Annotated in this window: 52 protein-coding genes (1 of these 52 running past the window's edge); 20 read left to right on the top strand and 32 right to left on the bottom strand. The window is 54.7% G+C overall.

Annotation, left to right across the window (positions count from 1 at the left end; genetic code table 11):
* Positions 1 to 316 carry the 5' portion of a hypothetical protein gene (locus KJ970_03885; GenBank protein ID MBU2690043.1) on the bottom strand. Its footprint begins 782 nt before the window's first position, so 316 of the gene's 1,098 nt are visible here — the first part of the coding sequence; the start codon lies at positions 314 to 316; its stop codon lies beyond the left edge, outside the window.
* Between the two features lie 269 nt (positions 317 to 585).
* On the opposite strand from KJ970_03885, the gene moaC reads away from it, so the two are divergent.
* Genes moaC through KJ970_03870 form a run of 3 tightly spaced genes read left to right on the top strand, consistent with a single transcriptional unit; the run spans position 586 to position 2,771 of the window.
* Complete coding sequence (moaC, locus tag KJ970_03880) at positions 586 to 1,023, top strand: cyclic pyranopterin monophosphate synthase MoaC (GenBank protein MBU2690042.1); 438 nt, start codon at positions 586 to 588, stop codon at positions 1,021 to 1,023.
* A 42-nt stretch (positions 1,024 to 1,065) separates the two neighbouring features.
* On the top strand, positions 1,066 to 1,545 hold the full coding sequence (locus KJ970_03875; GenBank protein MBU2690041.1) for a MogA/MoaB family molybdenum cofactor biosynthesis protein: 480 nt from the start codon (positions 1,066 to 1,068) through the stop codon (positions 1,543 to 1,545).
* Entirely contained in the window at positions 1,542 to 2,771 is a 1,230-nt protein-coding gene (locus KJ970_03870; protein ID MBU2690040.1) for a molybdopterin molybdotransferase MoeA, read from the top strand. The genes KJ970_03875 and KJ970_03870 overlap by 4 nt, the downstream gene beginning before the upstream one ends.
* A gap of 3 nt (positions 2,772 to 2,774) precedes the next feature.
* On the opposite strand, the gene corA is transcribed toward KJ970_03870, so the two are convergent.
* From corA to KJ970_03855, 3 genes are all read right to left on the bottom strand, one after another.
* Positions 2,775 to 3,896: a magnesium/cobalt transporter CorA gene (gene corA / locus KJ970_03865; protein ID MBU2690039.1), complete on the bottom strand. Its 1,122-nt coding sequence runs from the start codon at positions 3,894 to 3,896 to the stop codon at positions 2,775 to 2,777.
* A 116-nt stretch (positions 3,897 to 4,012) separates the two neighbouring features.
* Positions 4,013 to 5,182 (bottom strand): T9SS type A sorting domain-containing protein, encoded by a 1,170-nt coding sequence (locus tag KJ970_03860; protein MBU2690038.1) that lies wholly within the window; start codon positions 5,180 to 5,182, stop codon positions 4,013 to 4,015.
* Between the two features lie 246 nt (positions 5,183 to 5,428).
* Positions 5,429 to 7,150 carry a carbon starvation protein A gene (locus KJ970_03855; protein ID MBU2690037.1) on the bottom strand — a complete coding sequence of 574 codons (1,722 nt, stop codon included), beginning with the start codon at positions 7,148 to 7,150 and terminating at the stop codon, positions 5,429 to 5,431.
* Between the two features lie 385 nt (positions 7,151 to 7,535).
* Here KJ970_03855 and KJ970_03850 point away from each other — a divergent pair, with 385 nt between their 5' ends.
* Entirely contained in the window at positions 7,536 to 9,608 is a 2,073-nt protein-coding gene (locus KJ970_03850; protein ID MBU2690036.1) for a thioredoxin domain-containing protein, read from the top strand.
* 72 nt (positions 9,609 to 9,680) lie between these two features.
* Here the strand turns inward: KJ970_03850 and KJ970_03845 are convergent, their stop codons facing one another.
* From KJ970_03845 to KJ970_03835, 3 genes are all read right to left on the bottom strand, one after another.
* Positions 9,681 to 10,601, bottom strand: a complete 921-nt coding sequence (locus tag KJ970_03845) for an esterase (GenBank protein MBU2690035.1) — start codon at positions 10,599 to 10,601, stop codon at positions 9,681 to 9,683.
* A 124-nt stretch (positions 10,602 to 10,725) separates the two neighbouring features.
* Positions 10,726 to 12,249 carry a PEGA domain-containing protein gene (locus KJ970_03840; protein ID MBU2690034.1) on the bottom strand — a complete coding sequence of 508 codons (1,524 nt, stop codon included), beginning with the start codon at positions 12,247 to 12,249 and terminating at the stop codon, positions 10,726 to 10,728.
* A gap of 135 nt (positions 12,250 to 12,384) precedes the next feature.
* A complete protein-coding gene (locus KJ970_03835; protein MBU2690033.1) occupies positions 12,385 to 13,107 on the bottom strand; it encodes a uracil-DNA glycosylase in 723 nt (240 codons plus the stop codon).
* 91 nt (positions 13,108 to 13,198) lie between these two features.
* Between KJ970_03835 and KJ970_03830 the strand changes: the two genes are divergently transcribed.
* The 5 genes from KJ970_03830 to KJ970_03810 all read left to right on the top strand — a co-directional run bounded on the left by KJ970_03830 (position 13,199) and on the right by KJ970_03810 (position 16,822).
* The gene (locus KJ970_03830) at positions 13,199 to 14,146 is read left to right on the top strand and encodes a right-handed parallel beta-helix repeat-containing protein (GenBank protein MBU2690032.1); all 948 of its coding nucleotides are present in this window, start codon (positions 13,199 to 13,201) and stop codon (positions 14,144 to 14,146) included.
* A 39-nt stretch (positions 14,147 to 14,185) separates the two neighbouring features.
* On the top strand, positions 14,186 to 14,494 hold the full coding sequence (locus KJ970_03825) for a hypothetical protein (protein MBU2690031.1): 309 nt from the start codon (positions 14,186 to 14,188) through the stop codon (positions 14,492 to 14,494).
* Positions 14,495 to 14,537: 43 nt separating this feature from the next.
* The gene (locus KJ970_03820) at positions 14,538 to 15,134 is read left to right on the top strand and encodes a hypothetical protein (protein ID MBU2690030.1); all 597 of its coding nucleotides are present in this window, start codon (positions 14,538 to 14,540) and stop codon (positions 15,132 to 15,134) included.
* A gap of 227 nt (positions 15,135 to 15,361) precedes the next feature.
* Positions 15,362 to 15,811 carry an NfeD family protein gene (locus KJ970_03815; GenBank protein MBU2690029.1) on the top strand — a complete coding sequence of 150 codons (450 nt, stop codon included), beginning with the start codon at positions 15,362 to 15,364 and terminating at the stop codon, positions 15,809 to 15,811.
* 72 nt (positions 15,812 to 15,883) lie between these two features.
* Positions 15,884 to 16,822, top strand: a complete 939-nt coding sequence (locus tag KJ970_03810) for an SPFH/Band 7/PHB domain protein (GenBank protein ID MBU2690028.1) — start codon at positions 15,884 to 15,886, stop codon at positions 16,820 to 16,822.
* Between the two features lie 24 nt (positions 16,823 to 16,846).
* Here the strand turns inward: KJ970_03810 and KJ970_03805 are convergent, their stop codons facing one another.
* Complete coding sequence (locus tag KJ970_03805; GenBank protein ID MBU2690027.1) at positions 16,847 to 18,487, bottom strand: SpoIIE family protein phosphatase; 1,641 nt, start codon at positions 18,485 to 18,487, stop codon at positions 16,847 to 16,849.
* Positions 18,488 to 18,714: 227 nt separating this feature from the next.
* Between KJ970_03805 and KJ970_03800 the strand changes: the two genes are divergently transcribed.
* From KJ970_03800 to KJ970_03785, 4 genes are all read left to right on the top strand, one after another.
* Positions 18,715 to 19,497: a GNAT family N-acetyltransferase gene (locus KJ970_03800; GenBank protein MBU2690026.1), complete on the top strand. Its 783-nt coding sequence runs from the start codon at positions 18,715 to 18,717 to the stop codon at positions 19,495 to 19,497.
* Positions 19,498 to 19,510: 13 nt separating this feature from the next.
* A complete protein-coding gene (locus KJ970_03795) occupies positions 19,511 to 20,305 on the top strand; it encodes a class I SAM-dependent methyltransferase (protein ID MBU2690025.1) in 795 nt (264 codons plus the stop codon).
* 63 nt (positions 20,306 to 20,368) lie between these two features.
* On the top strand, positions 20,369 to 21,091 hold the full coding sequence (locus tag KJ970_03790; GenBank protein MBU2690024.1) for a DUF2461 domain-containing protein: 723 nt from the start codon (positions 20,369 to 20,371) through the stop codon (positions 21,089 to 21,091).
* 131 nt (positions 21,092 to 21,222) lie between these two features.
* On the top strand, positions 21,223 to 22,329 hold the full coding sequence (locus KJ970_03785) for an aminopeptidase (GenBank protein ID MBU2690023.1): 1,107 nt from the start codon (positions 21,223 to 21,225) through the stop codon (positions 22,327 to 22,329).
* Positions 22,330 to 22,337: 8 nt separating this feature from the next.
* Here KJ970_03785 and KJ970_03780 read toward each other — a convergent pair whose 3' ends face one another.
* Positions 22,338 to 24,590: a patatin-like phospholipase family protein gene (locus KJ970_03780; protein MBU2690022.1), complete on the bottom strand. Its 2,253-nt coding sequence runs from the start codon at positions 24,588 to 24,590 to the stop codon at positions 22,338 to 22,340.
* Between the two features lie 182 nt (positions 24,591 to 24,772).
* Here KJ970_03780 and KJ970_03775 point away from each other — a divergent pair, with 182 nt between their 5' ends.
* Positions 24,773 to 25,126: a hypothetical protein gene (locus KJ970_03775; GenBank protein MBU2690021.1), complete on the top strand. Its 354-nt coding sequence runs from the start codon at positions 24,773 to 24,775 to the stop codon at positions 25,124 to 25,126.
* A gap of 11 nt (positions 25,127 to 25,137) precedes the next feature.
* On the opposite strand, the gene KJ970_03770 is transcribed toward KJ970_03775, so the two are convergent.
* Both KJ970_03770 and KJ970_03765 read right to left on the bottom strand, forming a co-directional pair.
* The gene (locus KJ970_03770) at positions 25,138 to 26,436 is read right to left on the bottom strand and encodes an MATE family efflux transporter (protein ID MBU2690020.1); all 1,299 of its coding nucleotides are present in this window, start codon (positions 26,434 to 26,436) and stop codon (positions 25,138 to 25,140) included.
* Positions 26,437 to 26,498: 62 nt separating this feature from the next.
* The gene (locus tag KJ970_03765; protein ID MBU2690019.1) at positions 26,499 to 28,949 is read right to left on the bottom strand and encodes a tetratricopeptide repeat protein; all 2,451 of its coding nucleotides are present in this window, start codon (positions 28,947 to 28,949) and stop codon (positions 26,499 to 26,501) included.
* Positions 28,950 to 29,289: 340 nt separating this feature from the next.
* Here KJ970_03765 and KJ970_03760 point away from each other — a divergent pair, with 340 nt between their 5' ends.
* Positions 29,290 to 29,844 (top strand): type II secretion system protein GspG, encoded by a 555-nt coding sequence (locus KJ970_03760; protein MBU2690018.1) that lies wholly within the window; start codon positions 29,290 to 29,292, stop codon positions 29,842 to 29,844.
* 107 nt (positions 29,845 to 29,951) lie between these two features.
* Here the strand turns inward: KJ970_03760 and KJ970_03755 are convergent, their stop codons facing one another.
* Genes KJ970_03755 through KJ970_03710 form a run of 10 tightly spaced genes read right to left on the bottom strand, consistent with a single transcriptional unit; the run spans position 29,952 to position 40,419 of the window.
* Entirely contained in the window at positions 29,952 to 31,283 is a 1,332-nt protein-coding gene (locus KJ970_03755; protein MBU2690017.1) for a hypothetical protein, read from the bottom strand.
* Positions 31,267 to 32,319, bottom strand: a complete 1,053-nt coding sequence (locus KJ970_03750) for a hypothetical protein (GenBank protein MBU2690016.1) — start codon at positions 32,317 to 32,319, stop codon at positions 31,267 to 31,269. The genes KJ970_03755 and KJ970_03750 overlap by 17 nt, the downstream gene beginning before the upstream one ends.
* Positions 32,316 to 33,821: a pilus assembly protein PilM gene (locus KJ970_03745; GenBank protein MBU2690015.1), complete on the bottom strand. Its 1,506-nt coding sequence runs from the start codon at positions 33,819 to 33,821 to the stop codon at positions 32,316 to 32,318. The genes KJ970_03750 and KJ970_03745 overlap by 4 nt, the downstream gene beginning before the upstream one ends.
* 53 nt (positions 33,822 to 33,874) lie before the next feature.
* Positions 33,875 to 34,648 (bottom strand): prepilin-type N-terminal cleavage/methylation domain-containing protein, encoded by a 774-nt coding sequence (locus KJ970_03740; GenBank protein ID MBU2690014.1) that lies wholly within the window; start codon positions 34,646 to 34,648, stop codon positions 33,875 to 33,877.
* A 14-nt stretch (positions 34,649 to 34,662) separates the two neighbouring features.
* Positions 34,663 to 35,253 (bottom strand): prepilin-type N-terminal cleavage/methylation domain-containing protein, encoded by a 591-nt coding sequence (locus KJ970_03735; GenBank protein ID MBU2690013.1) that lies wholly within the window; start codon positions 35,251 to 35,253, stop codon positions 34,663 to 34,665.
* A 37-nt stretch (positions 35,254 to 35,290) separates the two neighbouring features.
* The gene (locus tag KJ970_03730; protein ID MBU2690012.1) at positions 35,291 to 36,493 is read right to left on the bottom strand and encodes a type II secretion system F family protein; all 1,203 of its coding nucleotides are present in this window, start codon (positions 36,491 to 36,493) and stop codon (positions 35,291 to 35,293) included.
* 17 nt (positions 36,494 to 36,510) lie between these two features.
* The gene (locus tag KJ970_03725; protein ID MBU2690011.1) at positions 36,511 to 38,058 is read right to left on the bottom strand and encodes a GspE/PulE family protein; all 1,548 of its coding nucleotides are present in this window, start codon (positions 38,056 to 38,058) and stop codon (positions 36,511 to 36,513) included.
* Positions 38,055 to 38,450: a response regulator gene (locus KJ970_03720; protein MBU2690010.1), complete on the bottom strand. Its 396-nt coding sequence runs from the start codon at positions 38,448 to 38,450 to the stop codon at positions 38,055 to 38,057. The genes KJ970_03725 and KJ970_03720 overlap by 4 nt, the downstream gene beginning before the upstream one ends.
* Positions 38,450 to 38,962, bottom strand: coding sequence for an ATP-binding protein (locus KJ970_03715; GenBank protein ID MBU2690009.1), 513 nt, complete (start codon positions 38,960 to 38,962; stop codon positions 38,450 to 38,452). Before KJ970_03715 ends, KJ970_03720 begins: the two co-directional genes overlap by 1 nt.
* Complete coding sequence (locus KJ970_03710) at positions 38,914 to 40,419, bottom strand: PP2C family protein-serine/threonine phosphatase (GenBank protein MBU2690008.1); 1,506 nt, start codon at positions 40,417 to 40,419, stop codon at positions 38,914 to 38,916. Before KJ970_03710 ends, KJ970_03715 begins: the two co-directional genes overlap by 49 nt.
* Before the next feature lie 184 nt (positions 40,420 to 40,603).
* On the opposite strand from KJ970_03710, the gene KJ970_03705 reads away from it, so the two are divergent.
* Positions 40,604 to 40,963 (top strand): STAS domain-containing protein, encoded by a 360-nt coding sequence (locus KJ970_03705; GenBank protein MBU2690007.1) that lies wholly within the window; start codon positions 40,604 to 40,606, stop codon positions 40,961 to 40,963.
* 179 nt (positions 40,964 to 41,142) lie between these two features.
* Positions 41,143 to 42,207: a YifB family Mg chelatase-like AAA ATPase gene (locus tag KJ970_03700; GenBank protein MBU2690006.1), complete on the top strand. Its 1,065-nt coding sequence runs from the start codon at positions 41,143 to 41,145 to the stop codon at positions 42,205 to 42,207.
* On the opposite strand, the gene KJ970_03695 is transcribed toward KJ970_03700, so the two are convergent.
* The 10 genes from KJ970_03695 to KJ970_03650 all read right to left on the bottom strand — a co-directional run bounded on the left by KJ970_03695 (position 42,113) and on the right by KJ970_03650 (position 55,552).
* Positions 42,113 to 43,711, bottom strand: coding sequence for a recombinase family protein (locus KJ970_03695; protein ID MBU2690005.1), 1,599 nt, complete (start codon positions 43,709 to 43,711; stop codon positions 42,113 to 42,115). The two genes, KJ970_03700 and KJ970_03695, sit on opposite strands and share 95 nt — an antisense overlap.
* A gap of 150 nt (positions 43,712 to 43,861) precedes the next feature.
* Positions 43,862 to 44,641: a hypothetical protein gene (locus tag KJ970_03690; GenBank protein MBU2690004.1), complete on the bottom strand. Its 780-nt coding sequence runs from the start codon at positions 44,639 to 44,641 to the stop codon at positions 43,862 to 43,864.
* Between the two features lie 256 nt (positions 44,642 to 44,897).
* Positions 44,898 to 46,103 carry a 2'-deoxycytidine 5'-triphosphate deaminase gene (locus KJ970_03685; protein ID MBU2690003.1) on the bottom strand — a complete coding sequence of 402 codons (1,206 nt, stop codon included), beginning with the start codon at positions 46,101 to 46,103 and terminating at the stop codon, positions 44,898 to 44,900.
* 1,188 nt (positions 46,104 to 47,291) lie between these two features.
* Complete coding sequence (locus tag KJ970_03680) at positions 47,292 to 48,005, bottom strand: hypothetical protein (GenBank protein ID MBU2690002.1); 714 nt, start codon at positions 48,003 to 48,005, stop codon at positions 47,292 to 47,294.
* Positions 48,006 to 48,021: 16 nt separating this feature from the next.
* Entirely contained in the window at positions 48,022 to 51,156 is a 3,135-nt protein-coding gene (locus tag KJ970_03675; GenBank protein MBU2690001.1) for a type IV secretion system DNA-binding domain-containing protein, read from the bottom strand.
* A gap of 15 nt (positions 51,157 to 51,171) precedes the next feature.
* Complete coding sequence (locus KJ970_03670) at positions 51,172 to 51,837, bottom strand: hypothetical protein (protein ID MBU2690000.1); 666 nt, start codon at positions 51,835 to 51,837, stop codon at positions 51,172 to 51,174.
* A gap of 401 nt (positions 51,838 to 52,238) precedes the next feature.
* The gene (locus tag KJ970_03665; GenBank protein ID MBU2689999.1) at positions 52,239 to 52,868 is read right to left on the bottom strand and encodes a hypothetical protein; all 630 of its coding nucleotides are present in this window, start codon (positions 52,866 to 52,868) and stop codon (positions 52,239 to 52,241) included.
* Between the two features lie 165 nt (positions 52,869 to 53,033).
* Complete coding sequence (locus KJ970_03660; GenBank protein MBU2689998.1) at positions 53,034 to 54,089, bottom strand: DPP IV N-terminal domain-containing protein; 1,056 nt, start codon at positions 54,087 to 54,089, stop codon at positions 53,034 to 53,036.
* Positions 54,090 to 54,321: 232 nt separating this feature from the next.
* A complete protein-coding gene (locus tag KJ970_03655) occupies positions 54,322 to 54,924 on the bottom strand; it encodes a tyrosine-type recombinase/integrase (GenBank protein MBU2689997.1) in 603 nt (200 codons plus the stop codon).
* A 337-nt stretch (positions 54,925 to 55,261) separates the two neighbouring features.
* Positions 55,262 to 55,552, bottom strand: coding sequence for a toll/interleukin-1 receptor domain-containing protein (locus KJ970_03650; GenBank protein ID MBU2689996.1), 291 nt, complete (start codon positions 55,550 to 55,552; stop codon positions 55,262 to 55,264).
* 215 nt (positions 55,553 to 55,767) lie between these two features.
* Between KJ970_03650 and KJ970_03645 the strand changes: the two genes are divergently transcribed.
* Genes KJ970_03645 through KJ970_03635 form a run of 3 tightly spaced genes read left to right on the top strand, consistent with a single transcriptional unit; the run spans position 55,768 to position 57,091 of the window.
* Positions 55,768 to 55,965 carry a helix-turn-helix domain-containing protein gene (locus KJ970_03645; GenBank protein MBU2689995.1) on the top strand — a complete coding sequence of 66 codons (198 nt, stop codon included), beginning with the start codon at positions 55,768 to 55,770 and terminating at the stop codon, positions 55,963 to 55,965.
* 37 nt (positions 55,966 to 56,002) lie between these two features.
* The gene (locus KJ970_03640) at positions 56,003 to 56,461 is read left to right on the top strand and encodes a hypothetical protein (GenBank protein ID MBU2689994.1); all 459 of its coding nucleotides are present in this window, start codon (positions 56,003 to 56,005) and stop codon (positions 56,459 to 56,461) included.
* Between the two features lie 3 nt (positions 56,462 to 56,464).
* Positions 56,465 to 57,091 carry a hypothetical protein gene (locus KJ970_03635; GenBank protein ID MBU2689993.1) on the top strand — a complete coding sequence of 209 codons (627 nt, stop codon included), beginning with the start codon at positions 56,465 to 56,467 and terminating at the stop codon, positions 57,089 to 57,091.
* A gap of 309 nt (positions 57,092 to 57,400) precedes the next feature.
* Here KJ970_03635 and KJ970_03630 read toward each other — a convergent pair.
* Positions 57,401 to 57,671 (bottom strand): hypothetical protein (locus KJ970_03630; GenBank protein ID MBU2689992.1); only part of this gene is annotated, 271 nt, incomplete at its 5' end.

Here is a 57,671-nt window from a genome sequence, read left to right as displayed (position 1 = left end):
CGTCGAGCGTCTTGGCTTCCGCCAGCGGATTGCGTTGCGCCACATCCTCGGGGTAGTAGTTCCACTGTGTATAAGTCGAAATCTGTGACGGTGTGCCCAGCCGGGTGTCGGGGGAAACGGGGACCGCCCGGCGGAAGAGTTGCTCCTCTTCTTTCGAGGCGGGGAAATAAATGGTGCGGCAATCGACAAGGTCATCGCGCCGCCGGTTTGCGGGGACGAGATCCTCGAAATCGACGGTGAAGCAGGAGAGGGCCCGCGGCACCCGGTCCGGCTCCCCGCCGTCCAGCGCTGTCAGTATCCGTTCGCGTGAATTCACCGGTTCACCCTTCGATCCGGAAGCGATCCCATCGGCGCGAGGCGCTTTCCATCCCTCCTATATTTTCAAAAGAGGCCATGGGCAGCCCTTCGGAACAATAATCTCACAATTACTAGGGTGAATAACCTGAAATCCTCCTGTTGTAGGAAGCCGGCGGCGGTGGGTATTCTACCGGAGGGAACTCAACCCGATGGAGAAGGAGGCGCGTCTTGGATACTGGAACAGGAGAAGGGGCCTGGACCCATATCGATCAAGAGGGACGGGCCAGTATGGTTGATGTCGGGGACAAGGCGGTCACTCAGCGCCGGGCGCTGGCGGAGGGGTTTGTGACCTTTTCCCCGAAGACATTTGAAGAGGTGCGGGAACATGGCGTCGCCAAGGGGGATGTCTTCGCCACGGCGCGGATCGCGGGGATACAAGGCGCAAAGAAATGTTCCGAGCTGATACCGCTTTGCCATCCCATCGCGATGGATCATGTCGAGCTGCGTTTTGAAGAGGATCCAAGTTCGCACCGGATCCGGATTCTGGCGGAGACACGATCGACGTCGCGCACCGGAATCGAGATGGAGGCGATGGCGGCGGTCTCAATAGCGGCTTTAACAATCTACGATATGGTCAAGGGCTTGGAGCGGGGGATAAAACTCGGGCCGTTCCGCCTGCTCGAAAAGGTGGGTGGTCGATCAGGGGATTGGCGCGCCGATCGCTGAAATTGTGCAAGGGATGAGGTGGAGGTGGCGATGTCGAAGGATCTGATGCGGGTCGCCGTGCTGACTGTCAGCGACCGGTCGGCGCGCGGTGAACGCAAGGACCGGAGCGGGCCGCATATCCAGGAAATTGTTAAAGAGATGGGATGGGATGTCATCCTCACCAGCATTGTGCCGGATGAGCGGGAGATGATCAAAGATACACTGAGGCAATGGTGCGACCGCGGCCAGGTCGATCTGATCCTTACAACCGGCGGCACCGGGTTTCATCCCAGGGATGTGACCCCGGAGGCGACACGGGAGGTTTTGGAACGCCCCTCACCCGGGATCGATGAACTGATGCGCCGCGCCGGCCTGGAAGCGACGCCCAAAGCGGCGCTCTCGCGCGGGATCTCCGGAATCCGCGGTAAAACTCTGATTATAAATTTGCCCGGCCGGCCCCGCGCCATTCGCGAAAATCTCGATCCGGTTCTCGGGATTCTGATGCATGCCGTGCAGGTCTGCCGTGGGGATATCTCCGCATGATTCCTGTCGACGAAGCCATTCAGATGTGGCTCTCAGTTTTGTCTGTTTTGGACACGGAGGATGTTCCCCTGCGGGAATCATACGGCCGTGTCGCCGCCGCGCCGGTTGTTTTTCCTCAAGATACTCCCGCTTTCTCAAATTCCTCGATGGATGGGTTTGCCATCCGTCATGAAGATCTTTCGTTGGGATCGTTAAAGGTCGCCGGAGAGGTCGCTGCGGGCCAAGTCTGCAATGTTGAGCTGCAGCCGGGTGAGGCGATCCGTATTATGACCGGCGCCCCGATCCCGTCCGGCGCCGACACGGTGGTTCGTGTCGAGGATGTGAACGAGACCCGTGATCAGATCATAATTGTTAAACCACCCAAGCCAGGGGAATCGATCCGTCCCGCCGGGGATGACGCCAAGCAGGGCGCCATTATTGTTAAAGAGGGTTCCGTCATCGGCGCCGGCGAGCTGGCTTCCCTCGCATCCGCCGGTATTTTGAGGTTGAGGGCCTACCGCCGGCCGCGGGTCGCTCTCTTAACGACGGGTGATGAAGTGGTTCCTCCGGAGGAGACGCCGGCGCCCGGACAGATTCGCGACAGCAGTCTTATTCTGCTGAGCCGTTTGTATCAGCGCCGGGGCGCCGTGCTGAGTCATGCGTCGCATGTCGGTGACGGTCTGAATCAAACAAGGAGCTGGTTGGAATCGGTCTTTAATCCATCGCAGGCTCAGCCGGCCGATCTGGCCGTGACGACCGGCGGTGTCTCGATGGGACGGTATGATCTGGTGCGCGCGGCGCTGCAAGAAGCGGGGTTTAGCGAGATCTTTTGGCGTGTGCGGCAGAAACCCGGCAAACCGATCCTTACCGCCTATCGGGAAGGCCGGCAGAACGCCTACGCCTGCGGACTTCCCGGCAATCCGATCTCGGCCCTGGTCGGCAGTCTTCTTTATGTGATACCCGCGCTGGATCGCCTGGAAGGCCGCAAGACGCCCAGCCTGCCATGGTTGCGGGCGAAGTTGATGGAGTCGCCCGTGGAGGCCGGAACACGGACCGCCTATATCACGGCGCGCCTCACTTCCTCCCGCGGGGGTGTGGAGGTTTGTCCGATTCCGCGGCAGGGATCGCATCGCCTGAGCACCTTGATCGGCGTCAATGCCCTCATTCGTGTCGAATCGCAGACGCGGATCGAGGTGGGTGAAGAGGTGCCCGTGCTGCTATGGGGTGATTTGCAGGCGGGCGGGTAATTCCTATTCTTCTTTATCAGCGTCATCGTCATCTGGGCCGACGGATCCGCCAAGCCACCCCCTGCTGCGGAAGAAAAAGATCATCACCAAAGCCACGATCACCATCAATGTCAGGGCGAAGGGGTATCCCCAATACCACCCCAGTTCAGGCATATTGAACCGTGACGCACCGGGGTCGAAGTTCATTCCGTAGATGCCGGCGATGAAGGTAAGCGGGATAAAGATTGTCGCGGTGATGGTGAGAACCTTCATCACCTCATTCATTTTATTGCTGACACTGGAAAGATATAGGTCCATGAGGCTGGAGCAGGTTTCGCGGTAATTGGCCAACAAATCGATCAATTGCAGCGTGTGGTCATAGCAATCCCTCAAATAGAAATGAATCGTCTCGGTGACAAAGGGGGTTTCATCCCGGGAGAGTGAAATGAAAACATCACGGTACGAGAGAAGGATATATCGCAACGGCTCCAGGCTTCGTTTCAGCTGATGGAGCCGGTGCAAATCAGCCTTGGTCGGATTCCTGAATAATCTCTCCTCAAGGGCCGATAGTTGTTCTCCATATTCATCAAGGTAGGGGAAATAGGTATCCAGAATTCTGTCGAGAATGGCGTGGGTCAGATAATCGGGTCCGGCATTCCTCAATCTTGGTCCGCCCTTCCGGACGCGCGCCCGGATCGGATCAAGGCAATCACCCGGCCGTTCCTGAAAAGTGAGAACATAGTTCTTGCCGAGAAACAGGCTTAGTTGCTCTTTCAGATGCTCATGGCCCAATGTCGGCATCTGGCTGACGATGAAGAGCTGGACCTGAAACTCCTCAACCTTGGGGCGTTGGGGAACATTAACAACATCCTCCATCGCCAGAGGATGAAGGTTGAACATATTCCCGAAGGTCGTGAAAGATTCAGAATCGCTGAGACCATTGACATTGACCCAGGTGACGGGAAAACGTCCGAGGTAGTCCTGTATCTGGTCAAGCGATTCGATCTCAAGCTCCTCGTATGTGTCCGGGTTGTAGGCCATGAGCTGTATGGTCGGCTTGGGGGTTTCCGGATCGATGACGAACGTTCCGGCCGCTGTTCCTGGAACCACTTTGCGGTGCGAGTGTCCCAAATGCGGTAAGTGCATGATCCCTCCCTGAATCGGCGCAATGAAGCAAAGAGACGATCTGATTCTGTTCTTTCAATAATGATGATTCTATTGAACAAGAGTAAAGGATCGGGCGGAGAAAGCAAATGATGGATCTATCGCAGCAGAATAATCCTTTTCGTCCAAATGCGCCCGCCGGCCTCGAGCCTGACGAAGTAAACCCCTCCGGTCACCGGTTCGTTATTCATGTCATTACCGACCCAGATGGTGGAGTGCACTCCGGCCATCACATCTTGAGGTGTTAGAAGGGTGCGGATGCGCCGGCCGGCGACATCATGAATCGAAAGAGCGATCTTCATGGGTTCTTGAACCCGGAATGTGATATTGGCGCCGGCTGGTTTTGTAAAAGGATTCGGAGCCGTGGTGATGACGACTGGCGGCGACAGGATGGTTTGATCCACCGAGGATGATCCTTCCGTGATCTGGATATCCCCCGAGCAGATCAAAACCCAGCCCTTATCCCATAGGACATGATAGATCCCCAAGGGAACCGGCAGTCCGACACCGTCGAGAAGATCCCAATGAACGGAATAATGGCCGGCGTCGAAATTGCCGTCGACGAGCGTCCGAACAACATTGCCTTCAATATCGATAACCAGGATCCAGACCTCGGAAGATTCGGGCACATCGAAGCGGATCTGCACAACCCCGTCCGATTCAACCGGATTCGGACATGCGGGAAGAAGCTCGTAGGACGTCGGCGGGTCGGAGGTGTCTTTCCCGGTCAATCCCTGTCCATAACAGATCCAATCCGTCGGATCGTTGATGCCCAGCGGTTCGCAGGCCGATCCCATCCAGGTAATCCCGGTGAAGGTGTGCTTAAAGTGAAAGAAGGCTTCATGAGGTTCAAACCAGGAAGGATCGACGGAAAGATCTCCCGGGCCGAAGATGTCATCCCAGGGGCGGAGGTTTTCGAACTCGAGAATCTGAACCCAGGATCGGTCGGGCGCCACATTAATATCAAAGGGATTGATATATTGAAAAGCGCCGCCCGGTGTCAACAGGGTCCACCAGACATATTCAAACTCTTCCAATGTTAAGGCCCGGCCGAAATGAACGATGCCCTCTCCCAGGGGTGTTTCGACAACCATCGGGTTCGCAGAATCGGTGCTGCCGGTATGCAAGACGCCGTGAACATCTTCGAGGACGACGGTCAAAGCGCCGAGATCGGCCGGGGCCGGCGGTTCTTGAGCCGGAACCGGCGGTGAGGCGAACCACATTGCGGCAAGGACAGCTCCCGCGATGACCTTCATTCGGCTAAGCATGCTGCATTCCTTTAATTTGTCTTCCCATGTGCCTTTATCTTACAAGCATTGTAACATTTCTGGAGGTGGAATTACAAGAAGGACAGAGATTTACGGTGAATCGTCTGGGTGAGATGACCCAATCGCAACCTGAAAACCGGCAAGTCCTACGGATAGCGATGATTGTCTCAGAGCCCGTGTCAGCGCCGGTTTCTCAAGAATCACCTCCCGGCACGGGTTTTTAAATAGGGTTCTCAGGTGGATTCCTCAGAATGAGAGGGGTGGCACCTTCCCCCGGGAGTATTGGACCAGCCGGATGACCGCCTCGACGGCCAGCCAGACGGCGAAGAAAAATATCAATCCGCCGATGATCACCAGAGTTGTTTTGCCGTCGCGGATGTAGCCGCCCAAGTTTTGCACCATGGCGATCAATGTCGTAATCAGCATGAAGATCATAGGAATTAATGTATAAACGATCGGTTTGCGTTTCTGCCAGAGATAAAGGGTCACGGCTAACAATGACAATCCGCCGAGGATTTGATTGGTTGTGCCGAAGAGCGCCCACAACGCCAATCCGGCGGGATGGTATTGCATAACGCCCCCAACCTCCATGGGAACCTTCAGCAGGGCGAAGAATCCAATGGCGCCGGCGGCAAGCGCTGAGGAGATGTATCTGTTCTTTAGGAAAGAGATCCCCAGGGTGTCGCCGACCTCATTAAGGTTGAATCGCAGCAACCGCGTGCCGGAATCCATACTGGTCAGGGCGAAGGAGATGGCGATGAGTGAAATGAAGGCCTCGCCCCAATGGCGGGGGATGCCGACAGATCCCAGAAAGGTGCCGGCGCCGGAAATGAAAGCGGCCATCTTCGGACCCAACCCCTCGGCGGCATTCCACGAGGCATAATGTGTCGACCATTCCGTCATGGAGGCAAATCCGCAGGTGCAGGCCAGGACGGCGATGAGGCCCAACAGCGATTCGCCGATCATCGCCCCGTAGCCGATAAATTGCGCGTCGGTTTCCCGATTGAGCTGCTTTGCCGTCGTTCCAGAACTGACCAGGCCGTGAAATCCCGAGACCGCGCCGCAGGCGATCGTTATAAAAACAAAGGGGAAGAGCGGGGGGGCGCCCTCCGGGTGCAGCTGCAATGCCGGTGCGGCAAAGCTTGGGCGTGTGGCAAAGAAACCCAAGTACATGAGGCCGAGTCCCAGGAAAAGGAGGAGCGAGTTAAGATAATCGCGGGGTTGCAGGAGAAGCCAGACCGGCAGGACGGATGCGAGGAAGCAATAGACCAGCAGAACAGTGGTCCAGCGTATCCTTGAAACACCGAGGATCGGCATTCCCAAGCCGAGCACAACCACGATCAACATGATGATAAATGCGATGATTGTCAGCGGAGTGATCCGAGCCTGCTTCTTATAAACCAGGAATCCCACGATCACGGCAAGAATCATGAGACTTGCCGTCGGAACGACCGCCTCGGGATGCTGTACATTCGAAGGCGCGGCCGGCGGCATGGGTGAGGAAAAGAGGGTGGCGACGATATAGGCGAAGACACCCATCGCCAGAGAAATGAGAAAGAAGATAATAATGTGAAAGAGGCTTTTCGCCCGCGGTCCCATGATATCTTCGGCGACCTTGCCGATGCTTGTCCCCCGGCGGCGGATGGAAACGACGAGGGTTGAAAAGTCGTGAACGGCGCCGATAAACACGGTCCCAAAGACAATCCAGATGAGGGCGGGAACCCATCCCCAAATAACAGCGATCGCCGGGCCCAACATGGGGGAAAGGCCCGCGATGGAGGCAAAATGATGACCGAAAAGAACGCCCTTGCGAGTGGGAACATAATCGATCCCATCCGTCATGGTGTGGGCGGGAGTTTTGGCGGTGGCATCAAGCTCGAAGAGATGGCGGGCAAGATACCGAGCATAGAGATGGTAGCCGGCCAGATAGATAACGAAGCAGATCAATGTAATGAGGACAGGAGCCATCTTTCTCTCCAGAATAGAGACTTCAGGTTCAAGGTGAACCTCCGGGGCGATGACGCCGGATAAAAGGCGTAGGTCGCACCCCCCCGCGCGGTTACGCCACTCCACCCTAACCTTCGCCGGGGCATCTTTCAAGAAATTTGGCTCGCTTTTCCCGCCTTGCGGAACCGGCACGGGTCGAGTAGGGTTTTGAGATCGAATCTCATTAATTGAAAGGGGTCGGATGAAGACGCTCCGCTGGATGATGCCGCTTTTGCTCCTTGTCGTTGCCGCGGCCATGATGGCGCGGAACAGTACCCGGGACGCCCCCTCGTCAGAAGAAGGAAGGCCGCTGAAAATCGCCGCATCCTCCTATAAGGTGAGCGCGGGAGAAAAGGAGAGTCACCGAATGAGTGGGAAGAACCATCTGGCCGAGGCGACAAGCCCCTATCTCTTGCAGCACGCCGGCAATCCCGTCGACTGGTGGCCCTGGGGTGAGGAAGCCTTGGCGAAAGCCCGCCGAGAGGACAAACCGATTCTTGTCTCGATCGGATACTCCGCCTGCCATTGGTGCCATGTGATGGCGCATGAGTCTTTTGAAAATCCCGCAATCGCCCAGATGATGAATGATTGGTTCGTTTGTATAAAGATCGACCGCGAGGAACGACCCGATCTCGATCAAATTTATATGAGCGCCCTGCAAATGATGACGGGCAGCGGCGGGTGGCCTTTGAATGTCTTTCTGACCCCGGATCTCAAACCCTTTTATGGCGGGACCTATTTCCCGCCCGACGCCCGTTATGGACGGCCTGGTTGGCCGGATGTTTTAAAGGCGGTGACCGAGACGTATCACCTGAAGCGCGACCAGGTGGAGAACCTCGCCGCCCAGATCACGACACAACTCACACTCGCCGGCGGCAGGGGGGGAGAGGGTGATCCGTTGCTCAGCCCCAACCTCGTCGAACGCGCCGTCTCCTCGTTGAAGAAATCTTTCGACGAGATCCACGGCGGATTCGACAATGCTCCGAAGTTTCCTCATGCGACCGACCAGAGATTTCTGCTCGGTCGTTTTGTTAAAGGCAAGGATGTCGAATTGATGCGCATCCTCACAACGACGTTGGATCATATGGCGGCCGGCGGGATCTATGACCAGATCGGCGGCGGCTTTCATCGGTATTCGACCGATGAACAGTGGCTCATCCCGCATTTCGAGAAGATGCTCTATGACAATGCCCTGCTGGCGAGGATGTATGCCGAGTATTACCAATTCACCCGTAATGAAGACTATAGAAGAATTGCAGCCGAGATTTTCACATTTATAAGGCGCGAGATGACCTCCCCTGAGGGCGGATTCTACTCGACACTGGATGCCGATAGCGAAGGGGAAGAGGGCAAGTTCTATCTTTGGACGCCGGATGAGATCATCAATACCCTGGGCTGGGAAGACGGCCATCACTTCTGCGACATGTTTGACATTACACGCGAGGGGCATCTGGAGGGGAAGGCGATACCCCATCCGGTGAAACCGGTTAAAGAGATGGCGAAAGCGCTTGCGATTTCACAACAAGAGTTTACGGAGAAACTGGAGGGGTGGAAGCAGAAACTTCTCAAAGCGAGAAGCCGGCGGGCCCGCCCGGGGCTCGACGACAAGATCCTGACCGATTGGAACGGCCTGATGATTTCGGCCTTCGCCCGGGCCGGCCGGATCATGGATGATGAATCGTATCTTGAAACAGCGGCTCATGCCGCCAACTTTGTCCTGACAAAAATGTCCGGGAGCGGTGACCTGTTTCATACCTATCGCGCGGGCCGGGCCGGGGGGGGCGCGCTGCTGGATGATTTCGCGATGTTTATCGCCGGGCTTTTGGATCTTTGGGAAACGACCTTTGATCCGTTCTGGTTGAATGCGGCGATCCGCCTTCAGGCTGTTCAGGATCGAATCCTTTGGGATGAGGAAACGGCCGGATATTATCAAGCCCGCCCGGCCGAGGACCTCTTGGTCCGGATGAAATCGATGCAGGACAGTTCCACCCCCTCCGGCAACGGCGTCGCGGCGGGGAATCTATTGCGACTGGCGCGGCTGACAGGCGATGAGCGATACCAGGACAGGGCGATAAAATTGTTAAAGTATTCCGTCGCCGGTCTCAAGGCGTCACCAAGGTCAAGCACCCAAATGCTCATCGCCCTTGACATGGCCCTGTCGCCACCGCAGGAGATTGTCATTACAGGCTGGCCCGATGCTGATGGAACGAAAGCGCTTCTCAATGTTCTCTGGGAAAAGTATATGCCGGATGCCGTTCTCGCGGGTGTGCCGGTCGATGCGCGCGGCGCCTCGGATGGAATGTTCAAGAGATTGCCCCTCGGAGAGGGGCGGTCGCTGATCGACGGCAAATCAGCGGTCTATGTCTGTGAAAATTATGCCTGCCGGGCTCCGGTGACGACCGAAAACGAATTGCGCCTGGTGTTAAAAATCATTCGCTAGGCTTGGTGCGATTCATTTGCAGGGCAATGGTTATCTATTGTGCGATGGATGACCGACCTTGAGCACAGCCGCTCAATCCCCCTTCAATGCATTCCATAACATCGGCAGGCTGCAATTGGGGCGGTAGGACATTCCAGAATGAGTGTCGTTGAACTCTTCGTGATAATGCTCAATACCCAACGCCTTCAACCGTTCAGAGAGCATCCGGGCCCCATAATGAAGGAAGTATTCATCTTTTGCGCCGCAATCGAAGTAGACGAGCCGCATTCCGCGCAGCGCGTCTTGATAGGCCTTTTCTTCAATCATATTGATCGGATCTTCCACCAGCCAGCGCTGCCAAACCTCAGGGCGGATTCGGCCGGTCTCCAAGTCAAAGGGAAGATCGAAGGCGCCGTTCTCACGCGGCGAGTAACAGGCCGACATGGCGATCATATCGATCCCGGCGATATACTCACCGGTCTTGCGGGGCAGATCATCGAAGGCTTTCAAGAATCCCAAAACGCCGCCATGGCGTTGAATCACCGAGATTGATTTGGGGAAGTTGGGGATATAGCAGTAGGGAAAGTATAAATCGCCGCTGTGGCTGGCGAGAGCCCCAAAACAGCCGGGGTGGCGCATGGCCAGGCAGAGCGAGCCGTATCCGCCACTTGACATACCCATGATGCCGCAATGGCCGGATCCGTTGAGAACGCGGTATTGTGAAAGAACGGCGGGAAGGAATTCTCCAATGATATGATCTTCATAGCGGCCGACCGCGGCGGAATTTTTGTACTGGCTCCCGCCGAGACGGGTGAATCCATCAGGAAAAGCGAGAATCATCGGCCCCGCGATCCCCTGGTCACATAGCTTTTCCAGCATCCGCGCCAGCGACGGACGCCAGGGCCGGTCGTGAAGCAGTTGTCTTCCCGTTCCTGTAAAACCGGCGAGACAGGTGATCAGCGGATATGAAAGCTCCGGCGAGTCGTCATAACCCGCTGGAAGATAGATAAGCATCTCGCGTGTGGTGGGATCGTTTAAGGGGTTGCCCTGCAAGACCTCGCTGTCTATGACGAGTGATTCAATCCGCCCTTTCAGGCCGGGTATCCATCCTTCTGCAGCCACCGGAATCCTCTCTGCTCTATTCCTTATCCCATGTGATACGGGCGGCCTGGTGGATCTTGCCGTCAGGGAAGTCCTCGGCGGTTTGGATAAAGACTACGATGCCGTATCCGCCGAAAGGCCAGGGCGCCTGGAGGTGATCGATCTCGTTGGACGGGAATTCAAACTCCAATTCAATTTGCGCGGCATCCCCGACATTCGTCATGTTATAGGGAGCGTCCTTTAGCGGAAGGGGCCCGCGGATCGTTCTCACGACATCGTGAAACAAATTCTGATCGGGGTCGTGAACATTGGTGTACTCGATGTCGGTCTTATAGGCAAAGGCGTAGAGAACAGGAATACTCTCATCCAGCGGTGAAACAACCGAGATGCAGGCGGTCAAACGGTAGACCTCGCCGCCGTTCAGCTCGGAGCTCCAAGGCTGAACCTCTTCAAGATCCTTGAGAATGATCAACCAGGAAGTCTCCTGATTTGCGATCTCAACTCGGGCTTTTTCCGCGAGGGCCTCGAACAACGCCTCGGCGCCGCCGGCGGGAGCGCCGCGGATGTAATCGCCTCCGTTGAAGACCATCAGCGGCGCGCCGGCGCTCATCGGATACTGGTCATAGCGGAACTGCGTATCATCGTTACCGAAAACGTCCTGAACCAGGTTGTCCAGATCCTGATGAACTTCCACCCGGAGGATGTGCTCTGAAAATTCCGGATCGTGGACGAGTCGGCAGGTGACCTCATCGGCGATGGGACAAAATGTACAGGTGACCCACCCCAGAACTTCGAGAATGGTCCGGCGAACGACGGGAATGTCGACGACGACCTGCTTCGGCGCTGTGCCCATCTCCACTTCGGCCTCCACGAGAATGGAATCCTCCACCCCGAGCCCGATGGTATGGGCGCCGGGTCCGACACAGGGAAGGAAGGCGCCGACCTGGTATCCGGTCGATTCACCGTTAAAATAGATATCTACGCAAGGGGCGTTGCTTGTAATCGTGAGCGAGGGAGAAATGATATCTACGGTGACGGCGGAATCGGGCAGGGCTTCGATATCCATTCCGGGTCTTGACTCGGTTCCAAAACAGGGAACATCCAATTCGACACGGTGAGGACCCGCGCTGACGCAATTGATGGTCGCCGGCGTATATTTCCCGGTTGGAGCATCATCGATGAGGATCGCGGCGCCTTCAATATTGCTCGTGACGGTCAATCCGAAGGCGACGATTACTTCCATCCCGTACTTGCAGACATGGCCCACTTCTACATTACAGGTCAGTTCGCTGGGATTCATCGTGAGACAGGAGTCAGCGGGGACAGCTGTTATAGTATACTCGCCCGGCTCCAATCGCAGTTCCAACAGGTCGTCTGATATCGAAGCGGTGACGTCGTTTCCATTGAGATAGAGCGTGACATCATCGGTTCCCCCGATACAGCTCGAGGTCAGTTGCACCTGAAGTGTTCCCATCGTCGGCGCCAGATCATCTTTGCAACCGGCGATGATCAGGATTAGGGATAGCGCCCCTAGAACAATCACGGCAAAATTCCGCATCATTTTGGATGAAATCCTCATCGTGAGTCGGCTCCTTGAAACGCTTCCGGCCATCCGCGGCCGCCGGAAGGTTGAAAAATGGAATGATGGTGCGGCTCCACGCTCATTCTAATGCAAGCCGGCCGGGAGGTCATCCCGTCAATCCAACTCACGCCGGCAGGCGGTGAAAATCCCATCCCACATCGTGGAGGTCAGGCGCCCGGTCTGAGTATTCTGCCGGCTGGGATGATACGAGGCCATTAGCAGCGGAACGTCTTTCGATTCAACCTGATAGACGGCCGCGTGTTTGAAGATCGGTTTGGCCCCCGGCCATGGTGTTCCGCGATCGGCGAGCGCCTTGAGGGTGGCATCGAAGGCGATTTTTCCCAAGCAGAGGATCATGCGGAGCCTGTTCAGGATATCGAGTTCCTCAAGGAGGTAGGGGCGGCAGGCCGCCAGCTCTTCTGATGTCGGCTTGTTCCTGGGTGGTGCGCACCGGCCGGCGGCGGTGATGAAGGCATCCTTGAGTTGAAGACCATCCTGCCGGTTCAGCGCGAGGGCCCGGTTGGCGAAGCCGTGTCGATGGAGAGCGCCGAAAAGCCAGTCGCCGGAGGCGTCGCCGGTGAACATCCGGCCGGTGCGGTTGGAACCGTGCGCGCCCGGCGCCAATCCGACAATGAGAAGGCACGCCCTCGGGTCACCGAACCCTGGAACGGGGCGGCCCCAGTAGTCCTGGTCGATATAGGCCCTGCGCTTTTCTTGCGCCACGGCGCGGATATATTCGGAGAGGCGCGGGCATTTGCGGCAATTTATAATCCGCTGGGCCAGTTTATTGAGCGCTTGAGCGGCCGGTGGGGGGTCTGCTTTGCTTTGATGGTTCATTGCTTTCCTTCGGATGACATGATTCGGGGCTGACATGCTAGGCTAGCAGACGGTTCCGGTCTCTGTGAAGTGAAAGGTGGGGGGGAGATTCATGCGGCGTCTTTATCGGGTATCGTTTCTGTCCATTATAGTGGGCCTGCTGTGCCATCTCCCGGCGCAGGCGGCGATTCTTCAGGTTCATCCCACCGGCGCAGGTCAGGGCAACCGGCCGCCGCAGGAGGGGGTGATCAGTTTCACAATTGGGGATAACCGCAGCGGCGACCGGCCGGATGATCTGCAGGCGGCGATCGACCGGGCCGGCGACGGTGATACATTGCGGATCTGGCCTGGGAGATATCTCACGCGGGTGACCAAGTTCACCGAAGCTTTGTGCGGGAATTGCCAGGAGCACCGAACGCCGGTGGAGACAAGCCGGGGTTTCACCATCCGCGGAAAGAGTCTTGTTCTCCAGGGGATGGATCGGGACAGTACGATTCTTGTGACGCGCGCCGGTTACGGAGTGCTGATCATCGATTCCCCATCCTGCCGCATCGAGTCGATGACGATTACCGGAGGGAAACGGAACCCCGATGGAAAGGCGACCGATGCGGGCATCGTGGTCCGGCGAAGCCATGTGGCCATTATAGATGTAGCGATTCGGGATAATACGAGCCGCATCGATTCTGTGGTGGTGGGCATCGGCGGGATCATGGGGCGCGAGGGTGCGGAAATCCTAGTTGAACATTGTTTGATCGAAAACAACGGCTGGGATGGAATCGCTCTTTACAGGGGCGCCACAGCGCTGATTCGCGACAATATCATCCATGCCGGGCGCGGGGCCGGGATAGGGATTACCTGGGATTCCGCGGCGTTGATTCTCCGTAATGATATCTCGGGGTTCTGGAAGGGAATCGGCTCTTTTGGTGACTCCCGCGTCGTCGTGCGGAACAATGCAGTTCATGACAATCTAGGATGGGGATTGGTGGCCACGGGCGGTTCATGGATGGACGCCTCGCACAATGTCATCATCCGCAACGGCAATTGTGGTTTTGCCCTTTAGAGCGAAACGGCCCGCGCCAGACTCCTGCACAATATCATTGTGGAGAACGGCTGGCGGGACGAATGGGTTTGCCCTTGTGTCGGTGTTTGGTTAAACGGCCGGCGGGAGAAGCTCGAGTTTGGTTTTAACAATGTTTGGGGAAATGTTGAAGGGGAATACCGGGATCTCGATGATTTGACCGGCATTGATGGGAATCTCTCAGTAAACCCGGTCTTGCGCGACTCGCTCGATTTCCGCCTGATGGATGACTCCGATTTGAGGGACAAGGGAAATCCCCAGTTCACGGATGTGGATGGCTCACCCCCCGATCTTGGGATAGAGGGCGGACCATCGGCGGCGGGTCGGTGATTTGCAGATTTTCACTTCGCTTGTCTATCGGGAGAACAAGCCGGTGTTGCGTCCTCCGGGGAAAGACTGTAAAAATAACTCCGTGAGCCGAATTGTGCTACAGAGTGAACAAAACCAACTCCCGCTCTGGGACGGGCCGGAGGAGAATCAGTATTTTCCGCTCCCATACCGGCCGAGCCGGGCCTTGGCGGCTCACCCATCTCGGCTTCGTATCCTCCGCATGGTTTCCTATGTTCTTCGCTATTTCCCGGAGCTGCATGAGAGTGTTGTACGGGTCGGCGTGACACGCGGCGCCGCGGGACGTGCGGTGGTCGGCGAACCTCAGATTTGGCTTAATCCGAGAAATCTCTCTTATCAAACAATCGCTCATGAATTGATCCATGTTCTCCAGGGACGGGAGGGTGTACCCAACGGGGAGCGAAGCTGCGATCTCTTCTCGCTCGCCCGGCATCATACCCTGATTGACGCCCGGCCCGCCTATCTCAAATTGCCCAGCCGGGCTTTCGACCTCCGGCATCGGCCGTTGCCCAGCGTGGCGCCCCTCATGTACGCAACCGCCTGCGAGGCGGTTGAAAAGCGCTGCGCCGGATACAGGCGGTATATCACTTGGTTTGAGAATGAGATTGCGAAGAGGGTATAGGTTCCCGCCCTGCCGCGTCTGCTGAAAAATAATTCATCATGACGACAAAGAATCGATTCTTCGGATGAATACAAACGCCTTTTCACCGTATCTTGGATGAGGCAACCGGGGGCGACTCACAACATAGCGCTTGACCCGGAAAAATCCGTCCACCACGATACTTCTGTCATGTTTTGTCGGCCGATGCGCCGGTCGAGGGTGGAGGGAATGAGGAGGCTTTTACAATTATGAACTGGATATCATGGGCTTGGTTGATTCTGGCCGCGATCCTCATTATCGGCGAGATATTCACCGCGGGATTTTTCCTCCTGTGGTTCGGAATCGCGGCGGCCGCGGCCGCCGTTACGGCCTTTCTGGGCGGGGGCTTGGTTTTCCAATGGATTGTCTTTATCCTATTTTCGGGAGTCCTTTGGGCCGGTTCCAAGCGATTCGCGAAGCGGATATTAAAGAATATCGAGAATGATTCCGTAGGAGCCAATCGATTTAAGGGCTTAAAGGGAATGGTCATTGAAGATATCGATAATAAGCGCGCCACGGGCATGGTTCGCATAGAGCGGGAGGAGTGGCGGGCCGAAGGGGTCGATGAAGATTCTATCCCCAAGGGGACGCGTGTGGAAGTTGTTGATGTCTCCGGAACGCATCTTCTCGTTAAAGTTTTGGTGGAACAGGCCGTCTAGGGTTGTGATGGTTTCAGAAACAAGAGTACCGGTCATAGGCAACAAACCCGGATATTTCTCAGGAGGATCGTCATGGAAATTATCCCCATTGTTATAGTCGCCATTGTTCTCTTCATTGTCGTGGGTCAGAGTCTAAAAATCATCAAACCCTATCAAAGGGGTGTTGTCGAGCGACTGGGAAAGTATCAGCGAACCGTCGGCAGCGGCTTGACCATGATCATGCCTTTTGTTGAACGAATCCTTAAAGTTGATATGAGGGAGCAAGTTGTCGATGTTCCGCCGCAAGAGGTGATTACGAAGGATAACGTTGTCGTCACCGTCGACGCGATTGTCTATTTTGAAGCGACCGACCCGGTGAAGCTCCTGTACAATGTCGCGAATTTTTACGCCGCCGCGACGAAGCTCGCGCAAACAAACCTCAGAAATATTATCGGTGACATGGCCCTCGATGGAACCTTGACCTCCCGTGAAACCATCAATACCAGGCTTCGCCAGATCCTCGATGACGCGACCGATCGCTGGGGTGTTCGTGTTGTGCGCGTCGAGATCCAGCGGATCGATCCGCCCGGCGATGTGATGGAGGCGATGCATCGTCAGATGAAGGCGGAGCGTCTGCGCCGCGCCATGGTTCTCGAGGCCGACGGGGACCGGGAGGCGAAGATCATGCGGGCCAACGGAGAAAAGCAGGCCGCAATCCTCGAGGCGGAAGGCAGGGCGGAAGCCATCCGCCAAGTCGCCAATGCCGACAAGTTCCGGCTGCTGACCGTTGCTGACGGCGAGGCGGAAGCGGTCATCAAGGTCTATAAGGCCATTCATGATGGAAATCCGACAAGCGACCTTATTGCCATCAAGTATCTTGAAGCGCTGGAAAAGGTCGCCAACGGCCAAGCGACAAAGATCTTCCTGCCGATGGAATCGTCCTCGATGCTTGGGGCTTTGGGCGGATTGGTTGAAGCTTTCCGCTCGAAGATGGATGGAGCCAAAGCCGGCGGCGGCCCCGCGGCGAATTAGAGAAGGGCAACAGGTGAGACGGACCTATTCGGTCCGTCTCACCAGGAAGAAGGTGATGTCGTCAAGCTGCGGGTGTTCCCCGATGAATGCCTTCAAATCACCAAGGATCCCAGCTGCGATTTCTTCCAGAGGCAATGTCCGCCTTTGCTTCAAACCTTCCAGCAATCTCTCATTGTCATAGAATTCTTCACCCGCCTGCGCCTCGGGAATCCCATCGGTAAAGACACAGAGGAGCCCCCCGAGAGGAAATTCAACATTTCCTGATGTGTAAGCCCCGATGTTCAGAAGGCCGATCGGGATGCCCGTTGAATCCAGGCGCCGCATCGATCCGTCCGGCGAGATGATGACCGGTGCATCATGCCCGGCGTTGACATATTCGAGAGTGTCGGATTTCGGATTCAACCTTCCAAGGAAAAGGGTGACGAAGCTCGTCGGCTCGGAACAGTCGAATATCCGCCCATTCAGGCGCGCGGCGAACTCGGTCAGATCGGAGCATTCTGCATAGAGAACCCGTAGAAAAGCCATGACATGCGACATGAGAAGTGCGGCTCCAGCCCCCTTGCCGCTGACATCGCCCACGGCTATGCCGATCTTGCCGTCCGGCAATGTGCAGGCTTCATAGAGATCACCCGCCGTTTGCAGGCAGGACACTTGGCGGGCCAGCATCTCATACCCGGGAGGCTGCGGTAAGGTGGCGGGGAGAAGGGATTTTTGTATGCGCGCCGCCGCCGCCATCTCCTGCTCCAACATGACTTTCTTGCGCTGCTCCTCAAGAAGAAACGTGTTCGAGATTTTTACCGCGATCATGTTGGCCAGAATTGTGAAGGCGCCGAGTTGATCGCGGTCGTAGTGTATCCCCGGTTTCGACGTGTCAGCATAGATCAATCCGATGACATTCTTGTTGTCAAACAGGGGCACCGCCATGGCGGAGCGGAGATCAAGCGTCATGATGCTTTCCGCTCCTTGGAAACGCGGATCGGTGGCGACATCGGTGACGAGCAATGATGTCTGATTGTCTATGACCGTGTTGATGATGGTTTTACTCAGAAGCATTTCTTTTTGGGAATGGGCATCCTTCGGTCGCGACGCGCGGACCACCGGTTCATCGTGGCCCTCTTCCTTCAGCAGAAGCACCAGCCGTCCCGGCGGGATCGCCCGTTCCACAATATCCAGCATAGTCTCCAGTAGATCGTCGAGGGAGCGGGGGACGATGAGAATCTGACCCGCCTCTTTGACGGCGGAAAAGAGGGATTGATAAACACCAGACGCCGCGTTGATCCCGCTCTGAACCTCATCCCAAGAGAGGCTGACGGCGGCGCCCAGGGATGTGTCGCTCCGCATCTCCGTCGTTGTCTTTAAAAGAGTGTCTCCGGCATCGCCGGCCCTTAAAAACTGCAGCTCGAGGCTGCCGAACTGCAGGACGGCGCCCGGCTGAATCGAAGTCGGCTTTCTGATATCCTGACCGTCGACCTTCGTTCCATTATGGCTCCCGGCATCTTCAAGTGTGATTTCGCCATCCTGAATCTTGAGGACGGCATGTTCCCTTGATATCGAGCGATCCTTCATCCGAATGTCGCTGTCCACACTGCGCCCGATCCGGAAAATCCCTTGAGTTAGGGACCATTGCACCGGACCGCCGTCTTCAACCCCCCTCAACACGTACATGAAAAACCTCCCATTTAACGGATTCAATGAGGGGAGCATAGCGGGTGATAAGGAATTCTCCAAGTAATCCCTTGCCGAAGCCGGTCGATTCAGCGACCGGCCCGGGATCCACGGCCGTGCACGCAGTAAACACACGGGGTGTAGTGCCCCGATTCGGGTGGTAGGATCACCGTCAGGGGAACGGCAGCGGTCAGAGCCCCTACAGCATGATTCGTCGGGGGATCGAGATGGCGGTTCGAACGTTGCATAACAAGAGCAAGATAGAATCATTCTTCAGGCGGAATGCCTTTCTCCACATCTACGCCATCGGCGATCTTGATGATTTTTTTTGGGATTACACGACTTGGTATGCATGGGAGCAGACCGGCGAACTGCAGGCGGTGATTCTCCTTTATACAGGAGTGGAGCTGCCCGTTCTTCTCATTCTCGATGAAGCTACGGAGCCATTGGGCCGTCTCCTCGAATCGATCCGGCATCTCTTGCCGCGACGGTTCTATATGCACATAAGTCATGGATTGGAAGGGCGCATGAAGGGTTTTTACAGGCTGGATTCACACGGCCGGCACTTGAAGATGGGTTTGATTGACAAAACTTTGCTTTCCGGGGTGGAGACATCAGATGTTGAACAATTGTCCATACGTGATCAGCCCGCACTGGAAAAACTATATAAGACGAGTTATCCCGGTCATTGGTTTGATCCAAGGATGTTGGAAACCGGGCGATATTTCGGGATCCGGGATAAAGACGAATGGATCAGCGTGGCGGGGATACATGTCTATTCCGAGACATACCGCGTCGCCTCACTTGGAAATGTCACCACACACCCAGATTTCCGGGGCCGGGGTTTTGGAATCCGTGTTACCGCCCGCTTGTGTCAATCGCTTTGTAAGACGGCGGATCACATCGGCCTGAATGTGCATGAGGATAACAGAACGGCAATCAGTCTCTATGCGAGGCTGGGTTTCAAAGTCATGGGTTCGTATCATGAATATATGGCGACCGCCGTATGAGGGGGTCACGGTAATGTTCGCTTGCCGTCTCTGTGGACATACCCAGCTGAAGCTCCAATATGAGCAAGGGCGCGAACGCCAGTTCAAGTTTTATCGATGCCCTATTTGCAGGCTGGTGAACTATGATCTCTCGGGTGGGACGGATCAGGGGAAATATGCCGAAGAGTATCCCGACCCCTTGGATGACGATTTGAAAACCAACCGGCTGCAGACGATGACCTTTCGTTTTTTGCAGAGGCATAGCCGCCAAATCCCGGCCGGCAAACTTCTCGATATCGGTTGCGGCAACGGGAGATTGCTGTATCTCTGCCGCGAGGGGGGCTGGGATGTAAAAGGGCTGGAGCTGTCTCCTTTTTTGGCTGAATCGGTGACCAAGAGACTCAAGATTGATGTGAAGACGGCGGATTTCATGTCGTACAAGCCGACGGAAATGGGCTCGTTTGATCTTGTGATCCTGCGGCATGTGCTGGAGCATATCCCCGATTCGCTCCACGCAATGAGAAGCATTCGTTCCTTATTAAAGCCGGGAGGACATGCCCTCATGGAGTTCCCGAATATCGATGGCATCGATTTTCGGATGAAACGATGGATGACCCGATTGGGCCTTTCACGAAAGCGATACGCGGAAGGTTACCGCCCGGGTCATTGTAACGAATTTTGCAAAACGTCATTTGAATATCTCGCGAATCGCACAGGGTTCCGGTTGAAGGTGTGGGAGACCTATTCAAACAAAGAAAGCCTGAATCCGTACTATGGGCGGATCAAAATCGGCGGCAAGGCGAGACTGATTGCAGAAAAGATCGAATGATCACCATAAATCATCATGAGTGGATGGTTATAGGTACAGGGGCATTAGTATAAGGAGGATATCTTGTCTGCAAGGCACTTTGACGGGTTCCCGAAGGAATGCGTTAGGTTTTATAAAGGATTAAAACGCAACAACACAAAATCCTGGTTTCAGGATCATCGTGAAGATTATGAAAACCATGTTTTAACTCCAGCCAGGTATTTTGTCATGGATATGGGGGAGCGTTTGCGACGGATCGCGCCCCAAGTAAACGCCGATCCGAGGATCGACCGGTCGATTTTTCGGATTTTTCGCGATATCCGATTCAGCAAAGATAAGTCACCCTTTAAAACTCATCTGGGAATCTGGTTTTGGGATGGAGGGGATGCCAAAATGGATTGCTCAGGTTTTTACTTTCATCTGAGCCCACCCCATCTCATGCTGGCGGTCGGCATGTACATTTTCCCGAGGTCGATGCTGGAGTCTTACCGCCGGGCGGTCATCGATCCCCCGATGGGAACGGCTCTTCGGACCACCATCCGCAAGCTGTCAAAAGTGCCGGGTTGCGAAGTGGGCGGAGCTCACTACAAACGTGTCCCAAGGGGTTTCGATCCAGGGCATAAGAGTGCCGATTTGCTGCGGTATAACACTCTCCACGCATCCATCGAAACGACGATACCGGCGGAGCTCTATACATCCGATCTTTTGGATTATACCTATGACCGCTTTAAATCAATGGCCCCGCTGCACCGATGGATCCGGGCGATGGCTGAGAGGCAACCGGATAGCCGGGTATTGCGTAGATAAGACGGAACCGAAAGAGATGGAATCTTCAGATGGCAGTGGAAGCGGAAACCGAAATGAGTTAAATTTCGGGCGATGAGATTCGGCCCCAGGCCGGGTGGGAATTAGTTTCAGCATTATAAAGGGAGGATGGGATGGTCGATCCAAGAGTGGAGAAACTGGCCAAGGTCTTGATTCATTACAGCCTGGCGGTGAAGAAGGGCGAATGGGTCATCATTCAAGGAGCCTATCTTGCGGAAGATCTGATGCGCGCCGCCTGCATTGAAGTTTTGTCGGCGGGCGCCCATCCAACGATTCACGCGGATATTGCAGGTTCTCATCACCTTATGTTCCACCGGGGGAATGATGAACAGATCGCCTTCATCTCGCCGGCGCGGAAGCTGGAGTTTAAGAAGGCTGATAAATTCCTCTTTATCATGGGGGGATGGAACAGCAAAGAGATGACCGGCATCGATCCGAAGCGGATGGCCCTGGCGCAATCAGCGCGGAAAGAGTTGATGGACGTCATGATGAAGCGCACCGCCGCGGGGGAGGTTGCGTGGTGTGGAACGCTTTATCCAACTCATTCTTCCGCCCAGGATGGCGAGATGTCCTTGATGGACTATGAAGATTTCGTGTTCAAGGGTGGTATGGTCGATAAGAAAGATCCGGTAGCCGAGTGGAAGAAGATCTCCTTGAGGCAGGCCGAATTGGCAAAGCGGTTGAGCCGTCTGAACATCATTCGAGTCGTCGGAAAGGACACGGATATTAAGTTCAGAGTCGCCGGCCGGAAATGGGTCAATTGCGACGGCCGTGCCAACTTCCCCGATGGAGAGATCTTTACCTGTCCGTTGGAAGATTCCGTCGAAGGACATATTCGATATACATTCCCCGCGGTCTATGGCGGGCGCGAAGTCGAAAACGTCCGGTTGGTCTTTAAGAAGGGGCGTGTCGTTGAGGCCACGGCGGATAAAGGAGCTGAGCTTCTTGACGCAATGCTGGCGGCGGATCCCGGCGCCCGGCGTGTTGGAGAGCTGGCCTTTGGTACGAATCAGGCGATCAAGGTTTTTACAAAGAACACGCTCTTCGACGAGAAAATCGGCGGGACGATGCATGTGGCTCTGGGAGCCTCATTGCCGGAAGCGGGCGGTAAGAACAAATCGGCGATCCATTGGGATATGGTTTGCGATACCCGCAAGGGCTTCACCGTCTATGGCAACGGGAAACCGATCCAAAAGGATGGGAAATTTTTGAAATTCTAGACCTCGGATTAGAACCGGCAGCCCATTGTAAAATAGACAACGTTTTGGGATTTCCGGGTCTCGTCATAGCCCCGGCTCCCCGTGCTCCAGATCAATTGAAGCGGGCCGATCGGTGAGGCATAACCGGCGCCGACGCCGAATCCCCAAAGGGGATCGGAAGCGGCGCCGGTCTCGTCTGTGCGGAGTTTGTATTGAAAGTCATAGGCGGTGTTGCCGATAAGTTTGATAAAGAACTCTTTTTTGGCTTGATAGCGGTAATCCAGGCGGATGAGCGACATCGGGCCGGCGGCCAACTGATCATACTCCATACCCACAAATGTCTCGGGTTTCCCCATATTCCGATAGCGATAATAGGGAGTGTCATCGGATCCCTCGGCCCAATAGCCGAAGAGGCGGAATGTGTGCCGGTTAAGAAGTGTGAGGTAGAAGTCACCGGAGATATCTATCAGGTTATATTCAATTTCCGTATTAAAGGCTTTATCCGCCCTTTCCGCCCTTCCTTCAATCTGAAATCCCTGGCGCGGCAGCAGAACCCCATCGAGCGTATCGAAATAAAGGATAGCCTGTATCCGCTCGAGATCATCATTTTGTGCGGAGAAAGTGGATAGCGATGGCGAGGAAATCGTCGGTTTCATTCTGGCGAATTCGGATTGGTATGAAAATTCCGCATTGAAAAAGCCGCCCGGGGAAACGCCGAAACCAATCCCGATAACAGTCGCACGATCATCATAGCGGGCGGCCAATTTTCCCGATCCGGCGAAAACATCCGTCGAGATGTATCGGTAACTGAGATCGGCGAATGGATAGATGGGAAATCGGAGGGTGCGCGAGGGAAATGACGCCCTCGCCGTATACCGCATGAGTCCCGCGAACTGCAGTTCATTTTCCAGCCGCAGTCCCGGCAGTGGAAGATTCGTCGTTTGGATGGCCATGGCGCCGACAAGCTTGTGCCGGTCGTCATAGCGAATCCCGAGACGGAGTTTTCGTAGAGGAAGCTCTTTAACAGTGATGATGAGATCAATTAGTCCGTCTTCGGCCATCTGGGTCTCGTACAAGATACTCTCGTAGTATCCGAGGCTGTAGAGGCTCATAATATCGCGGTTCAGTTGGTCCGTATCAAATTTTTCTCCGGGCTTCAGTCTCAAGTGACTTCGAACGAAATCCGATGGCAGGTTCTTTTCTCCTTCGATATAGATTGTTCGGATGTCGAATGCTTTGTCATGCGTATCTTTAAACTGAATTTTTTCAGGGTTCGGCGCCCTGTCTCTGTGGATCATGCCGCAAATTGAATCGATTTTGGATGCTTGCTGGATGGCTTCTCTCTCGCCGCTCTTTATGATTTTAGGGATCCTTGTCCGCGCAAAATCGCCCATATTTATATTCGCCAGGTCGGGTTTAATATAGATATCCACCATCTCCATATTGCGTTGCCAATGCTCATGATCGGAAATCTCTATCCATTGCTCGAAGATTGAAAGCGCCGAGTTCAATTCCTCGCGGCTCTTGAGCTTGCCGCCGACATCCGCAGCGATGATGATATCGGCGCCCATCTCCTTGGCGATATCCACGGGAAGGTTATTTGAGGAACCACCATCGATCAGAAGGGAATCCCCCCATTCCACCGGACTGAATATGGTTGGGATGGCCATTGTCGATCGCATGGCTTTCGGAAGCGAACCATGATCGAGAACAACTTGATCGCCGGTAACGAGATCAATGGCTACACACCGATACGGAATGGGCAGCCGGTCGAAATCGCCCGGGCCATCGAGTGGGAATGTCAGCCGGCTGAACAATAGGGAGACTTTCTGGCCGAAGATCAAACCACTCGGCGGCGCCGGTGTTGTTCCCTTGAATCCAAAGGTCAATTGGTAGCGGCCGGTATCCTTCTTTTGTATATAAGGCATAGTTGACCGGGGCGGACTATCTGAGAAGATCTCCTCCCAATCGGTCGCGCAGACCATCTCTTCGATCTCGCGGCCCGTATACCCGATCGCGTAGAGCGCCCCGAGGATCCCCCCCATACTTGTTCCGGCGATGACATCCACGTGAATTTGAAGAGAATCAAGCATCTTCAGAGTGCCGATATGGGCAAAACCGCGAGCCCCGCCTCCAGAGAGAACCAAACCAATTTTCTGCGGGGGAAGGATGTCGCCGGCCGGTGCGGGGGCGTCGGCGAGTAATCCCGCTGCATGGCTTAGGAAACAGACAGCTGCGATCAGGAGAATGCGCGGCCAGGAAGGCTCAATTCGCCATTTCATCTCTTCGCCCTCAATCCATTGACGGTGATGGCTTGACCATCTAGCATCGGCGGATTAGGTTGAAACCCAGATCCATCATAACACGATCTACCAGAGCACTCTCTACAATAACACCGGCATAATGGAATGAAGAAATGGTTCTTCAAGGATTCATATTCAAGGGTTTATTCAAGGAGTGATATATGAGTGCGATCGCCTTGCTCATCACGGCTCTTGTCCTCAACGCCTCGGCGAATATTCTTATCAAGTATGCCGCGACGCATCCGTCGCCGGCCCACCCCGAATGGCCGGCTTTTCTGCAGATCTTCCTCAATTGGCCTTTTGTCATCGGTGTTCTCTGCTTTGGATCCAACCTCTTGGCTTACACATTGGCTCTGCGGCGCCTGCCTCTCAGCCTAGCCTACCCCGCGATGGTGTCACTGGGATATCTTCTCATTCTCGTTGTCAGCGCCTTTCTATTTAATGAGAGGCTGGGAGGAGTGCAGTATGCCGGCGCGGTCTTAATGCTGGCCGGGCTTTGGCTTCTTGTCCGGTAGACTTCTCATGCTCACACTTTTTTTGTAAGCCAAGTGCCCCTTCTGTAGTGAATGAAAAAGAATAGGGTCGCCAAGATCACTGATAGAGTGATGGACCACCATACCCCGCTCGGGCCGAATCCCAGCCATCGGGTTCCGATAATGACGACCGGAATCATCAAGATCCATTCAAGGAGAATACCGAAAAACATCGGCGGGACGGTGTCTCCGGCTCCGGCATAGATTTCCTCCATCATGATGAAGGCAGCGAAGAAGGGAAAGGAGATCGCCTGGATTCGCAGGATTTCCGCGCCGGCCGCAATGAGCTGTGGATCGTGAAGGAAAAGTCCGGAGATCTTCACCGCGAAGACGGCGACCACCGCGGCGAAAATGACATTGATATAGGTGGCCGTCTTCATCGCAAGACCGGCCGTTTGGCGCGCACGATCCGCGAGACCGGCGCCTAGAATCTGGCCGATGAGTGAAGCGACGCCCAATCCCAATCCGACAACCAGGAGGATTCCCAAGGCGACAACCCGATTGGCCATGCCATAGGCCGCCACGACTCCAATGCCGAAGGTGGCAATGAAAGGCATGATGACCAGGCGGCCCAAGGACCAGGACATAGAGCTGATGGCGGAAGGAAGGCTGATTCCAAGGATTTTGCGCATTGAAGACCATCGCAGGGGCTCAGTATTGTGAAAACACAGCCGGACATTAGCGAATCCGCCGTAAAAGATCACCGTGCCCGCGATATAGGTGAGGATATGGGATAAAACCGATGCAATGGCGGCTCCCTCCAGTCCCAAGCGGGGGAACGGCCCCCAACCAAAGATAAGGAAAGGGTCCAGAAGGAGGTTCAGTACCGCGCCGCTCAGCATAAGAAACATCGAAGTTTTCGGGTTCCCCACACTGCGCAGGGCCGTATAGAGCGAGAAGGTGGCAAATGAAACACTGAGGCCGATGAACATGATACGGCCGTAATGGATCGACATGGTCAGAACCTCATCGCGCGCTCCGATGAGATGCATGACCCAGGGCAGAACCAGGAAGCCGATGAAGCCGAAGACAAGCCCTGATATCCATTTGAGGATAAGGGTCTCTTTAATACTCGCTTCGGTGCGATGAGCCTGCCCTTCGCCGTAGCGACGGGAGATGACGGCGACTGAACCGGTGCCGATCATCTGATTTGCGGAACTGATGACCCATTGAAATGATTGAAAGAGTGTGATGGCTGCGATGCGATCAACGCCCAAACGAGAGACCCAGAACATATCGGCCAAATCGTAAATATTCAGAGCCAGAAATCCAATCATGGATGGGACACCCATACGCAGAAGGGGGCCGAGGATTCCTCCTTCGGTCAGAAGGACGGGCTTGGCGCGGCCGGTCTTTATGACGGCTCCTCCGGCTTTAGCCGCCGCCAGGGGTATTCTCCGGCGAGATGCTGACCGGACAAAACGGTGAAGGATTTTGTTTTTTCCACGGCCTGAAAAGCGTTTTGATCAAAGGCGATAATCCGCAGACGATAGCGCCCCTCTTTGAGTTCTGAAAGGCCGATGCCGTTCCATGAAACCCACCAATTGATTCCGTATCGGATGAGAGATGAAGTGGCATCCGCCGAACCAACACTGTAGGCCACGGTGCCGTCGGGGCGGATTTTCTCTAATATCTGGCGGATTTCACATTGAGAGACGCCGGATCCGGGACTTAGGTTGTAAACTTCAAACAATATGAAGAGGTCTTCGCCGGGGAGTAGTTTTGTACTGCCCCGGGGTATGATTTTGAGGCTGTCACGGGGGATACCATATGCCGTGACGCCGGGCCGGATCTCCCAATCCCGCTCGCTGAGACCGTTGTCCGAAATGTGGGCGGCGAAGAGGATATCGCTCATCTCCAACTTCCCGGTGTCCCAGCCGGGATGGATGATTTTATCTCCGTTGTCGGCTGAATATCCGACGATCACGCCTGTATTATCCCGAAGCTTTAACAAAGAGGCCACCCGGCTGATTCCCGCCGGGAGATGGTCCCATTCAAGGGTGGCGATACGCCGTTGGAATAGCGATCCCCGGCCTTGAGCGGGAACGATTCGATCCATTGGCAATTCGCGGGTTCCCATTGGCTTCCCGAAATAGATATCCCCTTGATCCCTCATTTGGTAGCGCGTCGATATAGCTTCCAGGGACCCCTCAAATGAATACTCGCTCAGTGGAAACGGCACCTGTAGATTAGGCCATAATGTCTCAAGGCCTACGATCAGCCGCGTGGTGCCGTTATGTTCTTGAAACCTGGCGGCATCCATGGCCATGGGGTAGTAGAGGCCGCGGAAACTGAAATCGAAAACGCGCGGCGGCCAAACCAGAGTCGCCAGGGAGTCGATGCAGGTGAAAAGATTGTTGCCCCCGCCGTCATCAAATGCCAGCACGCGTTTTACGGAATCCTGGGGGTTTGTCGTATACCGGAATGTATAACTCATTATGAGTTTTCTAAAGATACTGAAGTCAATCGAGGGATGGATGCTGGAGCCGGCCTTCGGCTGCCCGTTGAGAAATTCAAACCGGGCCGGGCGCCCAAACCGCAGTATGGCGGCGCCGGGTTCCGTTTCCGGCCCGGTCAATTCATTGCGCAAGCGATCGAAGCGTGTTTTTGCGATAGCAATGCGTGTCCAATATTCCACCTGGTTTTCACGAAGGTGGGGTGTCGCCAGGATAGGGTCCTCCGTGTGCCAAAAATGTTCTAACCAAGCATCCCTGTTGGGGTTGCTGTCATATTCGAGTTTTTCTTCCGCTGAAAATAAATCCCAGGGCAAGGCCATAAGATCAGCGAGGTAGCCTCCGCCTTCGGAATGTCTAAGATCTTCAAAAGCAAGCCGAAAGAGGGAATCGGCCTTATCGTATTCCAACCGGTTGCTTTCGAGAGTGGCGCTGAGGAAGTAGGCGTTGCCGCGGAGCTCCCTTGGCGAGATCTCTGCGCCGGTTTCGTCCTTTGCCGCGAGATCATCCCTCATGGCGCTCAGCGCTTCTTCAAGAAGGGGCCGGGCATCGGTGTCGCGGTCTCCTTCAATGTAAAGCCTCGCCTGCTCCAGCAGGATCCAGGGGCGGCGCCCGTTGCGCTCCAGAATTTTATCAATATACTTGTGTGCTTTGCGCAGATTCTTCTCTTCAAGTGTTGTTTGGTAGTGGCCTTCCCATGCGCGCATCTGTTCGAGATCCATGAGATCCCGGCCTCGGGATCCTCTGCCGTAACGTTCCAACATTTTTGTAGAGAGCCAATGATACGATCCCATTTTTAGAAGCCGGGAAAGGAGAATTGTCAAAATCGGATTGTCAGGATCCCAAATCAAACCGCTCTCTAAATACTGACGGGCATGAATTCGTCCCTCCACCGTGCCGTAATGAAGCGAAAGAATCGCTTTGCTGCCCAGGATCCCGGCGAGCCGGCGGAAAATCGTATCATCATCCCCCATGCCGATACCCAACCGGAATCGCACAAGATCTCCCATCCCGATGTGAAGTTCCTGAAGCTGGCGCTCCAGCTCTTCCTCTTCCCGCAGCAGGGCGAGTCGATCGACCGCATCGGGTTCGATCTGGGAGGGATGCAAGCGCCGCAGAAGGGCATCAATCCGCCTGAGGGTTATGGGGGGTGGAATGGAGTCGATGGCAGACGACCTGAAAAGCAGGGCCACAATCGCTTTTGTCGGATCTTCCTCGAGAAGAATCCAGGTGAACTGCTTGGGACGCATCGGTTTATAGGGTGGTGGCAATCGGGAGCCGCAACCGCCCAGGAAGGTGAGGAAAGAACCTGCAAGAAAGATCGTTAAAACGCTGTAACTAATTGCTTTCATACATGATACGGAAATTTTCGGTCGTGCCACCTGCTCCTCCGCCCCCCGCAGGAGTGACAATGGGAACCCCGCGTCCTCCCTCTGAAAGCATACCCAAGATATCCCCTGTCGTCTCCCCAAAGATGTCCACCGGTGGGGCGATAGATGCCTTTCCACCAGAAACGGCCGTCATTTCCCTCAATGAGGGTTGGGAATATGACGAAAATTATAGTGAAGGAAATGCAGGAATGGGAAGGTTCTCTATTTTTTGGGGAGGGCGGTTTCATACGTAAGGGGATTCCGGTTGGAACTCCTGCGGAATGAACACATGCTCCGGAAGAAGACAGGAGGAGGTACTCTGGTGAAGCGGAATGCTGGGTTTACAATGATTGAGGCCATCGTCATCGTCGGAATTTTGGCGGTTCTCGCTGGTATTTTGACGCCCTTGGTTATCCAGGAGGTCGGCAAGAGCAAAGTCTCTCGAGCCAAATCCGATATGGAAGCCATTTCGACAGCCTTCAATCAGTACTATATGGACACAACCTTCTGGCCCTCCAAATGGACGGGATCAAGTAACGATGAGCAGGATCTTGTCGCATTCTCATGTCTTTATTCGAATACAGAGGGTCTGAATACTTGGGATGGACCTTATATGGAGCGCGGTGTGCAGAGCGGCAGTGATATGGTTGTCGCCCTGGCCAGCAATGGCGTCTATCGTGGTGTCGTTGATCCATGGGGATTGCCGTATAAGGTCTATTATGGGAAGAAGGGAACAAACCGTGGCGGTCCGGGTGGTGCTATTGCCATCATCTCCGGCGGTCCGGACGGCGTGATCGATACTGCAGCTCAACGACTTTTGCAGGGTGATCCGAAAAAGGACGACATTATCGCTGTAGTGACACGAAAGGTAAACTAATCCTTTAGAGCAATAGAGTCAGACAAAATGAATACTCAAAAACCCCCGGGCGACCCGGGGGTTTTCTTCGTTGAGATAAGAGGGTATAAGAGCGCGGACAACACAGCCTACTCGTGATCCTCCGCCATCTCGGGCAAGATCCTCGGCGTGAGGAAAACAACCATCTCCACCTTCTTTGTCGATGTCTTTGTGTTTCCAAAGAGGTGTTTAATGATCGGGATGCTCGAGAGTATCGGGATGCCCCGGTGCTCTTCCTCATCGCGGGTATAAAGAAGGCCGCCGATGACCAATGTCTCGCCGTCGCGCATCCGGACGGTGGTCTGGGTCTCCCTGACATCAATAATCGGTTGCGAGGGGAGATTCGGGAGCGCCGCTGTATAGCCGGTGATCTCAGAGACAACAGGATGCACCTGCACGGTGATCTGTCCATCCGTCCCGACATGCGTCAGTACATCCAGCGTCACTCCGGCATCGCGAAATTCGAGATCGTATTGAATATAAGGAGAAGCGCCATCCGTCGGGATGACATCCACAACGAAATAGGGAACCGTCTGCGTGGCCCGGAAGGTGGCCGGATGATTGCCCATTGTCACAACTTTGGGCTGCGAAATGACATCCAACTGCCCCTGCTCATTGAGCATGTCGACGAGAATATCGGCGCGACCGCTGTTAACAAGACCGAATTGGAAAACCCCCATGCCGCTCACGGTGCGCTGTTCAAAGATGCCATGAGCAGGGGTGTTACCCGTGACATTATCCCATCCCTTTGAAAAAACAGTCCAATCAACACCAACTTCATTGTCCTCGCTGAGCCGGACTTCAACAATTTTTGCTTCGATGATAACCTGTTTGGAGTAGTCTGATTCCACTGCCGCCAGAAAGTCACTCACTCTTTGAATGGCACTGGGAGCATCAATAATAGACGCCGTACCCGTGTATGTATTTAATACAAGGCGTCCATTGGAGGAGAGCAGTCCCTTGAGGTTTTCCCCCAACTCCTCCCAAAGGCCGCTTTCCGGCTCCACGATATGATTGATCGAGAAGATACTGGATTTTGTCCGCCCCACAATGAAATTCGAGTCCTGGAACCGGTAGCTCAGATCATAGCGTTGCGCAAGAATTTGCAATGCTTCTGATACTGTCACCGAGTCGAGTCTTCCATGTGTGGGAACACTGAGGGACTCTTCTTCGACGACATGAAAACCCGTATCCTGAATCAGAAATCGGATCGCCTCAGAGAGGGAAAGATCGTTAAGTGCCAGCGAAAATTTTCGCTGATCCGGAAAATTCAATGAGAGCGGCGTGGCCTTCTCATACTTTTGAGATCGCGCGTCCGGAATCGACTGGGTAAGTCCCCGGCCCGCACAGAGGAGTAGAATAGTCCCCAATAGGACGGCGGCCAAGAAACTCAGCCGGCGATTCTTATTGTCCGGGGACAATGTCTGTATCCACCGAGAGATGTCTTTCCGCCCCGGTCTCATGACGGAGTACAACGTTTTTATTTGCAATCTCTATGACCCTCCATGGCCCAATCGTGGACCCCACCCGTACAATCCGGCCATCGAGCAATGCCATTGGATCGGATCCCCAACGAATCGCCCCCAGGGTTGGAGGCTTGGGAATGACCCGCCCCGCACCGGCGCTGCTGATGGCGCCCGCGCCCTGGAACGGATCCCGTTGATTTAGATCCTGCCGGCTCGCACGATTCAAAACCGGATTTATCATGCCGGCCTGAGCCGGCTGGACTTCTTCAATCGTCTCGCCGTCTGAAGAGGATTCTGCTTCTCCGAACTGCGACCAGGTCAGAAGCAATAGATCGGCGGTGACGTCACTGCCTGTTTTTGTCTCGTTCATTTGGGGGATGAACCAAATCCGGCCGGTCTCCCTCAATGAACCCAGAAAAGCGCTGATGCGATCGTAGGGCGCAATGATTCGAAGGGGGATCTTCCACTCGATGAGATTGTCTACTGTGGGCGCTTTCTCAAGAACCAGATCGGCAAGAAAGCTCTCGGCCGGCAGAGGCTCTTTCGAATCGTCGGATGGATTCAACGCGAAGGCCGCATGGCTGTATTCCGGACTTTCTTCATCCTGCGCCAGATGCTCCGGTGGGATGATCCGGTACCGGTAGGTCCGAATACCGGCTGCCTGTAAATGATTCTCCAGCTGTTGGATTATCAGAGCGGGATGGGTCTCATTCGGAATAAACAGGGGAATTTGCTCGGATGCCTGAGCTGCTTCTTCGCTTGCAAGAACCTGAAGGGTCTGGATCTCTTCGGTTAATATTCCGGCTTCCGTCTTCCATCGGTCACCTTGTTTGAGCATGATAGCTCCACGCACAACCAAAATGGTGAGCAAGATGGATCCGACAATAAGCGCCGCCATTGGAATCCGGGTCAACAGAGATTCTTTTTTCTCGGCTGGATCTGTTTTTGTCATCGCCAACGGCAGATGTATAATTTTTCCCATCTGTTTCATGGGACCTCCACCGTTAATGTGAAACCAAATGGCAGCCTCGTCGTTTGGGTGCGGCTGTCTATCTCCATTGGATCAATTCGAACGTCTAAATAAGACGGTTCCTGCTGCAGGCGTGTCAGCAGGAGATTCCAGGCCTCGAGGCGCCGCTCGGGGCTGGTATGCTGGATGTAGCCTTGGGCTCGAAGGATCAAACCGTCGACTTGCCGTACCGAGCTGAGATCCATCAGCAAAGCCTCGGGGGGAAGGATTTCCGATAAACGGCGGATGTGTTGCTGCGGGATCACACCCGACCAGCCGCCTAGACGGCTCAGCAGCTCCATGGGCGCGCTGGGCTCAATTTCCAATTCCATCAGAGCCGACCGCTCTTCCTTCAGCTGGTTGCGTAATCTTTTTGAGTTATCCACCTGGTCTTTTGTGATGCCGATTGTCAGCGCGGATCCCACGACGGCGGCCCATACACCGGCGGCGGCAGCCGTCTTGCCCAGAGGGAAGCGGACCCGGCGGACTCTAGTTTGCAGATCGGGTATCTTTTCTACTTGAGACGTCGCCGCCAACGCCAGCGGCAGCGCATAGACCGAGCCTTCATTGCGAAGGGACACACATCGATCGGCAATCTCCAAGCCGGACGGAAGCTCCAACATTTCCACCGGGAGGCCGATCTCATTCTCAAGAATCGATCCGATCTCTTCAACGCCCGACACATCGCCTGTAAAGAAAAGCCTCTCTACCGGCGACTGCGGATGGGAGGTCCCATCGTAATCCAATGTTTTCTTGATTTGTTGGGACACTCGGGCGATTTCATCAAGGACATGGACAATGCGCTCCAACTCTTCAGGTTCCGGAACATTGTTGAAATCATATGTTCCCGTCAGTTGGATATTGTTCAGATTTTTAAATTCTATGCCGCCAGCCACATCACGGACAATCCGGATGGAATCTCCCTCGACAATGGCAAGGACCATGAGCCGGCTGCCGACATGCAGGACGGCCACGGCCTTGTTGCCCATGCTCGTTGTCAGCGTCCGCACATGAGACATCAACGCCAAACTGCTCAGGGTGATCAGCTCCGGTTCAAATTTCTGTTCGGCCAAATCCTGCTCGATAGCGGCAATCCCTTCGCGAGGGGTCAGAGCGACGAGGACCTGATAAGGGTCCTTTTTTTTGCGCCGCGGAAGGATCTCATATCCATAGACAAACTCGTCGGGGATCATCTCCAGTTCTTTGCGGATCTCATTCTGAATGACCTGATACAGGTCGGCTTTGGACATCGGTGGGAAATTGTGCATTTTGATGTGGGCTGTCTGGGTCCCCAAAGCCAGACGGACACGGCGGACTGAAATTGAACTTTGTCTTTGCAGCTCAGCCAGAGCCTGACCGGGGGTCAGTCCCTCAATAAGAGTCACCCGGCCGTGCGAAACGACGCGCTGCCGGCCGCGCTTATTCTCTACAATCGCATATTTCAAAGCATCTGGGGTCAGTTCAACCCCGCAGATCATTCCCATCTTGTCCTCGATGAATGATGTTGGTTATGGTTTGTCATTTCTCATCCATCCGCTTAAAAGTTCTTGCTGGTCACATAGTCAGCCGGCGATCCCTCATATATGTACTCCTTACCCCAAGCATCGCTAATATACTTATCGTTGTTGGGCATGAATCCATAGGTAATAAGTATTCCCAAAGCACATTTATCCGGTTGGTTTGCCTTATACCACTGTGATGGGAGGGATGGGTAAGAACTTTCAAGTTCGCCCTCGTTACCATTCCCGTTCCCGTTGTTGCCATTCCCGTTTCCAAAAATGACAATACCATTTCCATTCCCGTTACCATTCCCGTTCCCGTTGTTCCCGCTGCCGTCGTCCACGATCTCGCTGCCGCGCAGAATTTCATAATTTTGCAGGGCGATGTGAATTGTCTTCATCTCTTCGCGGGTTTGTTTCCGCAGAATGGGAATTCCGCTGAAGGTCAGCGAGAGATTCAATTTGGAATCGACTTGATCCTCTCCGAGGCTGGTGATGGTCGCATTGTAATCTTTGATGGCATATACATACCCATTGCCCCAAGAGTCAGTGAAAGCGTCGCCTTCCGTAAAGGAGCTGGAAATATATCCATCCGTCTCCAAATCCTCCAGGGTTTCAGGAAATTCGAGATGGTCCTCAAAGTAGGCTTCCAGACATTCTTGGATACCCTGCATCTCTTTCACCGTTGCATCGCCATGTTCCCGGTTCATAACGACACCGACGAGCGGAATGGCGACAGAGGCGAGAACGGCCATGACGGCCACAACGACAATCAGCTCAATGAGGCTGAATCCAGCAATGGAACATTTCATGATCTATTCACCCCTTAGTAGATCGGGCCTCGGAATACTTCCAAGGTAATATTGTCATCGGTTGTTTGGGGATCCATGTCCGGGCCGCCGCTGATCAGGATTATGACCCGCTCCTCGTCATTCAACCCCACGGTGTTGCCCTTGCCGTCGCGGTTCGAATAAATATAATAGCGTCCCCATCCGTCGATTTGGTAGGAACGGGCCGTATCCTCATTGCCGTCTCCATCAGCGTCGCCGTTTACCGTTTCGCCGGTGACGTATGGCCCATTCCATCCCCGTCTTGTCACAGGGTCCCAACCCAAGGAGAAGAGATCTTCTTCCAGATCGGCGCCAAGGATAGTCTTGTACTTTCCGTTGCCGGCCTTTTCACTTGGGAACCGCCCCCATTCAACGCGCGCCGGCTTGTATCCGACATCCTTGGCATGGGTAAGAATGGAGCGGCTTAGAGAAGCCATCTCTGATTTGGTTGAGTTGATTTTTGCTTTTCGCAGGACTCCTTGCGTGACCGGAATGGAAACACCGGCTAAGACGGCGAGGATCGCGACGGCGACGATCAACTCGATCATTGTCATACCAAAGGGCATGCCGGGGGATTTTGATTTCATCTTTCCGCAGGTTTCTGAACAGTATTGATGCATTTTCTTATCCCACATTGATGGCTGAGTACATTTTGTAGACCGGCAACAGCACCGCCAAGATGACAAAGAGCAGCACCACTCCCAAGGCTACAGTTGTTAATGGACCGACAAGGTCGAAAATCTTTTTTACTCGGTGGGGTAGTTCCCGATCGTAGTATTGTTGAACCTTCTCAAGGGCGGAGGGGAGCTCGCCGGTCTCTTCACCGATGGCAATCATGCGTTGGACCAGCGGCGGGAAAACCCCCTCCGTCTGGAATGCGCGGGTCATTGTTTCCCCTTCCAATATCTTTGTTCTGACCCGCTGGATCGACACTCCGAATCTCATATTTTCAGAGATGCGGGAAAGCATATCCAGGCTGATTCCGATGGGGACGCCTGTTTCAATAAAGGCCTGGAGAAAATGAAGAATTCTGTTGGAATTCAGTATCAGGATCAGGTCCCCAATGACAGGCACTTTTAAAACGGCGCTATCAAGGAAGTACTTGACTCTCGGTACCTTTCGAAGCGCTGTAAATCCAGCAATCGCCGCGCCGGCTCCGATACCGATGAGCAGGCCGTTATGAACGAAGAAGTCGCTCATTGCGAGAACCGCTTTTGTCACCCAGGGAAGCTCAACATTCAGCGCGTCCAGCATCCCTCTGAATTTTGGGATCACGAAGGCCATGAGCAAAACGATCAGCCCAAGGACGCCGGAAAGGACAATAAGCGGATAGGTCGCCAGCTGCCGGATCTGCGCATTCAGCTCGACGCGCCTCTCCAGTAGAACAAGCAGCCGGTCCAGTGTGGTATCGAGACGGCCCGAAGTTTCACCGGCTTCGACCATCCGAATATAGGATGGTGAAAAGGCTTTGGGGTAATGCTCCAGTGCCTGCGACAATGTCGATCCACCCTCGACGGAGGAACGAATTCCTGTGATGACATCTTTAAAAGTGGATCGTTTCATTTGATTCGCCAAGTCGTCCAATCCCGTCAGCAAGGGGACGCCGCTGGAGACCAGGGTTTGGAGCTGAAATGTGAAAATGATGAGCTCTTTGTCCTTTACTCGTCCGCGTCCGAGTTTTGCGGGCCTTCTGATACGCCGGGACTTTACAAGAAAGAGTCTCTTGGCGGCGAGTTGATCGAATAACTCTTCCTTTGATTGCGCCTGAAGATTGCCCCGAACAACCCGTCCCGTCTCGTTGCGCGCTTTGTACGCATAGGATGTCATGGGATTGATTTCCAGAGCTAAACCACGGCTCTGGCCAGCTCCTCAATAGTTGTCCATCCTTCCAAGACACGTGTGACACCCATTTGCCGCAATGGAATGAGACCTTCCTTCAACGCCATCGTCTCCAGTTCTGTTTGGGGGATCCCATGGGCCAGGGCATGGGCCAGGTTCGGTGTGATTTTCAATAATTCGTAGACCGCAAAACGGCCCCTATAACCGCTATCCCGGCAACTCTTGCAGCCTTTTGCCCTTCTTAGAGTGACTTGCCGGTCCTCTGGTATTCCGAGAAACTTCTTTTCAGGCATACCCGCCTCAAATTCCTCGCCGCACTCCTTACAGATCTTGCGGACCAGGCGTTGGGCCAGGATTCCCGCCAGTGTTCCGGCCAACAAGAAATCTTTCATCCCCATGTCGCGTAGCCGGGCGATGCTGCCGACGGCGCTGGTCGTGTGCAAAGTGCTGAGAACCAGGTGCCCCGTGAGCGCGGCGCGGAGTGCGATTTCCGCGGTCTCTTGGTCTCTCATCTCGCCGACCAGGATGACATCCGGATCCTGCCTCATGAAGGCCCGCAGACCGGAGGCGAATGTAAAACCAGCCTTTTCGGAAATCTGAGACTGCCGGATTCCCTTCAGTTGATATTCCACGGGATCTTCAAGTGTCATGATATTGAGAGATGCCGAATCGATGCTTCGCATGGCCGCATAAAGAGTGGTGCTTTTACCGGATCCGGTCGGTCCGGTGACGAGAATAATGCCGTTGGGTCGTTGGAGAAGCCCCTCCAGCTCGGCCTTGTCATCGGGCCGATAACCCAGATCCTCCAACCCAAGCATGACGCGGGAGTGATCGAGGATTCTTAAGACGATGTTTTCTCCGAATATCGTCGGGACCGTGGAGACACGCAGATCGATCTTTCTGTCTCCCAGCACCAGCTGAATTTCGCCGTCCTGAGGCATCCGCCGCTCTGAGATATCCAGATCGGCCATCACTTTCACGCGGGTGGTGAGTGAGGTGTGAACCTTCCGGGGAAGGAGCGTCAGTATTCGAAGCATCCCATCCACACGGGCGCGTATGACGGTTTCGTCTTCTTCCGGTTGGATATGGATGTCAGTGGCGCTTGATCGCACAGCTTCGGCAAGGATCTGATCGACAAGACGGATTATCGGAAGTTCCGAACCGTCCGTGGAATCCTTTGCCAGACTAATGACCTCCGCCACAGTCGATGAAAGCTCTTCCGGGCCCGCCGTGGAAGATCCATAGATGCGCTGAATCAACTCACGGAATTGATCACTGGTAACTTCGACAGGGACAACCGTCCGCCGGGTCACCATTTCGATATAATCGAGCGCTTCCAAATCCATTGTGTTGCACATTCCGACACGAATGGTTTTCTCATCGAGAGATAGAGGCGCCACCTGATAGCGCGCCGCGATTCTGCGAGGCAATAGGCGCGCCGCCTCAAGATCCGGCAGAAAATGAGAGGCATCAAAGGCCAGTGTGTTCGCCGCCTCAATGCCGCCATTAATTTCGGTTTCGGGAATGGGTGAGCTTTCCGCCGATGGTGTCATGAGGCTTTCTTCCGCCGGTCGGTTTCAAGGAGTTGGCTCAGAGACTCCATCAATTCAAAGGAACTGAAGGGTTTGGTCATATACTGATCCGCCCCTGATTCCAAGGCTTCATCCCTGTCTTTATTCATTCCTTGGCTGGTGAGAACGAGGATGGGTAATTCCATGAATCGGGGATCTTTCCTCAGCTCCCGTACAACTTCAAACCCCGAAATTCCGGGCATGAGCAGATCACATATGACGGCATCAAACGGCTCGCCCTCACGAATCAAACGCAACCCCTCGGATCCATCGGCCGCCGTGGCCAGCTCAAAACCGCCGGCGGACAGCAAGCGGGCCGTGAGGCGCCGCAACAACGGATCATCGTCTATAACCAGAATTCGACCCGAATTCATCAGGTCGTCTCCTTCCATTTTTTAACGAGTGTCAGAGTGTTCCAATCGTTATACGTTTCGTAATGGATCTCATCCACGAGTGTATTGATCAGAAAGAGTCCGTACCCACCCTCGGCAAGATCATGGGGGGATGGGGGGTTCGCCAGAGGATTTGTTGGGTCAAACGGCGGTCCCTGATCCTGAATCTGAACGGAGAGCCCTCCGCATAGATCCTCCATAACAAAGTGGATCCGGGCAGAAGGATTTTCACGCACACTGTGCTCGATTATATTTGTACAGGCTTCTTGTGTGGCGAGCCTGAGATCGTGTGCTTCCTTTCCTTCCGCCAATTCACTGTAGCACTGCTGGGTATACAATCGCAGCGCCATCCCCAGAGTCCTGAGTGATGAGAATACGGCCGGAACTGAAAGCCGCATGATCGGTGGTCCGGTCGAGTGGCTGTTTTGAGCTCCGGATTCAGGCGTTACGCCTGTTGTTTCGCTTTCAAAATCAGCAGGGTTTGGTCGTCCCACTGTGACATTCCTCCAGAGTAGTCGCGAACCGTATTAAGTAACCGGGTCACGATTGATTCGGCTTTTAACCCGGCCGCCGCCGCAAGGGCTTTGCCCAGGTTCTCCACACCAAACAGCTCTCCTTCATCATTGCGCATCTCGTGAAATCCGTCGCTGGCCAGCGCCAGAATCGATCCCGGCGTAAGTTGTAGGATTTCGGAATTGACCGTAATCTCCGGCAAGACGCCAAGCGGCGGTGATGACGGTTCGAGCAGACGCGGCTCCTTTTCACCCGCCGGGAGATGGAAAACCGGTGAATGCCCGGCGTTGGCTAAATGAATTTCGCCGGTCGACGGATTGTACCGTCCGACAACCATGGTCACGAACTTCTCGACGCGTGTGAGGTCTTCGTATAGAGCTTGATTGAGAATTGTCAGGGCTTCAGCGGGGGTGGACCCGGTATAACTTAATGTCTGATAAACCGTGCGGGTCATTGACATGAGCAGCGCCGCCGGTACGCCTTTGCCTGTCACGTCCCCCAAAGAAAAAGCCAAGCAATCATCGCCGAGTTTTTGAACGGTGTAAAAGTCACCGCCTACCTCGGTCGCCTGAAAACAGACAGCTCCAAGGTCTATGCCAAGGATATCCGGCAATTGTTTGGGGATCAGCATCTCCCCGATTTGACTTGCGATCTCCAATTCCTTTGCGATGCGAAGGTTGTTGATCACCTTCGCCTGGAGGCCGTTTGTCAAAACGAACCCGGCGGCGAGGTCCGCCAAGGCTTGTATAATTTTCAATTCACGCGCTTGATATGGATTTTCCCCATGGCGCCTGTCGGCGATGAGCCAACCTGTCGGCTTGTCCCGTACAAGCACCGGCGCCGCGACATATTGCGATCCGGATTGGCAGATATGGGCTTCATCCCTCTGCCGGGCTTGTTTCAGGATGCTTGAGATATTGGTTTGATGGACGTGCCCATCGGTGGTCCAAAAGAAATGCTCGGGAATATCATCGAGTGTGACTTCCAACACAGCTTGCCGGCAATTTGTCTGGCGTCCGGCTTCTTCTACAATCACGCGAAGTTTGTCCGCCAGATCCCAGGTTTCCCGGGTGCCCCGTGTAATGTTATAGAGGGCAATGAGTTGATTTGTGGTGGAGACATGCTCATCCACCAATTGATTCAGCTCCATCTCAGACTCGAACCATCCCTCGAGAAGAGAGCCGATCAGTTTCGTTATCTCTTCCGCCGATTCTTGCGAGGTTTTTCCATCCGCCGAGGTGAGATGAAGCGAGCCATAGGAACCAATAGGTATACGGATCCCTTCACCGATGGCCACCGGCGTTTTCGGCCAGGTCTTATGGCCTTGGCTGTCTTGCACATAAACCCCGCCGGACGCCCCGCCGAACTTGTGGGCGATGTCAGCCAAAAGCTCCCGCCGGGTTTCGGCGAATTCCCTGAGTGATGCTGAAACGTTCAAGTTGGCCCTCCGCTTTTACTCCACTGAGGCTTCAAGGGTTGTATCGGCAACGGAATTAAGGATCTGGAGTTGAGAGACCTGGTCAAATGAGTCTTAAGTTGACTCTTTTCCAATCCGATAGAGAGAACAGCAGCAGCGCGGCAGGCCCTTCGGCTTATGCCAAAAATCGGGCGGAGGAGATGATATGTCCCTACATTTCGAGGACCACGGCCTCGTCCTCATTGCTAGAGCCCGGGACGCGGAGATTGGGGCGGATAACGCCCCCGATTTGCGGCTCCAAATGATGAAGCATGTGCAGCCGGAGCATTATCTGGCGGTCGATCTCTCTCCCGTGACCTTTATGGACAGCTCAGGGTTGAGCTTTCTGGTCGCCCTTCTAAAGAGGGTTCGAGATATCGGCGCGTGCCGGGTTTTCGGGGTGCAACCCCGGGTGCTCGAGCTCTTCCGCCTCACGCGGTTGGACAAGGTTTTTACCATCGATCCCAATGAAGAGACGGCGGTGGCCATGCTGGAGGAATCAGCGCGGAGGTCAAAATCCGCCTAATCTCTTTATTTTATTGATGTTAGAGTTTCTCATGGTTGTTTTCTTGGCACGGGGGCCGCTCGCCGGCCCCCTTTTTTATCCGCCGGAGCTTCATTCTTTGTGCTCTGCTTGACCCCACCTTGCATAAATCTTGCGGTCCTCATCCCCGACTCTCGGAATCGTCGGTTTGAGGACAAGTTATGCTGGCCTGCGTCTACTCCTTCTCGTTGGTGGGGATCGATGCCTTCCCGGTCCGGGTTGAGGTCAATGTGAGTGATGGGGCCACCGACTTCTCTATAGTAGGCCTGCCGGCGACCTCCATCCGCGAGAGCCGGGGGCGGATCGCCACCGCCCTCAGAAATGCCGGCTTCGATTTTCCGACCACGCGGATCCTCGTCAATCTTGCCCCGGCCGGCGTGCCTAAGTCTGGTACCCTGTTGGACTTACCAATCGCCGTCGGCATTCTGGCCGCTTCGCGGCAGCTTCCCCCGGAGGTTCTCAAACGGACCTACATCGTGGGCGAGCTGTCGCTGGATGGACGGGTCCGGCGTGTGCGGGGGGTGCTCTCCATGGCCATGCGTTGCCGGGAAAGGGATTGGCGGCTTCTCGTCCCCGAGGGGAATGGGGCGGAGGCCCAAGCCATCCGGGGGATTCCCATGTTCGAGGCCGAGAACCTCCGGGCTGTCGTCGGCAAGCTGACGGATAGGGAATGGCCGCGATCCGAGGGGGTCGTTGCGAGGGATGCCGACGCCGACGCCGGGCCCTGCTTTTCACAGGTGCGCGGGCAGGCCGCCGCCAAGCGGGCGATGGAGGTCGCCGCGGCGGGTGGGCACAATCTTCTGATGGTGGGTCCGCCGGGCGCGGGGAAAACGTTGCTGGCCGGGCGCCTGCCGGGGATCCTTCCGGAACTGAGTTTTGAAGAGAGCATCGAGGTGACCCGGGTGCACAGCGCCGCCGGGCTGCTCGAGTCGGGGATGGGCTTATTGTGGCGGCGTCCTTTTCGAGCCCCGCATCACTCCTGCTCAGCCGCCGGGCTGGCCGGCGGCGGGAGGCCGATCCGGCCGGGAGAGATCAGCCAGGCCCATCGGGGTGTTTTGTTCCTGGATGAGCTTCCGGAGTTTCCGCGGCATGTCTTGGAGATCCTGCGGCAGCCCCTGGAGGACGGCGAGATCACCTTGGTTCGCGCCGGCCTCTCTGTACGATTTCCCGCACGATTCTCGTTAATCGCCTCGATGAATCCCTGGAGTTGCGTTGCTCTTTTGTGACGAGTTCTGAGAACAGAGGGGAGGAAGGTAGGTAGCTGAGGTGGATCTCGATGTCACCCTTCCCGATAACGATTCGTTCGACAATGTGTTCCACGATTTGTTTCTTGTCATCTGAGGCCAGGCTGGGCCAGCGGGAGTAGAGGTCTCTCGCTTCGCTAAGGATCTCGTCCCGAGATAGGTATTGGATCGTGTAGAAGTCAATCTCGCCCTGCAGTTGGGGAAGCTCAACCTCGATTTGATTTAGGCGTTCTTCGAGGGGGCGGTACTGCCTGCCGAAGCCTTGGACTGAGAACTCGTCGGCGATGTAGGCCTTGTAGATGCGATCCATCTCCCGGACGACTCGGTCTCGTTCGGTTTCGAGCGCCCGGAGGGTGTCCTCCTTGGCCTTGATCTCCTCGTCCGCCTGGCCGAGGTGGGCGGCGACTTCCTCGGGGGAGAAGACGAAGCCCTTCAGCTGCTCGGCAAAGACGCATTCTAGGTCCTCGACAGGAATCTTGTTGTGACACTTCTGGCAGCCGTACTTCGTTGTCTTCGTGAGGACGTACATCTTCTGGCCGCACCCGCAGAAGACAAGTCCCGCGAAGAGGTGGACGGGTTTCCGGGACCGGGGCTTGCGGTTGCGGCGTCGTTCTTCGAGGATGGCGTTCGCGGCGTTCCAGGTTTCCTCAGTGATGATGGGCTCGACCGCGGTGAGGACCCATTCGTTCCGGGGTTTCTCCTTCCAGTGCTTCTTCGCGCCCAGAGACTTCGTGTAGTTGGCCCGGCGGATGCCTTTCGCAATCGGGTCCCTGAGGAGGCGATCCACAGTCGTGTCCGAGAACTTCGACCCGCTCCTGGTCCGATAGCCCTTTTCATTGAGGAGCCGAGCCACCGTCTTCTTGCGTTTATGCTCCAAGAACAGCTCATACATTAGCTTGCGAACCGGAGTCTCCTTTGGGTCTGGGATGAGTTCTCGGTTCTCCCAGCGATAACCAAAGGGGGCGGCTCCCCCGAGGGGTCTTCCGAGCTTCGCCCGGATCGGAACCGAGGCGGCGACACGATCCGCAATCTCCTCCCGTTCCCACTGCGCCATCGCCGCCACGACGGTGAAAAACAAGCGACCGGCCGGAGTCGAGGTGTCGATCGCCTCTGACAGTGAGATGAGATTCGCCTCGTGATCTCGGAAAATATCAGCGAACTCCAGGAGCTCACGGGTGTTTCGAGCCAGCCGTGCGAGTTTCGAGAAGATGAGTGCTGTAATATGACCCGATCGGATGTGTTCTAGCATCCGTCCGGTCTCGGGAAGGCTCATGACAGACTTCCCAGAGACGGCCTCGAGGTGATACACCTCCCGGACTTGCCACCCCTTCACCGCGGCGTACATACGAGCCCGTCGCTCGTGATGCTCGGGACTTTCGCCCTTTGCTTGGTCCTCGGTGGATACTCGGATCCAGATACCGACGGACTTTGCTTCTACGTTAGACTGTCCTCGTGGTTCTGAAACACTCTTCATCTTAAGATGCATTATCCACTCCACCCTTACATCTGGCGCTTGATCGGTCTTAGTGCGCTATACTCAGTCCAGAAAAGGCCATGAATCAAAAGCCAGCTACATCCATCCCAATCGCCATTACCAACTGATCAAAAACATTGTATCTCATTAGTCTGTCTGCGATCACAGATTGGTACCATGTGATAGTGTTCCTTCATGATCGGTCTGGATACGATGTGACACCCCGTGAAGCATGGCAGCGATTGCCACTGCCTTCCCCCATGAATTGCTATCCTCGACTGAACAATAAGATTGGGGTGCCCTGACATCTCGCTTGATCAAGTGACTAACCTGCATCAATGGAATCGGTGAGATGTAGGGAAGAATTTCACCTAGGATAAGGGCGGAGATTTCCGTAGCGCCTGTGACATAATTTTCATACTCTCTGATGCTACAACCAATAGCTTTTCCGTACTCGTTCCAGATTGCCGACGGCGTTCCCGAAACGACATCAGCAATGAGGGCTTCACCAATAAGTGCACCGAGTGGTCGAGACGCATAAAGAACGGCACGTTTTCCGGCCCATTTCCGATTGAATCGCCGTCGCACCTCGACCGTCTTCCGGCCAGTAAGAATGAGTTGTGCATAGACGGGTTTTAGGCTCAAGACAACGTCGGGTTTAACCTGATATCCCCCAATCTGATAGATATGATCGAGTTTCGGAAGTTTTTCAAGGACGGCATCCCAAACAACTGAGTACGGCGTACGACAGAATAGTTCCTCCTCGAACAACCGATACTGGAGTCCAGCCTTTTCGACCTTGCTGAATCCAAAGGAGGCGAAGAACTCTCTCTCCTGTTCCCAGACACTCTCGGGTAGTGTGAAATGCACCGATCGGGCGGTGTTTCGGACATCCATTGTCATGAGGGAGAATAGAAGCTCACCGAGATGTTGATCCCGCATCTCGGGACTGATGCGGAGATGACAGAATTTAGCATCTGGACCAAGCTTCGCGACTGCTGTAGCGATCGGCAAACCGTCAAGGTAGCCGACATACACTGCTCGTGTGTCCCTTCGGATCCCCGGGACCACCTTCGTGGAGATCCATGGCTGGATTGAAGGATAGTGTCCGATGCTTCGTCCCGCGAACACCTTGAAGTCTCGAAGAGAATCAGTCTCTCGAATCGCGTCATCGGCTGTGAGTCTGACAATCTGGAGATTACGAGTCGGCCTCTTTGACAGGCCGGACGCTCCCATCTGGATCGACTTTGATACACTCGGGCCAAGGTGCAAATCGGTTTGAAAGCTGGAGTAATTGGTCGTTGTATGATTGGTCCGCATTTTCAACATCCTCTGACATCCTATAGAAAGTTAGCCGGGCCATCTTCTCGCCATTCCGGAGACTGACATTCACGTCGTGACCGCGAACTTCGAATATTAGGGGGGTTCCGCGTACCCCATCCGCGCGTTCCCGACCGAAGAGTGGATGGACGAATCCAGCATAGTGAATGCGCATCTCACCGAAGGTTTCGTCAAATGCCCGGCAGTAAACGGCAATACCTTTCGGAACTGCAATGTGCTCCCGCGAACGAAGAATGTAGAAGTCACGCTCCTTAATCGTGAGGCGTCCTTGTTGATCCAGTCTTTCGAATTGCCAGTACTTGCACGGATCTAGCCTGTGTTGAGGATCCTCCTCCTGCCAAAGAGGTAGCGGATCACCGCCTGGTTCTACAGGTCGGGCAGAGAACGCCGAGACAGCCTCGCCTGACACGGTAATTGGAGAGAGATCGACTGATAGTGTTCCGTCGACTTCTTCTCCATCCGCCGCGAGAATATTGGAATAGAGCTGATTACTTTGGATCTCTACACTCTGGGGGTCATCGTAGAACAATCGGAGCTGAGTGAGAGCGAGGCCAGGACGGACCCGTACCGGAAATGTTATCGGAGTGATCTCAAGAAACATATCCCCGAACGATTGGCCATTTTTAAGAGGTCTATAGGTGTCGTAATCAGTCATTTGTTCAATCACAAGTCGGGCGAGGACGTCCATCCGGCCAATGGAACTCTTTGTTGTCGCCTGGCCATAGATTTGTGCCTCCGACGGAATGCAAAGTCTCTGCGCAACCTTGAAAAGGTAGGTTTGTTTGGCTTTAAGGATGTATGTGCCGTCTGGTTGAGGTTCTAAACGATCAATTAATCCGTCCCGCTTTATCGGTTCTTCATATGGACCGCCGAACGGCTTAATGGACCCTCTCATGCAAACATAACCTAGATCTGCCAAGCTAAGATCAAACGAAGCATTGCCGATGGCCTCGCTATCCTCATCAACACCCCGAAGATGCCCGCAACGTATGAGCTGACGAACTTGATTCTTGGATAATACACCTGGGATCCAATCCCGCCAGGGGTGCTCGTTTGTGGTCATAATCCGTTTCCTCTCAAACAAGTTAAAATTCGTCCATAAATGAACATGATCTGTAAACTTAAAGTCACTTTCAGATTCAGCCTTGATACTTGAGATTCGGCATTATATTTCACCACTTCCATGATGCCTGCATCAATGACATCCACGAATGCTAGGTCTTTGCCTCGTTCTCCTAGTTGTCATCAGAATTCGCATCATATCTTGTTTAGTACTGTAGAACCTCGCCTGGGTGTATGGTTGCCTGAGACGGATTCTATTCATAATTCCTGGTCAGCAGACCTAAATAAAAAATTGGGATTCCAGAAAAGCCCATACTCAAAGTAGTGTAGGATATACCGTCAGGCAACACAACCAAAGGCGTTGCCCCAAACGACATCTTGCGGGTCGTTAGCTCTAATCCCTTATTAGATTAGACATAACAGTGTCTGGGTGCAGGGAAGAAGATCATAAAAACTCCAAGGAGGCTCCAATAATCAGGGTATTTATTATCTCGACGTACATATAAACTTGACGCTCGTGCTGATCGGAATTCTCATCCTTTACATGGTCCATGGTGGATACCCAGATCCAGATACCAACAAACTTGGAAGTGGGTTCTGCTTGTGCTCCTGTGCGCATCAGATCACATCCCGATAGAATTATCTGTTCCATGCTTCGATTGGACAAAACTGCAGGATCCAATAGCGCCAGGGAGTGGGGTGATATTATGACTCTTTATGGCCAATGCTTGGCCTGATAATGGTATTTCCCTTCCCGGTCGTCACAGTAGGTGCCCCTTCGTTCGCTGAAAAGTTCCCTGATTGGAGACCAGACCCATCCTGCCACTGCACAATCATTGGTCGGATCGTGCCACACAACCTGGAAGTCCTGAAAATTACTCCATCGAAGTAGAGCACCACACACATGACCTCTCTGAGTTCCTCGCTTCAGCTCGGGACCATTGAACGGAGGTTCCCAGAGATTTCCTCCTCCCGCTATGATAAACCGAGAATTCGCTGGAGCGGGGCGTTCATATTTGTCCTGACAGATCTCTATCGAAAGAAACGTACGACCACCTTCTATCCAGGCGATCGGAATGTCTGAGTCTTTGCCAAACACGCCCCTCGGATCCTGGTTTCGCCGGTGGATAAATGCGGGTTCTGAATCACCCTTCACTACCTCTATTTAATTCGCCCGGTAGCCCATCTGTTACCATCGCCTGGTGACCAGGATGTCGTTCTCCAGAGTCACCTGGACATGAAGACTAGGACCCTCACTTCGCCAGTAATTCGAGATTTCTTGGACAGGCCATCCAGAATCTTTCATCTCGGGATGAACCATCTCTAAGACGATGCGCAGCTTTCTGCCGAGATCTGTCCGGGGAAGAAGAAACCGTGCGCACTGTGGATTGCCCAGCAGATACTGTCCGAAGAGCCTTCGCTTCGAAGGGCGGTTAGGTTCCATGATGGTCATCATAGGTTGTGCAGATGGAGCGTTCCATTGATTAACGGGCTGGTCTGGATTCTGAAAGAGGTTCACATCGGCGATGAGACTGTCCGGAGTCAGTGAGAAATTAATCACGCGATCTGGGCCCACTACACGCAGAGCCGAGCTTGTTAAAACGGCGTCTTCAGGCAGCGGGATGGGAGAGTAGTTGTTGACTATCTTCCTTGCCCATTCCTTGCTATCACGATCGCGCCCGAGTGAGTCCGGAGACTGCTTCAGCAAATCCACGGCTACTTCAATCATTCGCACACCCACTTCGCTTTCGCTGTTGGATTTAGTGATGGACGCGGTCATGGAACCGACGACGAGCGGCGTGAATAGAGCTCCAATCCCGATCAGAAGTGTGCCAAGGCCATTCATCCATTCTGGTCTCAGACGCGACTTTATTTCATTGGGATCTCGGCTTCGGGTATCCATGCGCTTTCTCCTTTTCCTACTTTTTCAAACGACTAAATGCCTTTGCGATAACTCGCGACACAGCTTGTCGCTTGGCCGACTTCTCCTGTTCACCAACCGCTTTGTATTTCACATTAACCTTGTATCCCCGAACTGTCTTGTTAGACCCTGCCGTCTCTGCCTCGATGTTTTCCAGGAAAGCGAATGCGTCCTCCGGAGTACAGATGTGGACGCGATCACGGCTCTCCTCTGCAAACTCTGAGAAAACAATAGACCGCACTTTGGACAGCGTCTTCTTGTCAGATGAGATAAGCAAGATGAGCTCGAAGCCAGCCGCGAGACATTTCTGGATGTTTTCTATTTCGTGCTCGGCATCCGTCGTGACGGCGATTTCACAGGCGACGGACCGATCGCCTTTCCGTAAAGCAACGTCCACACTGCCGAGACCATCAAGGGTCTTCTCCTCGATCGTTGCCCTCCAATCCCGGGAACCAGCCCACCGTTTGACTAGCTCCTGAAGGTACTTGTGCTGGCGTCCTCCGCGTCCTTGGGTAGGAGGCAATGACAGGGCCGGAACATGATTGGGCGCCTTCCTCGCTTTTGCTGCTTCTGTTTCGCTATAAGTTGACCTGACGATGGGTTCAGGAATTGTCTCCGAGGGTTTCTTTGCGCCCGTTGGAACGCCCAGGTCGCGCGTGTTCTCAGGGGCAGCCGCGCGGAGTATCTCTTCGACCTCATCGCGTCTCCTGGCGTACTTCGCTCGGGATTGTTCAACGATCGCCTTTCGGCGCGCCTCAACAGACGTAGCATCTATAGGTGGCAACCCTGCTGTGTTAAGGCTGAAGTCAAACTCTGCTCGCTCTGTGCGACAGATCGCCTGACCCGTGCTTAAGTTCTGAAGATCGGTGGCATCGAATGATGCGAAGCCATCCTCGAGTCTTCGGGCGTCTTGGTCGCCTACCCGGAAACAGATTCGCGTATATGGGTTCGAAATGACGGAGTTCAAAACCTCGGGACTCTTGCTGGCAAGCTGTCTTAAATCCTGATGTGCCAGTATCAAACCCAGCCGGTACTTCCGGGCGCCGGAGAGTATCTGTTCCATCGTCGGCGTGATGAAGTTCTGGAATTCGTCAATGTATAGGTAGAAGGGACGACGGCCCGCTTCGGCGAGTTCCTGTCGACTCATTGCGGTCTGCTGGAGTTTTGAAACAAGCAGCGTTCCGAGTAGAAAGGCGTTCTCCTCACCAATAGCTCCCTGGGAAAGCCGGGCAAGGAAGATCTTGCCTTGATCCATCATTCCTCGAAAATCAAGGCGATCATCTTTCTGTGCCACCATGTACCGCACGAGTTTCGGCCGAAGAAATGTATCCAGTCGCGTCAGAATCGAGACTTGGGGTGTCCCTTTTAAAAGCGGAAACTCTTTACGCCAGTAATAAACAACATCGGGATCCTGAACTGTCGCTAGGAATTCCTCCCGGAATCGTTTCTCCACCAGGAACCGCCTGAGATCGAGAAGGGTTCCTCCTCGGCTGCTTTCGAGGATCGCCAGGATCGCGTTCCCAAGTACCGAGGTCATTTGATCCCCCCAGGAGGTTGAGAGCCTCCTGAAGACGGAAACGAGATCGGAGGAGAGAAGCGTCCGTTCAAGTTCAGAATGGGCCGAAAGGATATTGAATCCGACAGGGAAGTCAGCATCGGCCGGATCGAACAGAATGACATCGTCGATCCTTTCATCGGGCACCTGCTCAATGATCCGGTCAATCAGGTCCCCGTGTGGGTCGAGGACAGCAATCCCTTCTCCATTTCGCAAATCCTGAATGATGAGGTTTAAGAGCAGGGTCGACTTGCCCGTACCAGAAGCACCCACCGTGTACAAGTGTTTCGAGCGCTGGTCGGCAGATAAAGTTACCTCGGTCGACCGGCCGGCGTGGATGTTTGTGCCGAGCAAGAGCCCGTCGCCCGTGGCAATGGCTGGGGCGGCGCGCGTCTTCCGGTCCTGCCGCTTTAATTTCTCCGCTCTTACAGATGCCGACGGAGGGTGGACTAATGTAACGAGTTCTTCGGAGTTTAAAAGCATTCCGCTACGACGAGTCCGCCTTCGAAGAAGATCCTCTTCATGCTCGTCGCTGTCGTAACCATCGTTTGTTAGAGGGATGAGTTCGTTTCCGGCAGGATTCGCGAGATTCCGCAGACTCCCCCCGAGCGCCCGAGCGATATCCCATGCGCGGTCCAAATAAGAGCTCTTAATCCCGATTCGGATCACTGCGGCGAAGAGAGGATGTGCAACCTTGTCTTTCGCAGCCCTTGTGATTTCTGGGGCATCCATAAAGAAGGCTTTGCCTTCATGATCTGTCACGGACCGCATGACGTTTTCGGCCCAGGGATGACGCGTGGGCTGGAACATGATCTGAAGGATGCCCACTTCGCCCAGTTGGAGATTGGAGAGTGCAGACACCACTGCGATCAGCGGGTCAATGTCAAAGCCCTTGAATGTCTTAAGCGGAAGCATGAACTCGTTGGAGAGGGCGAAGTCGACGATGATGCTTGACGCTTCCCCGGCTTCGTGCCACCAGGATCGCAGATACTCGACCTCGCGAGTCACGACGACGTCGGGGAAATACGCTCTTAGTTGCTGCTCGATGAACCGTGCGTCGGGTTCACGAACCGTGATCTGTGCAGTGATCACATCTGACAGACCCACGATTTCAAACGTCAGCGGATGAACGGCGACCGGAAGGCTTGAGAGGAACTGGATCACGGCTTCGCGCGGAGTCTTCAGCATGGGAGGAGCGGACAGGCGCAGTTCTACAATCGGGGAATCATCCTCATCCGTCTCAAGTTCGGGTTCTTCGAGAATAAGATTCTCATCGTTGTATGTTAAAGAGTCGTCCTGCCTGCCATGAACAAGTTGGTCGAATTGTTGGGCGATTTTCGAGAGAAACGTTGGTTTGCACCCATCGTCGATTCTTCGACCAGCCCTTGGCACCCAATGAAATGGGAAGGGGACAAACGGCGGCTCCAGCGCAACAGGAGTGGGGTGTACAATCCAACCTCTTCCGCGTACTTCCCAGATATAGAATTGAGCCGTGAGAAGTTCCATTTGGGTCGGCAAGAAGGATTCCGCCCGCAGCTCAGTTTTCAACCATGGAGAGGCATCACGCCTATCCGTCACCTTGTTGATCTCCCTCTATCGTTTGAATAGATCTCGCATAATCGGCTTCTTCTCGTCATCCCCAAGTACCCTTAATCCTTTCGCCTTCGTCAGACCGTCGATGACTTCGCAGACCGCTGATTGGACGACAGACTGGAACATGAGCATCGTGTCGATTCTGTGGTAGGTGATACGAGTGAAGAGGGCTCGATAAAGAAACCCGATCACCGGAATCCGTCCCACGGCATCATCAACGCCCGGCCCATACTTGCGACTCACGAGCGCTACAAGTCGTAGGAAGGGGGAGAGGAGGATAAAAAAGGCAAGGAAACCCAACAAGTCATGGCCAGCGTCTCTGCTCTGCACGAACTGAAGAAAGGCGAGGGAGGGAAGGATCACAATTACCCAGTGAATAAAGCCGGAACCGGTTGTTCCGAGCCACCATGAGAAAAAGAATCCGGTGCCAAACGGAGCGGCGCAAATATCGAAGGCCATATCCTCCCGAGTCACCCGAAGGTATTTTCGTTTCGGGGTGCCGATGCCGCCCTCCCGCCAATCCACCCTCGAAGTCACAATCTTGGGAATCCTACGCCGCTTTAGGGCTGCTTCGACCGCGGAGTAGAATTCAAGGGTTGAGGTTTCGAAATCGTCATAAGGCTTGTGCCAATGAGAGAATATGTTGGCCAACAAGGGATCAGGCATGCGGCCTCCTTCCGTGATTGGTCCAGATCGCCACATGAGAATACGTTTTCGGTTGCGTCCACGCAACCGGATGTGTTGTGCCTCAGCTCTGTAGAAATCCTTCTGGGGGCGTAGAATCTGATTTCTTGTCGGTCAGAAACGCAATCTCATACCTCCGCTCGACTGGGTCTACGTGTAAACCTCTCCTCCCGTGAACAGAGGGGCGAGGGAATTGCCTGTAGAAGAAGACAGGACTCTTTCTGCTTGAAGGAGCCCCTTTTGCCTTCGGACCGAACGCTTGCCTGGGCGGCCCCTCGTGCTACGGTGAGTCCGTCCAGTCCAGCAGGGACCCCGTCACCATACAGTCCGCCGCGATCCAGAGTCACCGGAGTGGACAGTTCTCACTACACCCCCGATCCCTGTCAGCTGTCCTCGATCTCGATTCGATCGATGCGCCAGAGGCAGTTCGTCCATTGCGAGTATCCCGCTGCCATCCGGAACGCGAGTCGAACATTACTCGAGCCCGGTCCCACGTACGAATCCAGCGGTATCCTCACTTTTGTCCAGCCATTGACGACTCGATCAAATCCAAACGAGTCGATGGTTATCCACGGATCGCCGTTCAGACTGATCTCCACGGTGCACCATTGCATTCGTCCATCCTCCCATTGGCAGAAAGGAGTGGAGACCCCACGGATGCTCTGAACGCGGAGCTTGTGCCAAAAGGTCATAGTCGCCGACGAACATTCCGAGAGATCGATGCCGGAAGTGAGAATGAGTTCGCGATCTGGATAGAAATACAGCTGTTCACCACAATGGCGTTCGGGTCTCGTATACGATGCCGAAGTCATGGAGAAGGCACCGACGTACGCATCATCCGACGCTCTCGACCACCCGCTCGCCTGCCATCCTTCGATTCCGGATTCGAAATCAAATAGGAAGTTACAGGTCGGGGGAGGATCACTCGGTCCGGTAGAACCACTCGGCTCATGATCACTCCCGCCGCATCCTAAGAGCAGCCAGATAACAAGGATTCCCAGGTAGCGTTTCATGTTCTCCTCCTTGGCAGTCTTGGCCAAAACCCTGCGACGGCCTTCACGAGGACTCGCCCCGGATCCCCCCCGTGGGACCCGGTACGGTGACGGTCTCCGCGGCTGCGAGCAGCCGGGCACCACCCCTCCGGCCCGCACCACTTCCGGTCACTAAGTCCCGCAGTGTCATCGCTCATCGGTCCTCAACGGATCCACCTGCAAAGTCCAGATGTTCGAGTTGCCGCTTCGGTTCGACGAGAACGCGATCCTACTTCCGTCCGGGGACCATGCCGGCTGCACATCTTGCGCTGGATCGGTCGTCAACCGAACGGCTTGGCCACCGTCCACCGCGATCATCCAGATGTCGTAGTTCCCGCCGAGCACTCGCGTGTATGCGATCCACTTCCCATCGGGGGACCATGTGGGCTGTACTTCATCGCCCACGTAGTACGCTATCCGCCTGGGCTGACCCCCGGCGGCCGGGATCACCCAGATGTCCCTATCCCCATCCTCCTCATCACCTGGACTTGAGTAGGCGATCATCTCACCGTCCGGTGACCAAGCGAGGACGAATCCGTAAGTATTAGAAGGGTCTGGAGTGATCCGGGTGGCTCTGCCGCCTTCAGCCGACACGACCCAGATCCCCGATCCGTTGCCAGGATCACGACCGGAATAGGCGATCTTGGTTCCGTCCGGTGACCAGGCGATGCGACTGTCGGCTGGTGGATCCGTGGTGATGTGGCCGAGCTCTCTCGTCTCGACGTTCACGATATTCGTACCGTTGTAACCGCTGACCCGGCCGGAGTAGAACGCGATCCGCTCGCCGGTCGGCGACCAGGAAGGCATGGAGTCGTCCCAGGGCTCTCCGGTCAGCCACGTCTCGTCTCCGCCACCCGATGGAACCACGAAGATGTTCAATCTCCCGAAGCCTTCGGGAGTGCTCCCTCTTGCGTACGCGATTCTCGTGTTGTCGGGAGACCACGTCGGCGACCCGTCGTCGCGGTCGCTGGTTGTTACGCGGATGAGTCGCGGCAATCTCGTTCTTATCTCAACCACATTCGAGATCCCGGACCAGTTCGGTACCTCATCCGAAGTCTTAAGCGCGAAGAAGAGCGTCGTATCGGCAGGCAGGCGGTAGAGGACCTCAATCTCCAGTGATCCACCTTCCTTTGGCTTGCGATCAACGACTTGTGCGCCATCGCTCCAAATTTCCTCGGTAAGCGGGCTGGTCGAGTACCGCATGTCGTAGACCGCAGCCCTACCTGCCATGCCATCATCGCCGGGTGCAGTCCACGTGAAAGTCGCCGAGGTTTCTTCGACTGTTCCGGCAAGATCCGAAACAGCCGCTGGCGGCCTCACATCCACGACGGGAGTAGTCCCGCCATCGTCCCCGCCGCATCCAACACCAACTGCGAAAGACACTACGATGAAAGCCGCTAGCATCCGAAACTTTTGTCTCATGGCTGTTCTCCTTCTACCCCGTGTAAGCCGTGTGCCCTGGGTGCACAATCCACGGTGACGCCTCGAGCTCGCGGAATATCGCCGTGCGGTGCTGGTCCGTGATCCGTGCGTAGATGCTCGTGCTCTTGATACTCCGGTGCCCGAGATGGTCTTGAACGAACTCGAGAGACACGCCGGCGTCCAGGAGGTGCGTCGCGATGGCGTGCCGCAACGAGTGGCAGGTCAAACGGCGGGGGATGCACGCGGCATCCCGGTACCGGGCGAAGAGAGCCTGGATCTGGCGCTTCTTAAGCGCATCCAATCGTCCCGGAAACAAGGCCGTGTGACCGTTGACCCCCGGCCGGCTGAAGTGGACTTCCAGGAGGGCTCTGGTTGCCGAGAAGAGGGGTCTTTCCGCCCAGAGGCCCCCCTTCACCCTCTTGACGACGATTCGCCCGCGCTCCAGGTCGATGTCGTCCCGTTCGAGGAGGCCCACTTCGCTGACCCGCAGGCCGTAGTGGTAGATCACCGCGAAGAGCGCGCGATCTCGCGGGTCCTGAATAACCCCGAAGAAAGCCCGTATGTCGTTCTGAGTCAAATACTTGGGAAGTCGCTGGGTGTATTTCGGACTTGGCATAGAGGGGAGTTTGTTAAAGGATGAGATCGGACTGCACGAAGTAGTTAAAGGGTGCAGTCGTGCTGAAACTAATGCTATTATTCAGGATAGCACGATGGTCGAGAGCGTCAAGACAAGGGCCTAACCTAAGTGAGCTCGAGGGGAAATGTCTCAATCGATTGAAAACGCGGCGGTTATGGAGGTTGAGAATAAGAAGAATTTGGAACCGCATGGTTTAACTAAAAGGCGCAGTCCGTTTTCCTCCCCAGATTCTACTGAGGCGATCCAATTACGTCAACTGACGATGTGAGAAACCCATTCCCCTGGCGATTGAATGGAGTCGCAGAAGGTGGTCAAGTCAATCACGACACCGCTTTTCAGCGGTCCGGCATGATTCTAGAAGCTCCTGGTAGTTTCTCTTCGTCATCCGCCGTAAGTCAATGTGTCGGAATCTTCGCAGGGTGTCAGGGAACTGGTGTTTGCAATCATCGATCAGTACTGGGACAAAACGACGCTGTTGGTTTGCCGGATCTCGGAACAGGGCCGTGTTTCGCTCCATTAGTGTCCAATCGGACCGAAGCGATGTGGCCGAGATTATGAATACCAGGGTACGTGACGATTGGAGGCCGTGCTCAATGATGGTTTTCATCCCCTCATCATGAACGGGATCCAGGATTCCTTCAGGCTCATTTCATGTTGGAAACAGGTCCCTGTTCAGGCTCATTTCATATTGGAAGAGGCTTACCATTGACAAATTGACAACTCTCGGTATACTAACAAATGTGAAGTTCTGTAAAGCTCTGCAAAGTTGTAGAGCAGGCCATGGGAGATTGTAGTGTTCCTTTCACCACTCTAGGATTGCGTATGGCTTCACGAAGCATCTACAGCTTGAAGGAGATCGCGCAGAATCTCGGCGTTCACCCAGCAACGATTGTTCGCTGGATTGAGACCGGCAAGGTGGCGGTCAAAAAAAAGAAGGACTCAAGCGGTCACTACGTATTTACTGGGGCTGACATTAAGAAGTTTAAAGCGCACAAGAACGCAATCCACCCGGTGGCCTAATGGCCTTCTGGGTCAAGATCTGTTGCCTGGGGGGCCAATGACGAACGATAAAGGGCCCAATCGGCATGAGGAGTGGGATCCCAACCACGACCGGCGCTTTGCTATCATTGTTCTCATTTTTCGTACCATCTGGCTCGTGGTCAAGGCCGCGGTTGTGGTCGCGATTATCTACATGGTGTTTCCACTATCTCTGCGGGAGACAGCGGGCAAACAGACTGTGATCGAGATCATGTTCAACATTATAACTAACCTCAAGCTCCATGTGGTCTTACCCGCTGCCCTAGCAGCCGCCTTCGGAGGCTTGTGGGCACGTGAGCGGAGAGTTCGCAAGAAAGCAGTGGCCCGCGAGCACATGCGAGTCGAGGAATTAGAGAAGGAGAAGGATCCAGATCGGACATCGAGCGGTTTAGAGGAATACCCCCGGCCCAGGGAGCCGCAGCCGGCGGGGCGGAAGCCCAAAGACTCCGGTTGGAAACGGAAAAGGAAGGAGAAATAAGTCATGACCGAGACTCAATATGTCCAGGTCATTCAGTTTTTCCTGTGGGTCGGAGTGGCCTGGTTCGCGTACTCATTTCTGTACCGCCGAACCCGAGTCGACGATTTCAGGGAAGACATCTTCACCATTCGGGATCAGCTATTTGACTACATGTGGCAGCATGGATTGCCGTATGAACTACCCGCCTACCAGCAGATGCGGGATTCCCTCAACGGGATGATACGCACAGCGCATATGTTGAACGTAGCTGAGTTTTTCCTGTTCGCATTCTTTTACCGACGCGGCCCTCGACGACACCAATTACTAGAAGTTATTGGTGAGATCAAGGATCCGGAGGTCCGTAAGGAATTCTTGCGCGTCTATCAGGTGGTGCAGCATCGGCTCGTTCGCTTCCTGTTTCTAGAAGGTGTTCAGGCGACTGTCTTCTGGCCCATTATCTACCTCTCTCGCCTTAAAGGTGAGGTTGATAATTGTTCTCCTGAGCGTTCAACAATCTGGAGAGAAGCGAAGCGGCGCGTGAGTGAGATTGCTGATCTGCTGACCAACGACATGGTCTATTTGGGCAAGTCTGGATCACCACAGGCACAGCGGCTTAGACAAATGGCACCTATTCGCTCACGTTTCGTCTAGGGCATAGCATACGGAACCATTGCGTATGCCGTAGTTCACAGGTCGCTCCTTACTGGAGCGGCCTCTTTTCTTTCCCGAGAAGGTTTCTAAGTGCCCGATTGGTTAAGATCGACCGCACCTTTTTCCCAAAGGGCGCAGTGGCTAGAGTGGTTCTATCTGTGCAAACCGACCCCGTCAATCAAGGCCAGGAACGGAGACCTGTTGGGCACGAGTCATAAGCTCGTCAGCGGGTACTTGCTCGTGGCTCGTCGTTGTCCGCATTGTGTTTGTACAGTTGCGAAAGCCACGGCAGGAGAACTTCACGCGGCTTCAACTCGAGACGATAAGGGATGAACGGCCGGATGAAGTCATCGGTCTCAATTCGCGGCGCAAACACTCAATATCCTCCAACTTCGTCCCGCCGGCCAAGATGTTATAGGCAATATTCAGAACATGATCTGACTCATGATAGGGTAGATTGACTTTGAACAAGGGAAGAGCTTCATTGATCCGATCCTCCAATCCCAAGCGGTGAACCATCATATGAACAGCCCCGATCCCTCCGGCTCTCGTTGCCCGGACTCGATCGGAGATTTCGTAG

It is taken from the genome of Candidatus Eisenbacteria bacterium (assembly GCA_018831195.1).
In the GTDB taxonomy this organism is placed as follows: Bacteria; Eisenbacteria; RBG-16-71-46; order CAIMUX01; family JAHJDP01; genus JAHJDP01.
The sequence above is the reverse complement of the archived record's forward strand: the minus strand, read 5'-3'. Positions and strand labels throughout refer to the sequence as shown.

What these genes read in the sequence shown, in the direction of transcription:
- moaC (MBU2690042.1), top strand. Translation starts at nt 586, where the DNA reads ATGGTTGATGTCGGGGACAAGGCGGTCACTCAGCGCCGGGCGCTGGCG.
- KJ970_03870 (MBU2690040.1), top strand. Translation starts at nt 1,542, where the DNA reads ATGATTCCTGTCGACGAAGCCATTCAGATGTGGCTCTCAGTTTTGTCT.
- corA (MBU2690039.1), bottom strand. Translation starts at nt 3,896, where the DNA reads ATGCACTTACCGCATTTGGGACACTCGCACCGCAAAGTGGTTCCAGGA.
- KJ970_03860 (MBU2690038.1), bottom strand. Translation starts at nt 5,182, where the DNA reads ATGCTTAGCCGAATGAAGGTCATCGCGGGAGCTGTCCTTGCCGCAATG.
- KJ970_03855 (MBU2690037.1), bottom strand. Translation starts at nt 7,150, where the DNA reads ATGGCTCCTGTCCTCATTACATTGATCTGCTTCGTTATCTATCTGGCC.
- KJ970_03850 (MBU2690036.1), top strand. Translation starts at nt 7,536, where the DNA reads ATGAGTGGGAAGAACCATCTGGCCGAGGCGACAAGCCCCTATCTCTTG.
- KJ970_03845 (MBU2690035.1), bottom strand. Translation starts at nt 10,601, where the DNA reads ATGCTTATCTATCTTCCAGCGGGTTATGACGACTCGCCGGAGCTTTCA.
- KJ970_03840 (MBU2690034.1), bottom strand. Translation starts at nt 12,249, where the DNA reads ATGATGCGGAATTTTGCCGTGATTGTTCTAGGGGCGCTATCCCTAATC.
- KJ970_03835 (MBU2690033.1), bottom strand. Translation starts at nt 13,107, where the DNA reads ATGAACCATCAAAGCAAAGCAGACCCCCCACCGGCCGCTCAAGCGCTC.
- KJ970_03830 (MBU2690032.1), top strand. Translation starts at nt 13,199, where the DNA reads ATGCGGCGTCTTTATCGGGTATCGTTTCTGTCCATTATAGTGGGCCTG.
- KJ970_03815 (MBU2690029.1), top strand. Translation starts at nt 15,362, where the DNA reads ATGAACTGGATATCATGGGCTTGGTTGATTCTGGCCGCGATCCTCATT.
- KJ970_03810 (MBU2690028.1), top strand. Translation starts at nt 15,884, where the DNA reads ATGGAAATTATCCCCATTGTTATAGTCGCCATTGTTCTCTTCATTGTC.
- KJ970_03805 (MBU2690027.1), bottom strand. Translation starts at nt 18,487, where the DNA reads ATGTACGTGTTGAGGGGGGTTGAAGACGGCGGTCCGGTGCAATGGTCC.
- KJ970_03800 (MBU2690026.1), top strand. Translation starts at nt 18,715, where the DNA reads ATGGCGGTTCGAACGTTGCATAACAAGAGCAAGATAGAATCATTCTTC.
- KJ970_03795 (MBU2690025.1), top strand. Translation starts at nt 19,511, where the DNA reads ATGTTCGCTTGCCGTCTCTGTGGACATACCCAGCTGAAGCTCCAATAT.
- KJ970_03785 (MBU2690023.1), top strand. Translation starts at nt 21,223, where the DNA reads ATGGTCGATCCAAGAGTGGAGAAACTGGCCAAGGTCTTGATTCATTAC.
- KJ970_03780 (MBU2690022.1), bottom strand. Translation starts at nt 24,590, where the DNA reads ATGAAATGGCGAATTGAGCCTTCCTGGCCGCGCATTCTCCTGATCGCA.
- KJ970_03775 (MBU2690021.1), top strand. Translation starts at nt 24,773, where the DNA reads ATGAGTGCGATCGCCTTGCTCATCACGGCTCTTGTCCTCAACGCCTCG.
- KJ970_03770 (MBU2690020.1), bottom strand. Translation starts at nt 26,436, where the DNA reads ATGGGTGTCCCATCCATGATTGGATTTCTGGCTCTGAATATTTACGAT.
- KJ970_03765 (MBU2690019.1), bottom strand. Translation starts at nt 28,949, where the DNA reads ATGAAAGCAATTAGTTACAGCGTTTTAACGATCTTTCTTGCAGGTTCT.
- KJ970_03750 (MBU2690016.1), bottom strand. Translation starts at nt 32,319, where the DNA reads ATGAAACAGATGGGAAAAATTATACATCTGCCGTTGGCGATGACAAAA.
- KJ970_03745 (MBU2690015.1), bottom strand. Translation starts at nt 33,821, where the DNA reads ATGGGAATGATCTGCGGGGTTGAACTGACCCCAGATGCTTTGAAATAT.
- KJ970_03740 (MBU2690014.1), bottom strand. Translation starts at nt 34,648, where the DNA reads ATGAAATGTTCCATTGCTGGATTCAGCCTCATTGAGCTGATTGTCGTT.
- KJ970_03735 (MBU2690013.1), bottom strand. Translation starts at nt 35,253, where the DNA reads ATGAAATCAAAATCCCCCGGCATGCCCTTTGGTATGACAATGATCGAG.
- KJ970_03730 (MBU2690012.1), bottom strand. Translation starts at nt 36,493, where the DNA reads ATGACATCCTATGCGTACAAAGCGCGCAACGAGACGGGACGGGTTGTT.
- KJ970_03725 (MBU2690011.1), bottom strand. Translation starts at nt 38,058, where the DNA reads ATGACACCATCGGCGGAAAGCTCACCCATTCCCGAAACCGAAATTAAT.
- KJ970_03720 (MBU2690010.1), bottom strand. Translation starts at nt 38,450, where the DNA reads ATGAATTCGGGTCGAATTCTGGTTATAGACGATGATCCGTTGTTGCGG.
- KJ970_03705 (MBU2690007.1), top strand. Translation starts at nt 40,604, where the DNA reads ATGTCCCTACATTTCGAGGACCACGGCCTCGTCCTCATTGCTAGAGCC.
- KJ970_03700 (MBU2690006.1), top strand. Translation starts at nt 41,143, where the DNA reads ATGCTGGCCTGCGTCTACTCCTTCTCGTTGGTGGGGATCGATGCCTTC.
- KJ970_03695 (MBU2690005.1), bottom strand. Translation starts at nt 43,711, where the DNA reads ATGCATCTTAAGATGAAGAGTGTTTCAGAACCACGAGGACAGTCTAAC.
- KJ970_03690 (MBU2690004.1), bottom strand. Translation starts at nt 44,641, where the DNA reads ATGCGGGATCAACATCTCGGTGAGCTTCTATTCTCCCTCATGACAATG.
- KJ970_03685 (MBU2690003.1), bottom strand. Translation starts at nt 46,103, where the DNA reads ATGACCACAAACGAGCACCCCTGGCGGGATTGGATCCCAGGTGTATTA.
- KJ970_03680 (MBU2690002.1), bottom strand. Translation starts at nt 48,005, where the DNA reads ATGGATACCCGAAGCCGAGATCCCAATGAAATAAAGTCGCGTCTGAGA.
- KJ970_03670 (MBU2690000.1), bottom strand. Translation starts at nt 51,837, where the DNA reads ATGCCTGATCCCTTGTTGGCCAACATATTCTCTCATTGGCACAAGCCT.
- KJ970_03665 (MBU2689999.1), bottom strand. Translation starts at nt 52,868, where the DNA reads ATGAAACGCTACCTGGGAATCCTTGTTATCTGGCTGCTCTTAGGATGC.
- KJ970_03660 (MBU2689998.1), bottom strand. Translation starts at nt 54,089, where the DNA reads ATGCGGTACTCGACCAGCCCGCTTACCGAGGAAATTTGGAGCGATGGC.
- KJ970_03655 (MBU2689997.1), bottom strand. Translation starts at nt 54,924, where the DNA reads ATGCCAAGTCCGAAATACACCCAGCGACTTCCCAAGTATTTGACTCAG.
- KJ970_03650 (MBU2689996.1), bottom strand. Translation starts at nt 55,552, where the DNA reads ATGAAAACCATCATTGAGCACGGCCTCCAATCGTCACGTACCCTGGTA.
- KJ970_03645 (MBU2689995.1), top strand. Translation starts at nt 55,768, where the DNA reads ATGGCTTCACGAAGCATCTACAGCTTGAAGGAGATCGCGCAGAATCTC.
- KJ970_03640 (MBU2689994.1), top strand. Translation starts at nt 56,003, where the DNA reads ATGACGAACGATAAAGGGCCCAATCGGCATGAGGAGTGGGATCCCAAC.
- KJ970_03635 (MBU2689993.1), top strand. Translation starts at nt 56,465, where the DNA reads ATGACCGAGACTCAATATGTCCAGGTCATTCAGTTTTTCCTGTGGGTC.